Source organism: Alcaligenes sp. CHO6 (assembly GCF_037120595.1).
Classification (GTDB): domain Bacteria; phylum Pseudomonadota; class Gammaproteobacteria; order Burkholderiales; family Burkholderiaceae_B; genus Alcaligenes; species Alcaligenes ammonioxydans.
Map to the genome: position 1 here is coordinate 1 of NZ_JBANCI010000001.1, position 55,205 is coordinate 55,205.

56 protein-coding genes (1 of these 56 running past the window's edge) are annotated in these 55,205 nt (G+C 57.9%); 30 read left to right on the top strand and 26 right to left on the bottom strand.

Going from position 1 to position 55,205, the window contains the following annotated elements; all coding sequences use genetic code 11:
• Positions 1 to 810: 810 nt before the first annotated feature.
• The gene (locus V6936_RS00005) at positions 811 to 1,176 is read left to right on the top strand and encodes a DUF4870 family protein (protein WP_003803067.1); all 366 of its coding nucleotides are present in this window, start codon (positions 811 to 813) and stop codon (positions 1,174 to 1,176) included.
• Positions 1,177 to 1,334: 158 nt separating this feature from the next.
• Here the strand turns inward: V6936_RS00005 and V6936_RS00010 are convergent, their stop codons facing one another.
• The 3 genes from V6936_RS00010 to V6936_RS00020 all read right to left on the bottom strand — a co-directional run bounded on the left by V6936_RS00010 (position 1,335) and on the right by V6936_RS00020 (position 3,762).
• Entirely contained in the window at positions 1,335 to 1,913 is a 579-nt protein-coding gene (locus V6936_RS00010; protein WP_051010451.1) for a hypothetical protein, read from the bottom strand.
• Positions 1,914 to 1,931: 18 nt separating this feature from the next.
• Positions 1,932 to 3,377, bottom strand: a complete 1,446-nt coding sequence (locus V6936_RS00015) for a cryptochrome/photolyase family protein (RefSeq protein WP_051010453.1) — start codon at positions 3,375 to 3,377, stop codon at positions 1,932 to 1,934.
• 106 nt (positions 3,378 to 3,483) lie between these two features.
• Positions 3,484 to 3,762, bottom strand: a complete 279-nt coding sequence (locus V6936_RS00020; RefSeq protein ID WP_003803072.1) for an SWIB/MDM2 domain-containing protein — start codon at positions 3,760 to 3,762, stop codon at positions 3,484 to 3,486.
• A 319-nt stretch (positions 3,763 to 4,081) separates the two neighbouring features.
• Here V6936_RS00020 and pyrC point away from each other — a divergent pair, with 319 nt between their 5' ends.
• Together pyrC and V6936_RS00030 are read left to right on the top strand one after the other, a co-directional pair.
• Positions 4,082 to 5,140 (top strand): dihydroorotase, encoded by a 1,059-nt coding sequence (gene pyrC, locus V6936_RS00025; protein ID WP_003803075.1) that lies wholly within the window; start codon positions 4,082 to 4,084, stop codon positions 5,138 to 5,140.
• Positions 5,141 to 5,275: 135 nt separating this feature from the next.
• Positions 5,276 to 6,028, top strand: coding sequence for a hypothetical protein (locus V6936_RS00030; RefSeq protein WP_131070839.1), 753 nt, complete (start codon positions 5,276 to 5,278; stop codon positions 6,026 to 6,028).
• 4 nt (positions 6,029 to 6,032) lie between these two features.
• On the opposite strand, the gene ruvB is transcribed toward V6936_RS00030, so the two are convergent.
• Positions 6,033 to 7,103: a Holliday junction branch migration DNA helicase RuvB gene (gene ruvB, locus V6936_RS00035; RefSeq protein WP_003803078.1), complete on the bottom strand. Its 1,071-nt coding sequence runs from the start codon at positions 7,101 to 7,103 to the stop codon at positions 6,033 to 6,035.
• Positions 7,104 to 7,304: 201 nt separating this feature from the next.
• Here ruvB and V6936_RS00040 point away from each other — a divergent pair, with 201 nt between their 5' ends.
• On the top strand, positions 7,305 to 8,264 hold the full coding sequence (locus tag V6936_RS00040) for a threo-3-hydroxy-L-aspartate ammonia-lyase (RefSeq protein WP_003803080.1): 960 nt from the start codon (positions 7,305 to 7,307) through the stop codon (positions 8,262 to 8,264).
• A 304-nt stretch (positions 8,265 to 8,568) separates the two neighbouring features.
• On the opposite strand, the gene ruvA is transcribed toward V6936_RS00040, so the two are convergent.
• From ruvA to V6936_RS00070, 6 genes are all read right to left on the bottom strand, one after another.
• Complete coding sequence (gene ruvA / locus V6936_RS00045) at positions 8,569 to 9,150, bottom strand: Holliday junction branch migration protein RuvA (protein WP_336579217.1); 582 nt, start codon at positions 9,148 to 9,150, stop codon at positions 8,569 to 8,571.
• Positions 9,151 to 9,168: 18 nt separating this feature from the next.
• The gene (gene ruvC, locus V6936_RS00050) at positions 9,169 to 9,714 is read right to left on the bottom strand and encodes a crossover junction endodeoxyribonuclease RuvC (RefSeq protein ID WP_336579218.1); all 546 of its coding nucleotides are present in this window, start codon (positions 9,712 to 9,714) and stop codon (positions 9,169 to 9,171) included.
• Between the two features lies 1 nt (position 9,715).
• Positions 9,716 to 11,308, bottom strand: coding sequence for a bifunctional phosphoribosylaminoimidazolecarboxamide formyltransferase/IMP cyclohydrolase (purH, locus tag V6936_RS00055; RefSeq protein WP_003803087.1), 1,593 nt, complete (start codon positions 11,306 to 11,308; stop codon positions 9,716 to 9,718).
• A gap of 26 nt (positions 11,309 to 11,334) precedes the next feature.
• Positions 11,335 to 11,574 carry a helix-turn-helix domain-containing protein gene (locus V6936_RS00060; protein ID WP_003803089.1) on the bottom strand — a complete coding sequence of 80 codons (240 nt, stop codon included), beginning with the start codon at positions 11,572 to 11,574 and terminating at the stop codon, positions 11,335 to 11,337.
• A gap of 55 nt (positions 11,575 to 11,629) precedes the next feature.
• Positions 11,630 to 12,625: a tRNA dihydrouridine synthase DusB gene (gene dusB, locus V6936_RS00065; protein WP_003803091.1), complete on the bottom strand. Its 996-nt coding sequence runs from the start codon at positions 12,623 to 12,625 to the stop codon at positions 11,630 to 11,632.
• A 97-nt stretch (positions 12,626 to 12,722) separates the two neighbouring features.
• Complete coding sequence (locus V6936_RS00070; protein WP_003803094.1) at positions 12,723 to 13,883, bottom strand: FAD-dependent monooxygenase; 1,161 nt, start codon at positions 13,881 to 13,883, stop codon at positions 12,723 to 12,725.
• A gap of 89 nt (positions 13,884 to 13,972) precedes the next feature.
• On the opposite strand from V6936_RS00070, the gene V6936_RS00075 reads away from it, so the two are divergent.
• From V6936_RS00075 to V6936_RS00090, 4 genes are all read left to right on the top strand, one after another.
• Positions 13,973 to 14,458 (top strand): hypothetical protein, encoded by a 486-nt coding sequence (locus V6936_RS00075; RefSeq protein WP_336579220.1) that lies wholly within the window; start codon positions 13,973 to 13,975, stop codon positions 14,456 to 14,458.
• A 341-nt stretch (positions 14,459 to 14,799) separates the two neighbouring features.
• Positions 14,800 to 15,135, top strand: coding sequence for a hypothetical protein (locus V6936_RS00080; RefSeq protein WP_003803097.1), 336 nt, complete (start codon positions 14,800 to 14,802; stop codon positions 15,133 to 15,135).
• Between the two features lie 30 nt (positions 15,136 to 15,165).
• Positions 15,166 to 16,020, top strand: coding sequence for a cytochrome c oxidase assembly protein (locus V6936_RS00085; RefSeq protein WP_131070836.1), 855 nt, complete (start codon positions 15,166 to 15,168; stop codon positions 16,018 to 16,020).
• Positions 16,021 to 16,037: 17 nt separating this feature from the next.
• Entirely contained in the window at positions 16,038 to 17,531 is a 1,494-nt protein-coding gene (locus V6936_RS00090) for a M48 family metalloprotease (RefSeq protein ID WP_301605943.1), read from the top strand.
• A 34-nt stretch (positions 17,532 to 17,565) separates the two neighbouring features.
• Here V6936_RS00090 and V6936_RS00095 read toward each other — a convergent pair whose 3' ends face one another.
• Both V6936_RS00095 and V6936_RS00100 read right to left on the bottom strand, forming a co-directional pair.
• Positions 17,566 to 18,711, bottom strand: coding sequence for a YheT family hydrolase (locus V6936_RS00095; protein WP_131071848.1), 1,146 nt, complete (start codon positions 18,709 to 18,711; stop codon positions 17,566 to 17,568).
• Positions 18,712 to 18,762: 51 nt separating this feature from the next.
• Positions 18,763 to 18,975, bottom strand: coding sequence for a zinc-finger domain-containing protein (locus V6936_RS00100; protein WP_003803104.1), 213 nt, complete (start codon positions 18,973 to 18,975; stop codon positions 18,763 to 18,765).
• Positions 18,976 to 19,261: 286 nt separating this feature from the next.
• On the opposite strand from V6936_RS00100, the gene V6936_RS00105 reads away from it, so the two are divergent.
• The 3 genes from V6936_RS00105 (at position 19,262) to V6936_RS00115 (ending at position 21,774) form a co-directional block, all read left to right on the top strand.
• Entirely contained in the window at positions 19,262 to 19,948 is a 687-nt protein-coding gene (locus V6936_RS00105) for an AzlC family ABC transporter permease (RefSeq protein ID WP_003803107.1), read from the top strand.
• On the top strand, positions 19,948 to 20,283 hold the full coding sequence (locus V6936_RS00110) for an AzlD domain-containing protein (RefSeq protein WP_003803109.1): 336 nt from the start codon (positions 19,948 to 19,950) through the stop codon (positions 20,281 to 20,283). Before V6936_RS00105 ends, V6936_RS00110 begins: the two co-directional genes overlap by 1 nt.
• A 114-nt stretch (positions 20,284 to 20,397) precedes the next feature.
• Positions 20,398 to 21,774 carry a DEAD/DEAH box helicase gene (locus V6936_RS00115; protein ID WP_080584990.1) on the top strand — a complete coding sequence of 459 codons (1,377 nt, stop codon included), beginning with the start codon at positions 20,398 to 20,400 and terminating at the stop codon, positions 21,772 to 21,774.
• On the opposite strand, the gene V6936_RS00120 is transcribed toward V6936_RS00115, so the two are convergent.
• A complete protein-coding gene (locus V6936_RS00120) occupies positions 21,754 to 22,143 on the bottom strand; it encodes a thioredoxin family protein (protein WP_336579221.1) in 390 nt (129 codons plus the stop codon). The two genes, V6936_RS00115 and V6936_RS00120, sit on opposite strands and share 21 nt — an antisense overlap.
• A gap of 73 nt (positions 22,144 to 22,216) precedes the next feature.
• Here V6936_RS00120 and V6936_RS00125 point away from each other — a divergent pair, with 73 nt between their 5' ends.
• The 4 genes from V6936_RS00125 (at position 22,217) to phaP (ending at position 25,548) form a co-directional block, all read left to right on the top strand.
• Positions 22,217 to 23,035 (top strand): EI24 domain-containing protein, encoded by an 819-nt coding sequence (locus tag V6936_RS00125; RefSeq protein WP_003803115.1) that lies wholly within the window; start codon positions 22,217 to 22,219, stop codon positions 23,033 to 23,035.
• Positions 23,025 to 23,834, top strand: a complete 810-nt coding sequence (locus V6936_RS00130) for a competence/damage-inducible protein A (protein ID WP_059318578.1) — start codon at positions 23,025 to 23,027, stop codon at positions 23,832 to 23,834. Before V6936_RS00125 ends, V6936_RS00130 begins: the two co-directional genes overlap by 11 nt.
• A 121-nt stretch (positions 23,835 to 23,955) precedes the next feature.
• Positions 23,956 to 24,705, top strand: coding sequence for an IclR family transcriptional regulator (locus V6936_RS00135; RefSeq protein WP_003803119.1), 750 nt, complete (start codon positions 23,956 to 23,958; stop codon positions 24,703 to 24,705).
• A gap of 243 nt (positions 24,706 to 24,948) precedes the next feature.
• Positions 24,949 to 25,548 carry a TIGR01841 family phasin gene (gene phaP / locus V6936_RS00140; protein ID WP_003803121.1) on the top strand — a complete coding sequence of 200 codons (600 nt, stop codon included), beginning with the start codon at positions 24,949 to 24,951 and terminating at the stop codon, positions 25,546 to 25,548.
• A gap of 139 nt (positions 25,549 to 25,687) precedes the next feature.
• Here the strand turns inward: phaP and V6936_RS00145 are convergent, their stop codons facing one another.
• From V6936_RS00145 to V6936_RS00170, 6 genes are all read right to left on the bottom strand, one after another.
• Positions 25,688 to 26,722: a quinone-dependent dihydroorotate dehydrogenase gene (locus V6936_RS00145; protein ID WP_059318579.1), complete on the bottom strand. Its 1,035-nt coding sequence runs from the start codon at positions 26,720 to 26,722 to the stop codon at positions 25,688 to 25,690.
• A gap of 21 nt (positions 26,723 to 26,743) precedes the next feature.
• Positions 26,744 to 27,466 (bottom strand): arginyltransferase, encoded by a 723-nt coding sequence (locus tag V6936_RS00150; RefSeq protein WP_003803127.1) that lies wholly within the window; start codon positions 27,464 to 27,466, stop codon positions 26,744 to 26,746.
• Positions 27,467 to 27,514: 48 nt separating this feature from the next.
• Positions 27,515 to 28,243 (bottom strand): leucyl/phenylalanyl-tRNA--protein transferase, encoded by a 729-nt coding sequence (gene aat / locus V6936_RS00155; protein WP_131070834.1) that lies wholly within the window; start codon positions 28,241 to 28,243, stop codon positions 27,515 to 27,517.
• A gap of 2 nt (positions 28,244 to 28,245) precedes the next feature.
• Positions 28,246 to 28,836: an NUDIX hydrolase gene (locus tag V6936_RS00160; protein ID WP_003803130.1), complete on the bottom strand. Its 591-nt coding sequence runs from the start codon at positions 28,834 to 28,836 to the stop codon at positions 28,246 to 28,248.
• A gap of 20 nt (positions 28,837 to 28,856) precedes the next feature.
• Entirely contained in the window at positions 28,857 to 29,459 is a 603-nt protein-coding gene (locus V6936_RS00165; RefSeq protein WP_003803132.1) for a DUF2946 family protein, read from the bottom strand.
• 110 nt (positions 29,460 to 29,569) lie between these two features.
• Entirely contained in the window at positions 29,570 to 30,127 is a 558-nt protein-coding gene (locus tag V6936_RS00170; protein ID WP_003803134.1) for a MarR family winged helix-turn-helix transcriptional regulator, read from the bottom strand.
• Positions 30,128 to 30,968: 841 nt separating this feature from the next.
• Here V6936_RS00170 and aspA point away from each other — a divergent pair.
• Both aspA and hppD read left to right on the top strand, forming a co-directional pair.
• The gene (gene aspA, locus V6936_RS00175; RefSeq protein ID WP_003803135.1) at positions 30,969 to 32,387 is read left to right on the top strand and encodes an aspartate ammonia-lyase; all 1,419 of its coding nucleotides are present in this window, start codon (positions 30,969 to 30,971) and stop codon (positions 32,385 to 32,387) included.
• 374 nt (positions 32,388 to 32,761) lie between these two features.
• Complete coding sequence (hppD, locus tag V6936_RS00180) at positions 32,762 to 33,838, top strand: 4-hydroxyphenylpyruvate dioxygenase (protein WP_003803137.1); 1,077 nt, start codon at positions 32,762 to 32,764, stop codon at positions 33,836 to 33,838.
• A gap of 93 nt (positions 33,839 to 33,931) precedes the next feature.
• On the opposite strand, the gene V6936_RS00185 is transcribed toward hppD, so the two are convergent.
• Positions 33,932 to 35,068 carry an HPP family protein gene (locus tag V6936_RS00185; protein ID WP_003803139.1) on the bottom strand — a complete coding sequence of 379 codons (1,137 nt, stop codon included), beginning with the start codon at positions 35,066 to 35,068 and terminating at the stop codon, positions 33,932 to 33,934.
• 56 nt (positions 35,069 to 35,124) lie between these two features.
• Positions 35,125 to 35,565, bottom strand: coding sequence for a hypothetical protein (locus tag V6936_RS00190; protein WP_003803141.1), 441 nt, complete (start codon positions 35,563 to 35,565; stop codon positions 35,125 to 35,127).
• 125 nt (positions 35,566 to 35,690) lie between these two features.
• On the opposite strand from V6936_RS00190, the gene gspG reads away from it, so the two are divergent.
• From gspG to gspF, 11 genes are read left to right on the top strand one after another with little or no spacing between them, the layout of a single operon-like run.
• A complete protein-coding gene (gene gspG / locus V6936_RS00195) occupies positions 35,691 to 36,161 on the top strand; it encodes a type II secretion system major pseudopilin GspG (RefSeq protein ID WP_336579222.1) in 471 nt (156 codons plus the stop codon).
• Between the two features lies 1 nt (position 36,162).
• The gene (locus V6936_RS00200; protein ID WP_131070833.1) at positions 36,163 to 36,633 is read left to right on the top strand and encodes a prepilin-type N-terminal cleavage/methylation domain-containing protein; all 471 of its coding nucleotides are present in this window, start codon (positions 36,163 to 36,165) and stop codon (positions 36,631 to 36,633) included.
• Entirely contained in the window at positions 36,630 to 36,989 is a 360-nt protein-coding gene (gene gspI / locus V6936_RS00205; protein WP_003803147.1) for a type II secretion system minor pseudopilin GspI, read from the top strand. The genes V6936_RS00200 and gspI overlap by 4 nt, the downstream gene beginning before the upstream one ends.
• Positions 36,986 to 37,585, top strand: a complete 600-nt coding sequence (locus tag V6936_RS00210) for a PulJ/GspJ family protein (protein WP_003803149.1) — start codon at positions 36,986 to 36,988, stop codon at positions 37,583 to 37,585. Before gspI ends, V6936_RS00210 begins: the two co-directional genes overlap by 4 nt.
• Positions 37,582 to 38,442, top strand: coding sequence for a type II secretion system minor pseudopilin GspK (gene gspK / locus V6936_RS00215; protein WP_003803151.1), 861 nt, complete (start codon positions 37,582 to 37,584; stop codon positions 38,440 to 38,442). Before V6936_RS00210 ends, gspK begins: the two co-directional genes overlap by 4 nt.
• 4 nt (positions 38,443 to 38,446) lie before the next feature.
• Positions 38,447 to 39,409, top strand: a complete 963-nt coding sequence (locus V6936_RS00220; protein ID WP_336579223.1) for a GspL/Epsl periplasmic domain-containing protein — start codon at positions 38,447 to 38,449, stop codon at positions 39,407 to 39,409.
• Complete coding sequence (gspM, locus tag V6936_RS00225) at positions 39,406 to 39,957, top strand: type II secretion system protein GspM (protein WP_336579225.1); 552 nt, start codon at positions 39,406 to 39,408, stop codon at positions 39,955 to 39,957. The genes V6936_RS00220 and gspM overlap by 4 nt, the downstream gene beginning before the upstream one ends.
• Positions 39,954 to 40,700, top strand: a complete 747-nt coding sequence (gspN, locus tag V6936_RS00230; RefSeq protein WP_059318586.1) for a type II secretion system protein N — start codon at positions 39,954 to 39,956, stop codon at positions 40,698 to 40,700. Before gspM ends, gspN begins: the two co-directional genes overlap by 4 nt.
• A 13-nt stretch (positions 40,701 to 40,713) precedes the next feature.
• A complete protein-coding gene (gspD, locus tag V6936_RS00235; protein WP_336579226.1) occupies positions 40,714 to 43,026 on the top strand; it encodes a type II secretion system secretin GspD in 2,313 nt (770 codons plus the stop codon).
• A complete protein-coding gene (gspE, locus tag V6936_RS00240) occupies positions 43,023 to 44,441 on the top strand; it encodes a type II secretion system ATPase GspE (protein ID WP_059318588.1) in 1,419 nt (472 codons plus the stop codon). The genes gspD and gspE overlap by 4 nt, the downstream gene beginning before the upstream one ends.
• A gap of 14 nt (positions 44,442 to 44,455) precedes the next feature.
• Positions 44,456 to 45,658, top strand: coding sequence for a type II secretion system inner membrane protein GspF (gene gspF, locus V6936_RS00245; protein WP_003803166.1), 1,203 nt, complete (start codon positions 44,456 to 44,458; stop codon positions 45,656 to 45,658).
• Positions 45,659 to 46,038: 380 nt separating this feature from the next.
• On the opposite strand, the gene V6936_RS00250 is transcribed toward gspF, so the two are convergent.
• The 5 genes from V6936_RS00250 to V6936_RS00270 form a co-directional block, all read right to left on the bottom strand.
• Positions 46,039 to 48,216: a phosphocholine-specific phospholipase C gene (locus tag V6936_RS00250; RefSeq protein WP_219235039.1), complete on the bottom strand. Its 2,178-nt coding sequence runs from the start codon at positions 48,214 to 48,216 to the stop codon at positions 46,039 to 46,041.
• Positions 48,217 to 48,237: 21 nt separating this feature from the next.
• Positions 48,238 to 48,435 (bottom strand): hypothetical protein, encoded by a 198-nt coding sequence (locus V6936_RS00255; RefSeq protein ID WP_100214876.1) that lies wholly within the window; start codon positions 48,433 to 48,435, stop codon positions 48,238 to 48,240.
• A 21-nt stretch (positions 48,436 to 48,456) separates the two neighbouring features.
• Positions 48,457 to 50,535: a LamG-like jellyroll fold domain-containing protein gene (locus tag V6936_RS00260; RefSeq protein ID WP_003803169.1), complete on the bottom strand. Its 2,079-nt coding sequence runs from the start codon at positions 50,533 to 50,535 to the stop codon at positions 48,457 to 48,459.
• Between the two features lie 646 nt (positions 50,536 to 51,181).
• A complete protein-coding gene (gene murI / locus V6936_RS00265) occupies positions 51,182 to 52,018 on the bottom strand; it encodes a glutamate racemase (protein WP_003803172.1) in 837 nt (278 codons plus the stop codon).
• A 157-nt stretch (positions 52,019 to 52,175) separates the two neighbouring features.
• Positions 52,176 to 53,522, bottom strand: a complete 1,347-nt coding sequence (locus V6936_RS00270) for an aspartate aminotransferase family protein (protein WP_003803174.1) — start codon at positions 53,520 to 53,522, stop codon at positions 52,176 to 52,178.
• A gap of 118 nt (positions 53,523 to 53,640) precedes the next feature.
• On the opposite strand from V6936_RS00270, the gene V6936_RS00275 reads away from it, so the two are divergent.
• Complete coding sequence (locus tag V6936_RS00275; RefSeq protein WP_235587706.1) at positions 53,641 to 54,546, top strand: LysR family transcriptional regulator; 906 nt, start codon at positions 53,641 to 53,643, stop codon at positions 54,544 to 54,546.
• A gap of 512 nt (positions 54,547 to 55,058) precedes the next feature.
• Positions 55,059 to 55,205: the beginning of an AmiS/UreI family transporter gene (locus V6936_RS00280; protein ID WP_003803176.1), read on the top strand. Its footprint extends 336 nt past the window's final position; only the first 147 of its 483 coding nucleotides appear in the window; it begins with the start codon at positions 55,059 to 55,061; its stop codon lies beyond the right edge, outside the window.

Below are 55,205 nucleotides of genomic sequence, written 5' to 3' on the forward strand. Positions count from 1 at the left end.
AACGCCTTTGCGCCGATGATAGTGGACGGACGTCTGTGAAAGTAGGTCATCGTCAAGCTCTTATTGCTCAAAACCCCCGCAAGCATCCCTTGCGGGGGTTTTGTTTTATGGGTCGCCACCGCATCGGCGACGGACACACCTGAACGATGCTGATCGTCTGGCCCCTGGGTTACGACTTCAGACGTACCCCACCCCTTCCCAAGCCCGTTCTGGGCACCGCTTATCCCTTCTTGTTGCAGACTACGCCTTTTGGCCCAAGCCGATGGGGTCAGTTATTGCGTATGCTTCCTGGGTTTGAGGGTTGATGTTGAGTCCTCTGCGGGTGCTACCTGTACGATGGCAGCCCTACGAGGGGCGGGTTCAGCCTTAGCGGCTTGCTGAACCTCAGCCTCTCGCATCAAGCCGTTGTCTATCTGCCGGGTGATCGCGGCACTCCTCAGAGGCGACGGGTGCCCTTAAGCCTCAAGGGCGAAGGCGTCTCCCCTGGGTCTGCCTCTTGCTCGCGCTGACCGCCCCTAACTAGGCCCACCGCCCTGAGTACGCTCCTCCCTGCGCTCACCCCACCCACATCAACAATCGTACAAGTGACATCCTGATGCAGTTGGAAGTTAGAGCTTGGGGCATCAACAAGCTGATATGCACCGCTTGGGCATGCTGCTTGAGCATATAGGTACGGTCAGGTTTACTGCCGATTGTTTGCTTCTGCAAAGGTCATGGTGGTAGCTCAGCCACTGTCATACGGTTAATCGCCAAAGTATGGGTAAAATAGTTCGGTATAGTTATCGATAATGCTTGTTTCAGGAGAACCGAATGACTCAGCCCATTAGCCCCGAGCTCGAACCAGGCTTGTCGCTGCGCAAGATCACGCACATCTGCTATGGCTTGTTTTCTCTGGCTATGATTAGTGCAGGTATCTTCGGTGCAGCGGCTGTGGCAGCTGTAATTCTGGCCTACGTCAAGCGTGGTGACGCATCGGGCACGATCTATGCCAGTCATCTGGACTGGCTTATCAAGACGTTCTGGTGGGGCCTGTTGTGGATGGTTTTGAGCGCCTTGCTGACATCCATCTTTATCGGTTGGGTTACCGCCTTGGTGGCTCTGGTCTGGATTATTCACCGTCTGATCAAAGGCTGGTTAGCCTTGGCGGGTGGGCAGGCTTTAGGTCACGACTATTAAAGTGACACCACCCTTTCCAAGGATTTGCCCCTGATCGGGTGAAAAGTAAAAAAGGTGCTCTGATGAGCACCTTTTTTTGTACGTGTAGGCGGGTGTTGGTGCGTGCTTGACCCGTGTGGAGAGGCAGGTCCGACAGGCTTTTGTCTGCTGAGCCGGTATCAGGGTGCCAACAGGTGAACCTGCTCGATATGCATATGGTGCATGCACTCGCGCAGTAGCAGAAGATAGATTCCAAGATTCTGATTATTGATCAGCTCATGGATATTTTCCAAGGAGCCTGCATTCACCATCTTCAGGCTGATGGCTCCTTGGCTGGCGGCGGCATACAGCGTGAACAGATCATCAATCATGTCGCGACTCAAGATGTGCTGTTCGCTACCTTGAGCTTCATTAAGCCAGACGCCCAGATCTTCGGCGTACTCTCCCGTCGCAAACACCATGAATTGACGCAGGTCCAGACTGGCTGGCATGATCGCGTCTTCCACAAGCTCAATACCATGTTCCAACTGAGCCTCACGGGAGTGAGAGTTGGTAAAACAGTGGGATAGCAACTGGGTGCCACTCAGTTCTGGAAAATGCTCGGTGTGAACAGGCACGCCTTTATGAGCCAGGCTTATTTCCGCATGGTCGCTTGCGAAATCCAGGACGGCCACTTGGGCCTGAGGGTGGGCGGCTTGCAAATTTTGCAGCACTACAGCGGTGCTGGCTGGCGGTGATGGTCTGGAGCTGTTTGACATACTTATCCTTAAACGTATTTAATCCGCTGCTTCTTGCTCTCCTGCCTGCTTGAATAGCGCCAAAGCAAGATGCCGTTGGGTATCGTGATCCACAATCGGGGCCGGGTAATGTTGGCCCAGGCGAAATGCCAAGGGAAGTTGTTTGGCTTGCCAAGGTGCGTGAATCGCCTGTTTATCCAAGGACGCCAATTCAGGAACATAGCGTCGTATGAACTGTCCCTCTGGGTCAAATTTACGCGATTGGGTGATGGGATTAAAGATGCGGAAGTACGGTTGGGCATCACAGCCGGTAGAAGCGGCCCATTGCCAGCCCCCCACGTTGGAAGCCATATCGTAATCAAGCAGTTTTTGGGCAAAATACTGTTCTCCCCAGCGCCAGTCTATCAACAGGTCTTTCACCAGAAAGGACGCACTGATCATGCGCAGGCGGTTATGCATATAGCCTGACTGATTCAATTGGCGCATGGCGGCATCAACAATCGGGTAGCCGGTTTGTCCGTCCTTCCAAGCCTGGAACCAGTCGTCGCGGTTAGGAAAAGGAAGGTTCTTATAAGCTGGCTTGAAACTTTCTTGTGCGGTTTCGGGGTGATGCCACAGGAATTGTTGGTAGAACTCGCGCCAGATCAACTCGCTCAGCCAGGTAGCTGCGCCTTCGGAGTCGCTGGGCCAAGCCAGTGCTACTGCCTGACGGATGGACAGTGTGCCGAAGCGCAGGTGCGGAGCCAGGTAAGAGACACCCCGTTTGGCTGGGAAGTCTCGGCGTTCGTGATAGGCGTGAATTCTTGGTTCGAACTGCTGCAGCAGGGTCTGTGCGCCTTGCCAGCCCGCAGGGCTGAGTAGTTTGGTGCGAGCTTCCTCGTGAAAACCCAGCTCCTTCAAGCACGGAAGTGCCTGAGCGGGAAGTGGTGCCCATTGCCCCTGTGAGCAGTCATACGCCTGTATATCGCTTGGCTGAATACGCGCCAGCCAGTTGCGCTTGTAGGGAGTGAATACGGTATAAGGCTGCTTTTGCTGTGTCAGAATCTCATCGCGTGCAAAGATTACCTGGTCTTTGAACAGCTTTAGCACTCGGCCTTGAGCGGCAAGGGACTGGCTGACTGCGTGATCCCGTGTCAAGGCGGCCGGCTCGTAGTCCTCATTGGCATAAACAGTCTGTGCATTCAGATGGTTTGCCAGCAAGGGAATTTGCTGTACCGGGTCGCCGTGAACGGTAATCAGCTCGCTGCCATGTTGGCGCAGTTGCTCCTGGAGGGATTGCAGACTGTCGAGAATGAACGCGACGCGCACGTCATCGGCCGGCAAGGAGTCCAGGATGGTGCTGTCAAAGACAAAGACACAGGCAACGGGCAGTCCGCTTTGTAAGGCGTGGTGCAAGGCAGCGTGATCCTGCAGGCGCAAATCACGACGCAGCCAGCACAGTACATGGGGCGTTTGGATGGTTGGGGTAGGCAGTGAAATCGACATGAAGACGGTAAAACAGAAGGCCGGATGCCGCAGGATGAAAAAGGGCCGCGGCTGAAAGCTCAGCGGCGCGGCCCGATAGTGCCAGAGGTGCCTGGGCACCCCTTGCTTATTTCAGGTGAGCGCTAACCAGCTTGGTCAGTTCAAACATGGAGACCTGATCCTTGCCGAACAAGGGACGCAGTTTGGCGTCGGCATTGATGTTGCGACGGTTCTTGGGGTCTTGGAGATCGTGCTTCTTGATGTATTCCCAGATTTTCTTCGTAACTTCAGTACGCGGCAGCGCGTCGGAGCCAATCACCGCAGCCAGTGTTGGGCTAGGAGTGAGTGGTTTCATGAAGGCTGCATTGGGTTTGCGGGTAGCAGGCTTTTTTTCAGTGCTGGCCATGAACGGAACTCCTGAGAAACGAGTTGAAGGGGCGGGTTATGCGCTAGGGCACGACTTGTCTGTCAGCATACCGTGATACTCCCTGTACGTCCAAGCCCTTTGTGAGCCTGCGCTTTGCAGGTCTGTAAGCAGATTTTCCCGTGTTTACGGGCAAGGGCAGGACAGGCTGCGGCCAGGCTCAGGATTGCCGTGTCTGTCATGCGCGGCACGGGTAGCTGTAGCATAATGATGGATTCGGCCTGCTGGAAGGCAATGGTGATGCCCGTCGCTTGCATAACGCGTCAAAGCGCGGGTTCTTTGTTTGAGATTGAGTAAAGATATGAGCCCTACTGTGGATACCCTGGTCATTCGTCGTCCTGATGATTGGCATTTGCACCTGCGTGATGGCGCTGTGCTGGAATCGGTCTTGGGCCATACGGCGGCACAATTTGACCGGGCCATCGTCATGCCCAACCTGACCCCGCCCGTTACAGCCACTGCACAGGCACTGGCCTATCGCGAGCGTATTCTGAGCGCATTGGCCAAAACCGAGTATGTCGGCAAGTTTGAACCTTTGATGACTTTGTACCTGACGGACAATACTCAGCCTGAGGAAATCGTTCGCGCCAAGGAAAGTGGGTTTGTGCATGGCGTGAAGCTGTATCCAGCCGGCGCCACCACAAACTCCGATGCAGGCGTGACAGATTTGCTGAAGAACTGTTCCAAGGTGCTGGCCCAGATGCAGGAATCGGGCATGCCGTTGCTGATGCACGGTGAGGTCACGGACCCCAGCATCGACTTGTTCGACCGCGAGGCCGTGTTCATCGAGCGTGTGATGATTCCCATGCGCAAGGCTTTCCCCGAGCTGAAAGTGGTGTTTGAGCACTTGACCACGGCAGAGGGCGCCGCTTACGTGAGCCAGGCCGAAGGCCCGGTTGCCGCAACCATCACCGCCCACCACTTGCTCTATAACCGTAATGCCCTGTTCCAGGGTGGCCTGCAGCCGCATTGGTATTGTCTGCCCGTCTTGAAGCGCGAGAAGCACCGTCAGGCTTTGGTAGATGCCGCCACCAGCGATAGCAATCGTTTCTTCCTGGGCACAGACAGTGCGCCGCATTCGCGTAGCCGCAAAGAACAAAGCTGTGGCTGTGCGGGCTGTTATACCGCTCTGCACGCTATGGAGCTGTACGCTTCGGCTTTTGATAAGGCCGGTCGTCTGGACCGCCTGGAAGCCTTTGCCAGCTTGAATGGCCCTGCTTTTTACGGTTTGCCGGTCAATGAAGGAACCATGACGTTGCAACGTAGCCAGTTCACCATTCCCGAGTCCGTGGAAATGGCGGGTGAGCCGTTGATTCCTCTGGCTGCCGGCCAGGCTCTGGACTGGAGTGTGGTGAGCTAAGGGTGAAAGAAGCCGTCCGATTTCAGTGTCTTTGATAGCGCTGAGTCGGGCAGCTCCTGATATCTGCTTTCACTGCAAGATAGCTCCGTGGAAACTGCTTTTCTTGATACAGCGTGGTCTGCCTTGGCTGTTCGCATGGCCGCCACTGCTTTGGTTGTTGTTCTGGTTTCGTGGTCAGTCGGGGTATTTGGGCCCTTGATTGGTGGTGCGCTGGCGGGCTTGCCTATGGTATTGGGCCCCGGCTTTTATTTTCTGTCCCAGCAGTTTCCTGCCGATTATGTGCAGCAGGCGGCAACCTATGCCGTGTATTCGCTAAGCGCGACTCAGCTGTTCTTGCTGCTCATCATTCTTTGTGCTCCCACCCTGTCGCCCTGGCGCACCTTATTGTGTGCAGTGGCAGGTTGGGCGGTGGCAGCCTTGCTCCTGTCCTTTATGCCTGTGCAGCCCTTGCTGGGCCTGGCTTTGTTTATTGCTGTGACTGCGTTCAGCTTGCGCGTTTCGCGCCGTCTGGCCGGCATGAAAGGAAGCAGCAAAGCGAAGGCGGGCTGGGGCTTGCTGATATTCAGAGGGGCTTTGGCTGGACTTTTGGTCGCTATCGTGACCACCAGCAGCTCCCTGCTGGGACCGAGCTTGTCAGGGCTGATTATGGCCTTCCCCATTGGCTACACCGTGGTGGCGGTGACCATTCATCAAACCTTGGGTGCGGCAAGCCTGGTAGCGACCTTGCGTTCAGCGTTGTGGGGGACAGGTAGCCTGGCGGGGTTTTGCACCACGCTGGCGCTGACTTTCACGCATCTGCACTGGCTGACAGCCTTGTTGCTGGCTGCCGCCGTGTCGATTGCGATTACCTTGCTATTGGTGTTTCGCCCCTGGGCTCGCCGGGATTAAGTACTTATTCTGCGTCGAACAGATCCTGACCCTGTGTGTTGCGTGGAGGCGTTAGCCCCAAGTGACGCCAGGTGTTCAGGGTAGCAATACGGCCCCTGGGGGTGCGTTGCAAAAAACCGTGCTGGATCAGATACGGTTCGATCACATCTTCGATGGTGTCGCGCTCTTCACCAATGGCAGCGGCCAGACTGTCTACGCCCACTGGGCCACCGTCGAATTTATGCACGATGGCTTCCAGCAGTTTTCTGTCCATCAAATCCAGACCTTGCGGGTCCACTTCCAGCATGGACAGGGCGGCTTGTGCACACTCGGTATGGATGATGCCGCCGGTTTTGACTTCGGCGTAGTCGCGCACCCGGCGCAAGAGCCGGTTGGCGATACGTGGTGTGCCGCGTGAACGGCGGGCAATTTCGTAAGTGCCTTCATCGGTTGTGCTGACATTAAGCAGCCCCGCACTGCGCGCCACGATATGCGTCAGGTCTTTGACGTCATAGAACTCCAGGCGAGACACAATGCCAAAGCGGTCGCGCAAGGGATTGGTCAACATGCCGGCGCGAGTGGTCGCGCCGACCAGGGTAAAGGGCTGCAAATCCAGTTTGACGCTGCGGGCGGCCGGGCCTTCGCCAATCAGGATATCAATTTGAAAGTCTTCCAGCGCTGGATACAGAATTTCCTCCACGACGGGGGACAAGCGATGGATCTCGTCAATAAAGAGAACGTCGTTGGGTTCCAGATTTGTCAGCAAGGCGGCCAGATCACCGGGACGCTCCAGCACGGGACCGGAAGTCTGGCGCAGGTTCACCCCCATTTCATGGGCAATGATGTGAGCCAGGGTGGTTTTACCTAAACCGGGAGGGCCAAACAGCAAGACGTGGTCTAGCGCTTCCTGGCGCTGGCGAGCAGCCGCGATAAAGATTTCCAGCTGTTCGCGGGCCCGGGCTTGCCCGACATAGTCCTCCAGCATCTTGGGTCGCAAGGCGCGTTCGATGGACTCTTCGTTGGGCGACAGGGGCTTGGGCGTGATGATGCGCTGTTCAGAAGGCAGGCTGGAGAGCGAATCGGAATGAATGGCCATGATGACTACGCTGATTGAATATACAGTATGGTACACCAAGCGCAAGCCGCTTGAGTACCGTCACCGGCGTGGGATGAGCGGCCGTAGACCTCTCATGCTTCACACCTTGTGCCGGAACCCGGTTTTAAGCACTCAGGGCTAGGCCACGTTGCGAGGCATCCTCCATAATGTGGACTGGAGTTTTCAAACGAGATTTTAGCCATGTCCCTGGAATTACCTGTTTTTGCTGATGTTGTAGCCGCCGCTGAACGCTTGGCGCCTGTGGCACACCGTACACCAGTCTTGACTTCTGCCACCTTGAACGAGCGCCTGAATGGCGAAGTCTACTTCAAGTGCGAGAACTTTCAGCGTATTGGTGCTTTCAAGTTTCGCGGTGGCTTCAATGCGCTGGCGCAGTTGAACGAGCAGCAGAAAAAAGCAGGTGTCGTGGCTTTTTCCTCTGGCAATCATGCGCAGGCGGTCGCCTTGTCGGCCAAGCTTTTGGGCATACCGGCCACCATCATCATGAATTCGGATGCTCCGGCTGCCAAACTGGCTGCGACGCGCGGCTATGGTGCCAAAGTGATCGAGTATGACCGCCTGACCCAGGATCGTGCCCAGATTGCACAAGAGTTGGTGGATCGTGAGGGGTTGACCCTGATTCCCCCCTTTGCACATCCCGATGTCATCGCGGGGCAGGGTACGGCCGCATTGGAGCTGTTGCAGGACGTGCCGGACTTGCAACAGTTCTACGCGCCCTTAGGAGGCGGCGGCTTGCTGTCGGGCTGCTTGCTGGCGGTCAAGGCCATGGCTCCGGCTTGTGAAGTCTTTGGGGTGGAGCCGCAGGCAGGAGATGATGCCCAGCAGTCCCTGCGCAGTGGGGAGATCGTCAAGATTGCGCCGCCTGCATCGATTGCGGATGGGGCACTGACCCAAGCGTTGGCACCGATGACATTTGAGTTGATTCGCAGCATGGTGACGGATATTTTGACGGTGCCTGATACCGAGCTGGTTCAGGCCATGCGTTTTTTTGCGGAACGCATGAAGATGGTGGTGGAGCCTACAGGCTGTTTGGGGGCCGCGGCGGTAATGCGGCAGGGAGATTTGCAAGGCCGCAAGGTGGGCGTACTGATCAGTGGCGGTAATGTGGATGTGTCCGCCCTGGGGCGTCTGCTTGCTTGATGCGTTAAATGGGTTGCAGACGCAGGCATTGATCTTGCCCATGTTTCAAAAAGCGGGTCAAACTGGAGTTGCAAACGAGCAAACGAGCAAACGAGCAAACGAGCAAACGAGCAAACGAGCAAACGAGCAAACGAGCAAACGAGCAAACGAGCAAACGAGCAGACCACAGTAAGCCAATAGGGCAGTTAGCCCGTACCTCATCTCATCAATAAGCGTCATGATGGATAAGTTGCCCCCTGTATAGACAAAGAAACCGGGCCGTTCCTATGAACAGCCCGGTTTTTTTATACATGGCAGTGTGGTATCAAGCGCGTGACAGCGACTTCAGTGCCTGCTTGATCCCTTCCGACACATCAATATCATCCGGCAAGGCTTTGACAGCAATACTGGCCTCCTTGCTGGAATAACCCAAAGCTTCCAGAGCATGCAATACGTCATCCCGGCTGTTGGGCACCGCGCTGACTGTACCGCTGGAACCCAGGTCCGCACCCAGCTTGCCGCGCAACTCCAGTAACAGACGCTCGGCAGTTTTTTTACCTATACCGGGGATCTTCACCAGACGGGAAGTCTCCTGGCGTGTAATAGCATCGGCCAGCTCTTCAGCACTCATGCCCGAGAGCAAGGACAGGGCCGTGCGGGCACCGATGCCGGTGACTTTGATCAGTGCCTTGAACGTGCTGCGCTCGTTCAGGCTGGAAAAGCCAAACAGCACGTGAGCATCTTCACGAATAGCCAGGTGGGTGTACAGATTGACCTGTGCGCCCAGTTCCGGCATTTGGTAGAGCGTACTCATGGGCACATCGATTTCATAACCAACCCCACCCACATCCACACAGATGGTAGGCGGTTGTTTCTCGATCAAGGTACCCCGGATGCGACCTATCATGACATTCCTTCTGGATAGTTAACCCAAGATCCGGCCAGCGCGAATGCGACGGCGCGGCCCGGTGGTGATGGCTCCGCTTTTTTGCAGGCCGCCCACCACACTGCTGTGATGAGCATGGCTGATGGCGCAGGCCAGGGCATCGGCCGAGTCCGGCGCAGGCAGGCCGTTCAGCTGCAGGAGCCGCTGTACCATCAGCTGGATTTGTTCTTTGGCAGCATGACCGCTGCCGGTGACGGTTTTCTTGATCTGCAAAGCGGTGTACTCATGCACATCCAGTCCACCTACAGCCAGCGCACACAAGGCGGCACCCCGAGCTTGCCCCAGCAAAAGGGTAGAGGCCGGGTTGCTGTTGACAAAGACTTTTTCGATCGCAGAGGTATCGGGCTTGCTGTGCTCAATCACTTCCGTGATGTGAGTCAGAATCAGCTTTAGCCGCTCTGCCAGAGGCAGATCAGGCGGGACCACAATGGTCCCGCTGGCCACATAGCGCAAGCTGGGCCCCTGGGCGTCGATCACTCCGAAACCAGTGCGACGCAAGCCAGGGTCTATGCCCAGGATTCGCATATTAGTGACGGAAGTGGCGTGTGCCGGTCAGGACCATGGCAATACCACGCTCGTTGGCGGCGGCGATGACTTCGTCATCACGCACGCTGCCGCCGGGTTGAATCACGCAGGTGGCGCCCGCTTCGGCAACCACATCCAGACCATCGCGGAAGGGGAAGAAGGCGTCGGATGCGACGGCTGAACCCTGCAGGGTCAAGCCAGCGTTTTCAGCCTTGATGGACGCGATGCGGGCGGAGTCCACACGGCTCATCTGGCCTGCGCCCACGCCCAGCGTCATGCCCTGACCGCAGAACACGATAGCGTTCGATTTCACGTACTTGGCCACGTTCCAGGCAAACAGCATGTCTTGCATTTGCTGAGCCGTAGGTTGAACTTGCGTCACAACCTTGAAGCCTTCGGTGTTGTCGCGGAACGTGTCAGGTGTTTGCACCAACCAGCCGCCGCCGACACGCTTCACGTCAAAGGCGTTGTGCGCCTGACCAGGCTGAATGCTGAGTACGCGTACGTTCTTTTTGGCAGCAAATACGTCCAAGGCGCCTTGTGTGTAGGAAGGTGCCAGCAGCACTTCTACAAACTGGCTGCTGATCGCTTGGGCAGCGGCTTCGTCCACTTCGCGGTTAAAGGCAATAATGCCGCCAAAGGCCGAAGTTGGGTCGGTTTGGAAGGCTTTGCGGTAAGACTCTTGGGCAGTTTCGCCCAGCGCCACGCCGCAAGGGTTGGCGTGCTTGACGATGACGCAAGCGCCGGCATCAAAGCTGCGCACACACTCCCAAGCTGCATCGGCGTCTGCAATATTGTTGTAAGACAGCTCTTTACCCTGCAATTGCTTGTAGCGGCCCAGCAGACCGTCGCCAATGGTGCCGTCTGTGTAAAAGGCAGCGCTTTGGTGCGGGTTTTCGCCGTAACGCAGGGTCTGTTCCTGTTTGAGCTGAATAGTCAGCACATTGGGCCATGTGTTCACTTCGGGGGCGCTGTCCTGGGCGGGCTCGGCTTGAGCCAGGCTGCTCAGGTAAGCGGCAATCGCGCCGTCGTAAGCGGCCGTGTGAGCATACACTTTGGCCGCCAGTTCCAGACGCAGGCCGTAAGAAGGGTGACCGGCAGGGCCGTCCATATCCGCCAGCACGCGTTCGTAATCAACAGGGTCAATCACGACACAGGCGCCGCCTTCGGGGGTGCCGTGATTTTTGGCTGCTGCACGCAGCATGGCAGGGCCGCCAATATCAATGTTTTCCACCGCATCGGCGAAGGTGCAGCCGGGCTTGGCGATGGTTTCACGGAACGGGTAAAGATTGACGACCAGCAGATCGATACGGTCAATGTCGTGTTCTTCCAGCGTCTTCAAGTGTTCGGCGCTGTCGCGACGAGCCAGCAGACCACCGTGAATTTTTGGATGCAGTGTTTTGACACGGCCATCCAGAATTTCTGGCGAACCAGTGTGCTGGGCCACTTCGGTGACGGTCAAGCCAGCCTGGGCCAGCAACTTGGCCGTGCCGCCTGTGGAAAGGAGACGCACGCCACGTTGGGCAAGTGCTTGGGCGAACTCGACAATACCGGTTTTGTCGGAGACAGAAAGAAGAGCTGTCTGGATTTTCATGGAAGGTGAGACGTGAGAGTTAGGAATCAGGGTTGCAGGTTGTGGGCACTGAGCTTCTTGCGCAAGGTACTGCGCGTGATGCCCAGCATTTCCGCGGCCTTGGACTGATTGCCTGCGGATTTTTCCAGGGCAACTTGCAGCACAGGCCGTTCCACGCACGAGATGACCATCGACAACAGATCGCGTGGCTCGGATTCGCCCAGATCGGCGAAATAGCGCTCGAGGCGTTCACGTACGGACTGTTCTAGTGGGTTGGTCGTTGACATTTTTTTCTGAAGGTATACGAAGTACTTAAATACAAAAGAGCCACATGGCTGACTTTTATTGCAGGTAGGGCTGGTCCAGGTCGCATTCTTGAAACCATTGAGTAATGGCTTCTAATTGATCTGCACAGTTTTCGATACGATTAATCTGATCCAGCCAGTGTCGGGCGTCAGGCATGTCCGACAGATACCAGCCTATGTGCTTGCGGGCAGTACGTACTCCAGTGTGCTGCCCGTAGAAAGCGTAATGGTCTTGCAGGTGTTCGATCATGCAATCGCGCAGCTCGCCAAAGGTGGGGGCAGCGCGATGTTCGCCATGCTCGAGATAATGCAGGATTTCCCGGAAAATCCAGGGGCGTCCTTGCGCGGCTCGGCCTATCATGACGGCATCCGCTCCGGTGTACTCTAGTACGAATTTTGCCTTTTCGGGACTATCGATATCCCCATTGGCGATGACCGGAATAGAGAGACTGTTTTTGACTTCGCGTATGGTGTCGTATTCGGCATGGCCCTGGTAGAAGTCGCAGCGGGTGCGGCCATGCAAGGTCAAAGCAGCGATGCCGATATCCTCGGCCAAGCGGGCAATACGAACAGCATTGCGCGATTGCGCATCCCAGCCGGTGCGGGTCTTGAGTGTAACCGGAACCTGGTAGGGAGTACATGCCTTGACAACATGCTCAAGGATCTGGATGATGCGCGGCTCATCGCGCAGCAGGGCGGAACCGGAGGCGACATTGCACACTTTTTTGGCCGGACACCCCATATTGATATCAATGATGCGGGCGCCTTTGCGGATATTGAACACCGCTGCCTCGGCCATCATCTCGGGGTCGGAACCGGCAATCTGTACTGCCACCGGATCGGCCTCGCCCTCGTGATTGAGGCGCCGTGATGTTTTCACGCTGTCCCACAAACGCTTGTTGCTGGCAGCCATTTCCGAGACGGCATAGCCTGCGCCCAAGGTCTTGCACAGACGACGATAAGGTCTATCTGTGACTCCCGCCATGGGTGCAATGAAAATAGGGTTGGGAAGGGTCCAGGGGCCGATACGCATGGGAAAGATTTTAACCCTGCGACACCGGTTCGTGCGCAAGGACTTGCAAGAAGAAAAAAGGGTTAGCCCCGATTCGGGGCCTTGGCAGCCAGTGTGCTTACGCGCGCATCCCTTGCAGAAGTTGCCGGGCAAATGGCTGACGGGCAAAAGGCAGGGTGTCCATGGCCAATAGCCCCAGACCACAGGCATGCTGGATCAATGGGTTTCTGGTCGCAAACAAGCGTGGCAGCGTGTCCGTGATGGCCGCCGTCAGCCAGCGATCAGGGCGACGCAGGCGCGCGTAACGAGCCAGAAATGGGTCTGGGTTTTGCCGACAATCTGCTTGCCAGGCCGCCAGGCACTGTGACAATTGCGCGACATCGCGCAAGCCCAGGTTCAGGCCTTGGCCGGCCACCGGATGAAGGGTCTGGGCCGCATTGCCTACGGCCAGCAGACGTTCGGACAGGCGGCTGGGGCCGGCATGAAAGGCGAGGGGGAAAATGTGGCGTTTCGATACCAGCTCCAGCTGTCCCAAACGCTCGCCAAAGGCGTGCAGCATGGCGGTCTGGAACTGCTCAACAGGTAGTTCGGCCAGGGACTGGCTGCGCTCAGGGCTGTTGCACCAGACGATTGCGTACAGATCCGGCGCATCAGGATGGGGCAGGGCTGCAAAGGGACCATTTTCCGTAAAGCGTTCATAAGCCCAGCCGCTTTGAGGCTGACTGGCGCGCACGGTGGTCAGCAAGGCGTGCTGACCATAGTCGCGGCGCACCCCTTTGGGGCGGACGCCATCGCATTGCACGGCCAGTAAGGCAGTGGCCTGCCCGCTATCGTGATCGACCAAAATCTGTCCGGGGGCGCTGTGGGTCTGCGCCTGCTGCGCGGGCAACAGGGTCACGCCGCTGTCTCGCAGTCGAGCGTGCAAGGCCCAGAGCAAATCGTCGTAATGGACGACGGCGCCCAGATCAGGCACCCCCAGCTCGTCAGCCTGAATCAGGCAGCGGCCCAGTCGTCCTTTCTGGGAAACATGCACGGTGCGCATCAGGGCCGCGCGCTCCGGCCAGGCCTGGAGCTGGTTCACAATCAGGCGGCGGCTGCCGTGATTGAGAGCCAGGGTGCGCGGGTCGCCCTGTGCATGTTCGGTGCTGGCCAGGTCGAAGTTTTTCCCCAGAACGGCGATACGTGACGGATTTGGGTGCTGGGCAGCCAGCATTAGCGCCAAAGCTGCGCCTACGGGACCGGCGCCACAAATGGCGATGTCGTAGTCAGTGGCATTCATGGGAACCTCATGACGGCAAGGAAGTAATTCGGGTATTGTACGGGAAGGTGGCTGTCAATTTGCCGTCAGGCCCGTGACAGCTGTGAGCAATGGCTGACAACACAAGCCCGGACTGGATGCTCCGCATGCCCCACCCGACTTTGTCATTGGAACAGACCAAACCATTTCGTCATCAGCTTACCGCCGCCTGCCTGTCCTTGCTGTTGGGGGCGATCGGCGCGCATGGCTGGTATCTGGGTCGTCGCTACTGGTATATCCCTTTGATGGTGACGGCATTGGCCATAGGGGGCACGGTGGCATGGAAGCAGGGGCTGGACGATGTGTTCCCGAACATGCTGATTTTGCCGGTCAGCGCCGGGATAATCGAAGCGGTGGTCTTGGCCCTGCGCAATCCGAAAAAATTTGATGCTCTCTACAACCCGCAAAGCGAGCGGCATAATCAACATGGCTGGCCTTCTGTCTTGACCGCCGTTATCGCAAGCGTCGCGTTTGTGAACATTAGCCTGTACTGGCTGGTACACATCATCATGGCGGTGTACCGCCACCTGGGCTGGCTGGATCTGTCTGTGTATTAAACACATCAAGTGCCTTGTAAAGTAAAGGTTTTTCACAGGTCTTCCCTTGTGAAGGAAGCAGGGGCACGTTACAATGCAAGTTCTTTCGTTTTATAGGAGCTGTGTGGTGAATCCCGACCCCGGCGACAGTGCTAGTCGATCTATGTTCGACCTAACCATGTCCAGGCGCGTTCAGGCCCGCTGATTCCTTCACAGCTTGCCGCGTCCTGGTAATCTCAGGGCGTGGTATCTCAGGCAGCTGTTCTGCTGCCCTCAATTCCCCGCCATTTCATTCTCTGGAAAGCCCTTGGCTTTTCCGAATCCTGATGTGTTGCAACGTTCATGTGCAATAGGGGGAATGTATGCGTATTTTTGATCTCTTTTTGCGCCGTGCCGGCATCCAGGCTTCTGCCCTGCGTGCCCGTGCTCCTTTGTCCGTCTCTCGCCTGACGGTTGTCTGCCCACGTGGCGATCTGGCTCAGATTCGGCGTCGTATCTATTCAGACCTGAATACGGCGGGTATCCGTGTGGCCAATGTGCAGGTTGACCATTCCGACACGCATGATACGGCCTGCGTGACGTTGACCTGTCCGCCCGAGTTGCGTGCCGAGCTGATGCAGCGCGCACGGCTGATTCGGGATTATCCCGGTGTGTTGAATGTGAAGTGGGCAGGGCGCGAGCGTATTGCTATAAACTAAACCGCAACTGGATTTGCGGATGGCGCTGCTATGTCCTTGCTCGACTGGCTGACACCCTGGGAGTTCTCTCCTGTTCTGCTATTGACCTTTCTGCTGGTCATTATTCTGTACGTCCGGGGGCGGCAAGTGCACCGCCCCAATCTTTTGCGCCAGTCCTTCTTTTGGATTGGCCTGATTCTTCTCTACCTTTCCTTGCACACGCGCCTGGATTATTACGCTGAGCGCATGTTCTTCATCCATCGGGCCCAACATTTGATTCTTCATCATCTGGGTCCCTTGTTCCTGATGGGGGCTTATCCCGGCCAAACCTTGCGTGCCGGTCTGCCCCTGAGCGGGCGTCGAGCCTTGGCGCAATGGCTGCGCCGTCCTGTTGGGCGAGGCGTTCAGGCTATCTTGACCAACCCGATTCTGGTTGCCTTCCTGTTCGTTTTTCTGGTTCTGATCTGGATGCTGCCCACGGTGCAGTTTTACTCCATGTTGGACTGGCGTCTGTACCGTCTGATGAACTGGTCTGTGGTTATCAGCGGGATCCTGTACTGGAACCTCATTCTGGATCGTCGCCCTTCGCCTCCAGCCCGCTTGTCGGTGGGCGGGCGTATACTTTCGCCGGTCATTACGATGGTGCCGCAAATGATCGTGGGCGCCGTCATCACGTTCACCGAATACGACCTTTATCCGATTTTTGATCTCTGTGGTCGTGCCATTCCAGGTATGGACGCCCTGGCGGATCAGGTTATGGGTGGCCTGATTATGTGGGTGCTGGCTGGTTTGGTGGAAGTATTTGGCCTGTTGTATGCCTTAGGCACGTTGATGCGTTTGTCGACGCGTCACCGTTTGCCAGAATCGCGCAAGCCGGGCAGCGCTATGATGGTCAGGGCCAATTGATTTTGTCGGGAGTATCCATGTCGTTTAGACCTGCTCGTTCCACCTTGTCTTTGTGTCTGACCCTGTCGCTGGCTTTCAGTCCGGCGCTGCCGGTACAGGCTCAGCCTGTGGGGATTCCCTCCATGGGAGCGGCTTCGGGGGCCGAGCTGTCGCCGGCTTTGGAGCGTACCTTGGGCAATGCCATCATGGAGCAGGGCAGGCGTTCGCCTGAATACGTGTCGGACCCGGACATCAACCAGTATCTGACTGACATGGGTCGCAAGCTGGCCCAGTATGGCCCCGCCATGGCACAACCCGTCACGGTGTTTGCCCTGCGCGATAGCAGTATTAATGCTTTCGCATTGCCGGGGGGATACATTGGCATTCATAGCGGGTTGTTTACGGCGTCGAAGTCCGAGTCCGAGCTGGCCTCGGTGCTGGCTCACGAAATCGCCCACGTAGCGCAGCGACACGTGGCGCGTGGCATTACGCAAAGCGCACAGAGCAACCATTTGCTGATTGCCGCTCTGGCCGGCGCCTTGCTGGGCGCCTTGGCCGGTAGTGGCGATCTGGCGATGGGGGCAGCCGCGTTTGGTCAGGCGGCGGCGGTGGATCGTCAGCTGGGTTTTTCGCGTCAGGCTGAGCAGGAGGCCGACCGGCTGGGTTTTGAAATGCTGCTCAAGGCCGGCTACGAGCCCCAAGGCATGGTGCAGATGTTTCAGCGCCTGGCTGCCGCCTCGCGCCTGAACGAGCGGGCCACTGCCAATGAATACGCCAGTACGCACCCCATGTCTCAGCAACGCGAGTCGGATATCAGCAACCGCGTGCGGGGCTTGCCGGCCAAACAGTATCAGGACACGCCCTCATTCTGGTATATCCGGGCCAAGCTGATGGTGCTGCAGGCTGGAGGAGGGCAGTCCCTGAGAGCATTGGAGCAGGCGCTGCAAAGTACGAATCAGTCACAAAGCGAGGTGGAGCGTTCGGCAGCCCAGTACGGTCTGGCCTATATTGCGCAAGGACGTCAGGATTATGAGCAGGCGCGTGCGCATTTGGCACAGGCCCGAGCGCAGGGCAAGTATCAGGCTCCCGAGTTGGATACCCTGGATATTCGCATTGCGATTGCCGATCGGGACATACAAGGCGCGCTGAATCTGGCCAAGCAGGCATGGCAGCGTTGGCCCAAGAGCCAAGGAGTGGCGTTGGCCTATGTACAGGTTCTGCAGCAGTTGGGTCAAAATGATCAGGCCCAGGCATTTTTGCTGGAGCGCATCAAGCAATGGCCCGATGAGCCGCAACTGCACCAGTTGCTGGCCCAGACTTACGATCGCCTCGGGGATGGCGTAAAAGCCCGGCGCGCCATGGCTGAGTATTATCAACTGGTCGGGGCCTTGCCTACCGCGGTGGAACAACTGCAGCAGGCGCGTAATTTGACGCAGGATTTTTATCAGCAGTCCGAGCTGGATACCCAGATTCGTCAATTACGCGAACGGGTGGAAAGCGAGCGCGTCTTGCTGGAGCGGTTCCGCTCTTGAGCAATGCGCCGCTTGCCGGTGAGCTCAGTCGGTATCAGCTATTGGTTTCAAAGAAGCGGGCCAGGCGTGCGGGCAACCACCCCATATTGCCGGGAATACTCCCTGTGATGAAACCCACATGCCCGCCTTGTGCGGGCTGGTGCAGCAAGATGGCGTCCGAGCAATCCTGAATGGTGGGCAGGCTGACTTGTGGCACGAATGGGTCGTTCAGGGCATTCAGGACCAGTGTGGGCACTTTGATGTGGCGCAGCAAGGGTTTGCTGGAGGCGCGTGTCCAATAATCCAGGGCGTGGCTGAAACCATGCATCGGCGCCGTATAAATATCGTCAAAGTCCCGCAAGGTACGCGCTTGATTCAGACGTGCGGTATCGACCATGCCGGGGAATCGATGGGCTTTGTCCTGCAGTTTGCTGCGCATGCTTTTGAGGAAATAGGGCGAGTAGAACCAGCGCCCCATGCGGGACTCGGACAGATAGCGACCGCAGGCGACCAGATCCAGCGGAACCGAAATGGACGCACAGGCCTGCAGCCAGGAAACCTCGTCGCCCGCTTCGCCCAGGTATTTGAGCATGGCATTGCCACCCAGTGAGGTGCCGGCCGCATGCCAGCGCACATGGGGTAGATGCGTGCGCACCGTATTCAGAATAAAGCTGACCTCTTCTGAGTCACCCGAATAGTAGGCGCGTGCCATGCGATTGGGAAAGCCGGAGCAACCCCGGAAATGGGCCACCACGACAATCCAGCCGCGAGCGCGGAAATATTGCGCAATCGCCTGAATGTAATGGCTGCGACTGCTGCCTTCCAGTCCGTGAAACAGGACCAGGGCATGCGTGTCGGCCGTCGCCGGCAAGCTGTTCCAGTCCTGGTCTTGCATCCAGCGTCGGGCGGCAGTGCGCGACAAGTGGGCGTCAGGTTGAGCTGTGGCGCCGCTAGCCAATTTGTCGGCAAACAGACCGGGCCCGGTCCAGTCCAGATCCAGGAAGTCACCATCCGGTGTGTCGATTCTTTGACGAACAAAGGCGATGTGGTGATGGCGGGCGAAAAAAGCCCCATGGATGGTTTGCAGGTGTCCGCCAGGCAGCCAGGCCGGCAGGGGACAGGCGCTGGAATCCAGGCGGGCGACCGGATCGGCGTGACGCCAGGGTTGCGCGTCTACTCCGGGCGCCAAGCCCGGTTCCATCGCATTGCCAGAGGGGGAAGCAGTAGGGTCCAACGAAGCCAGTTTCAGAAATTAATGACCGTGAACTTTCTCGCCTTCTTTCAGGCGGTAGCGGGCACCACAGTAAGGGCAGGCGGCCTCACCGGTTTTGCTGATATCGATATACACGCGAGGGTGCATGTTCCACAGTGGGCTGCCAGGACGGGGGCAGTGCACGGGCAGATCGTCGGCTCCGACCATAATCAGTTCGTGATCTGCTTTTTTAGGTTCGATAGCGGCGCTCATAGGGTTCCTGATAAACAATGACAAGGGTAAACATACCGTACACGTAGCGGCGGTGCCGAACATTACGTGCCTAGAGTTGCGATTGTAGCAAGACACGGCCTGTTTTTTCTTGACCTTATCGACTGCGCAAGATGTTCGTGCCCGAGTTTTGCTTCTAGAATAAGGCCAATCATAAGTAAAGCTGTCACCGCTGTTCAGCGCTTGCGGGCAGCACATCTCAGGAGACGGCGTGTCAGCCATCACAAGATTATCGGCCTTGTTGCCCCGTGCACAGGATCGTGTGCATATGCGCGCCGGTTTTATCGACTTTATTCCTGCCCTGATTGCCACGGTGGTGTGGGGGTTTGTAACGGGCGTGGCCATGGTCAAGTCGGGGTTAAGTGGTGTTGAAGCCACCTTGATGACGCTGTTTGTGTATGCCGGCTCGGCCCAGCTCACTGCCTTGCCCCTGATTGAGTCTCACGCGCCCTTGTGGCTGATTTTTACCGCCGGTTTCATCGTCAATATTCGCTTCATTATTTTTGGCGCGGCCCTGCAGCCCTTTTTTCGTCATCTGAGCTGGAAAAAACGCCTGGGCCTGGGCTATATCACCAGCGATATGGTGTTTGTGTTGTTCATGTCCAAGTATGGAGATGCCAAAGAGCGCGGCTCGCGTGAGCATCTCTGGTATTACCTGGGCATTATTTTGCCTGGCTGGCTAAGTTGGCAGATTGCCTCCTTGTCTGGCATTGTGCTCAGTGCCTATGTGCCGCCTTCCTGGTCGCTGGAGTTTGCGGCCATTCTGGCTTTGCTGGCGCTGTTGATTCCGCTGGTCAACAACCGCGCCATGTGGGCCTGTCTGATAACCGCCAGCGTGATTGCGTGGGTCGGACAGGTGCTGCCCTTGCGTTTAGGACTGGTCGCTGCGGTGCTGGGTGGCGTGCTGGCGGGCGTGGCGGCAGAACAACTGCAACGGCATAGGGATGCACGGTGATGAGCGATTGGCAGTATGATTGGTACGTTTTGGGTGCAATCGCCCTGTTGGTGTTGTGCAGCTTGCTCACCCGCTCAGGCTATTTTATGTTTGGTGATCTGCTGCCCCTGACCGAACGTATGCGGCGCGCCTTGCGCTTTGCTCCGGTGGCTGCTCTGGCAGCAATCATCATCCCGGAACTTTTGCCTTGGGCTTACGGCGACACCCCCCGATTGGATATTAAAGCTCTGGCCAGCCTGGTAGCTGTGCTGGTATTTATCCGTACCCGTAACGCTGTTTGGGTAATCGTGGCCGGGATGGTGGCGTTCTGGCTGATACGTGCCTTGATGCCCTAAAATCCTGACGCGAGTACTTACCTGTTCGTCACTGCTGTTGAGGCAGGCGGGCATAAGTTAAAATAGGATTGTTACAAATGCTTGCCACTCGTGGCAAGCCGACTTTTTGCGTACATGACAGATAAAACTCCTTCGACCTCCAATGACCTTACGTTTGCTGATTTCGGTCTGCACCCAGGAATATTAAGCGCCGTTACCGGAGCGGGGTATTCCAAGCCTACGCCTATTCAGGCTGAGGCCATTCCCGTGGTGCTGGCCGGCCGTGATGTCATGGGGGCAGCCCAGACGGGTACAGGTAAGACGGCCGCTTTTTCCTTGCCTATCCTGAATCGTCTGATGGCACATGCCACGACCAGCGCGTCGCCTGCCCGTCACCCGGTGCGGGCCTTGGTATTGACGCCCACTCGCGAGCTGGCCGATCAGGTGGCTGAGAGCATTGCGCTCTACAGCAAGTCGGTTCCGCTGCGCTCGACGGTGGTGTTTGGCGGCGTGGATATCGGACCGCAAAAAGAAGCGCTGCGGCGGGGTGTGGAAATTGTTATTGCCACCCCGGGCCGTTTACTCGATCACATTGATCAGCGCACCATCAATTTAAGCCAGGTCAGCATTCTGGTGCTGGACGAGGCAGACCGCATGCTGGATATGGGCTTTTTGCCTGATCTGGACCGTATTGTTTCCTTGCTGCCCAAAAATCGTCAGGGCCTGCTGTTTTCGGCCACTTTCAGCAAGGAAATCCGCAAGCTGGCACGCACTTTCCTGAACGATCCTGTCGAAATTGAAGTGGCCGCACGCAATGCAACCGCCTCTACGGTCACGCAGGTGGTGTACCCCATGTCGGCTGAGGACAAGCGTCGTGCCGTGGTGCATCTGGTCAAGACCAAGAAGCTGACTCAGACGATTGTTTTCTCCAATACCAAGATTGGCGCTGGGCAATTGGCCCGCTATCTGGAGCGTGAAGGTATCAAGGCCGAGTCCATTCACGGCAACAAGAGTCAGCTGGAACGCATGAAAGTACTCGATGCGTTCAAGAGCGGGACTGTGGACGTGCTGGTAGCCACCGATGTGGCGGCACGAGGTCTGGATGTGGCTGGCATGCCTTGCGTGATCAACGTGGATCTGCCATACAACGCCGAAGATTATGTGCACCGTATTGGCCGTACCGGTCGTGCGGGGGCGTCCGGGGAGGCCATTGCCTTGATGGCGCCGGACGAAGAGCATTTGCTGCAAGAAATTGAAAAACTCATCGGGAACCCGGTTCCCCGCCTGAAGCTGGATTTGCCCTCGGCGCCGTCCTCGTCTCGTTCGGGTTCCAGCCGTCACGAGCGTGGCGAACGTCGTTCGTACCAGTCGAACACGCCACCCATAGACGATTTTTTCCTGAAACCCTACGAGCCTTCCAGCGCGGCGGCCCCCAAGCCTGCGGTGACAACGCCCTCCAACACCACGCGCAAGCGTTCGGTGGGGGTTTTGCTAGGCGGCGGCCGCTACTAAGGCGCGCAAATCTCCAGGCCCGGCATTCAGGACCGGGCTGCGTTCTGAAATGCTTTGCACCAGACGCTCCAGATGCTCAACATGAGGCAACATGGGACCGTAAAAAACGGTCCCATTTTTATTTTGGATCTGTATGGTGGGGAAGTCCTCGATATCTTCATCGCCCAACAGATCGGGTTGCTCTTCGATATCGATCCAGACCAGACAGGCCTGGGGAAACTGCGCAGCCAAGGCTTCAAAGGCGGGCTGATACTGTTGACAGGTCTTACACCATTGGGCACAGAAACAGGCAATCAACAGGGCATCGGGTTGGGCGTGCAGGTGGGCCGCCAGGGCGGGCAGATCATGTTGGGCGTTGAACAAGGCCATAATTTCATACAGACAAAAAGAAGTGACTGTGTCTATGATACTCGGGTAATTGAATTTGCTTAGCAGGAGCCATATGTCCTTTTCATCGTCCGCCCCCTCGCGCTCGGGCCCTGCTGGCGGATGGGCCAGCATTTCCACCGCCTTCAAGCGATCGTTGGTGTCGCAATTTCAGCCACGCATGCTGATGGCCCTGCTTATGCCCTTTCTGATCATGTTCGTGGGGCTGATTTTACTGAGCTGGCTGTTATGGACTCCTATCCAGACCTGGTTGCTGGAGCTGCTCGGCGGCTGGAATGCCTTTGAGTCCGTCGATCAGTGGCTGGTGGGCCTCGGCTTGTTTTCACTGAAAGTGTATCTGGTACCGTTGCTGGCGATTGGGATTTTGCTGCCCCTGGCAGGGGTGCTGGGGCTGGTCCTTGCGGCAGTGCTGGTCATGCCCCTGGTTCTGGGGCATTTGCAGCAGAAAGATTATCCCGATGTCATCAAACAGGGACACAATGCCACGGTCTACAGTGTTTGGAACGCGGTGTGGGTGGGGACCCTGTTTGTAGTGGGGTGGCTCCTGACCTTGCCTTTATGGATTTTTCCTCCTTTTGCGCTGATTTTGCCGGTGTTGTGGTGGGTTTTTGCACTCACACGGATATTGCGGGTGGACGCGCTGGTGGAACATGCCAATGTGCAGGAACGCAAATATCTTTGGTCCCGTCTGAGCAGTCAATATTGGCTGATTGGTCTGATTTTTGCCTTGTTGAACCTGATTCCGCCGGCCTGGCTGGTTTTACCCGTGTTCTCGGCGCTGGTATTTGCGCATTTCTCTTTGGAAAACCTACGTCGCCTGCGTCAGCAAGAAGCAGTTGCGACCACTCATCCACTTATTGACCATGACAACTAACGATCAAGCCATTATTCGTTTGATTATCATCGGTGACGAAATCCTGTCGGGACGTCGCTACGATAAACATTTTTCAAAACTGATTGAACTGCTGGGAGCCAGAGGATTGCAACTGGGGGGCGCACAGATCATTCCCGATGATCTGGACACCATTGCCGCAACCTTGGAACGTAGTTTTGCAACACCGGATATCGTGTTTTGCTGTGGCGGGATTGGTGCCACGCCCGATGACCAGACTCGACAGGCTGCTGCCAAGGCGTTGGGCGTGGAGTTGACGCTGCACCCAGAGGCTGCGGCCCTGATTGCGGAGCGTTGTGCTGAAAATGAACGCAATGGCTTGGGCAGTGCTGATATGTCTTTGCCGGAAAACCAGCAGCGCCTGCAAATGGGGGTGTTTCCTGAAGGTGCTGAAATTGTTCCCAACACCTATAACAAGATCCCTGGATTTTTTATTCGCAATCACACGTTCATGCCCGGCTTTCCCGTGATGGCCTGGCCCATGATGGAGTGGACGCTGGATACCCGGTACCGCGACCTGCATCATCAAGCTCATCGGGTGGAGCATTCCTTCCTGGCATTCAATTTGCCAGAGTCGCGGATTACACCGGCTATGGAACATGTCGAGCTTCATTGGCCAGGAGTCAAAGCCTTCAGCCTGCCCAGTGTGGGGGAGGCAGGCGGACAGCCGCACATTGAGCTGGGCGTCAAGGGGGAGGCGGAACCATCCGCCGAGGCCCTGGCCTACCTGCGGCAACAGGTGCTTGACTTGGGTGGGAGCTTGAGCCCTGCGCTAAAATAGCGCTTGCCAAGCACGCGCGCATTTCATATTATGGAATTTGTTGCGTTGCATCATAATTCTGCCAATAATGACAACAAATTCCTTTACGCCTTCTAGCGCGTCGTCAAGTAACGGGGGTCAGATGTCGATCCAGGTTCTGGAACGCGCCATGATTCTCCTGGACGAACTGGCCAAGCAGTCCGAGCCAGTGGCCTTGAAGAATCTGGCGGCGGCAACTGGCCTGCATACCTCTACGACGCACCGCATTCTCAATGATCTGGTCGTCGGTCGTTATGTCGAGCGCGTGGACAGCGGTTTGTACCGTCTGGGCATGCGTCTGCTGGAATTGGGTTCTCTGGTCAAGGGGCGTCTGAACGTACGCGCCGCCTCTTTGGGACCGATGCGTGAACTGCACAAGTACACTGGGCAAACGGTGAATCTCTCCTTGCAGCAAGGGGATGAAATTGTGTATGTGGAGCGATCCTGGAGCGAGAGTTCGGGCATGCAGGTGGTGCGCGCCATTGGTGGGCACGCGCCTTTGCATTTGACCTCGACTGGCAAGCTCTTTTTGGCCTCCTGGGAGCCCCGACAGGTGCGGGCTTACGTGATGCGCACCGGGCTGGCTGGCGCGACTCGGAACAGCATTACCCAACTTGATCTGTTGGAACGTGAGCTGGCCCAGGTTCGTCGTCTGGGTTATGCCCGTGATAACGAGGAGCTGGAGATGGGTGTGCGCTGCATCGCGGCGGGGGTGTATGACGACACGGGCAAGCTGTTGGCGGGCCTTTCCTTGTCTGCTCCGGCTGAACGTCTGCATGACGACTGGATACCGGTTTTACTCAATACTGCTGCCAAAATCTCTGAAACCCTGGGTTACGACAAACAGCGCTAGACCCTTGTTTTCAGGCGGTTTTGCCTGCGTTGAGTACATAGTCAACGGCATTTGTTGCATTGCAGCAAATCCCGTTGACTTTGTTTTGGATAGCGCTTAAAGTGGAATTGTTGCGGTGCAACATAGAAGGTTTGCCTTGCGTAGTTGCGAGTGGGCCGGGCCTTCTTCAGACCCCTGTCTAGTAACACAGTCACTAATTTCACGCTGGCTTGACCCAGGCCACGTATCTCCAAGGAAAACATCATGAGTGCTATTCCCCAAAATGTACTGCAAGCTCAACAAGCGACGTTGAACAACCTGTTCGCCGCTCAAGGTCAGTTGTTGCAGGGCTTTGAGAAGCTGGTTGGTTTGAACCTGAATCTGCTGCGCAGCTCGCTGGAGCAAGCGGCTGGTCAATCCCAGCAGGCTATCAACGCTAAAGATGTGCAAGACGTGGTGGCTTTGTCGCAGAACGTGGCCAAACCCAGCGCGGCTCAGGCTCTGGAATACGGCAAAAGCGTTTACGACATCTTCTCCGACCTGCAATTGAATCTGTCGCGCATTGCGGAAGCCCAGTTGGCGCAAGGTCAACAGCACGCCGCTGATGCGATCGATCAACTGGCCAAGAATGCTCCTACTGGCACCGAAAGCGCTGTTGCGTTGTTGAAGTCTTCGTTTGCCACAGCGACCAATGCCGCTGAAACCGTGGTGAAAGCGGCCCGCCAGGCGGCTGATGCTGCTGAAAGCAACATTCAGGCAGCGACCAATGCCAGCCTGAAAGCGGCTGCTCAAGTGACGGAAGCTGGCAACAAAACGGTTGAGGCTGCTGCCGCTGCTGCTACCGCTGCTACCAGCAAGAAGTAAATCTTTGCTTGCCTGATTTGATCAGGTGCCAAAGAAAAAGCCAGCTCATTGAGCTGGCTTTTTTATTGCATGCTGGGCAATCTGTGCGCTTGTTGCTAAAGAGGATGCTACTGCCCGCGTCAAGCGGGCAACAGGTGTGTTACAGCGCGCGAATACACTCGGAAATCAGCGCAGGGCCTTTGTAAATCAAGCCGGTATAAAGCTGCACGGCTTGTGCACCCGCCTGAATTTTTTCCTGCGCCTGACGACCAGACTCAATCCCGCCCACACCAATAATCGGGAAGTCGGGGCCTAGCTGTTCGCGCAGACGACGAATGACGTTCAAGGATAATTCATGGACTGGAGGGCCGGACAAGCCACCTTGTTCCTGACTATGCTGCAAGCCTTTAACTGCATCGCGTGACAGGGTGGTATTGGTGGCGATGATGCCGTCCAGGCCTTGCGAAGGAACCGTCTCGGCAATAGCGTCGATTTGCGACTGATCCAGATCAGGAGCGATTTTCACCACAATTGGCACGTAGCGCTGGTACTGTTGGGCCAGTTCACCGCGCAAGGTTTGCAGGGCGCCCAAGAGGCGAGCCAATTCGTCCTGTGCCTGTAGCGCGCGCAGGTTCTGGGTGTTGGGCGAGGAAATATTGACAGTGACATAGTCTGCGTGCGGATAGACCGCGCGCAGGCAGGTCAGATAGTCCTGGTCAGCCTGCTCAATAGGGGTGGTGGCATTCTTGCCAATATTCAGTCCGAGAATGCCTCCTTGGGAGCGAAACTGACTTTTACGCACATTGTCGATAAACGTATCCAGCCCGTGGTTGTTAAAGCCGAACCGGTTGATGAGGCTATGGGCCTCAGGCAAGCGAAAAAGACGGGGTTTGGGATTGCCGGGCTGCGGCTTCGGGGTCACCGTACCCACTTCCACAAAACCGAAACCCAGTGCTCCCAAAGCATCGATATGGGCGCCGTTCTTATCCAGGCCAGCGGCCAGTCCCACGGGATTGCGCAACGTCAAACCCATTAACTCCAGGGGTTTGCTGGGCAGGTCTTTGAGCAAATTTCCCAAAAGCGGGGTTTGGTGGGCGCAATGCAGAGATTTCAGAGTCAGTTCGTGCGCGCGTTCAGCATCCAGACTGAACAGCACCCGACGAGCCAAGGGATAAAGGCTGAATAAGGCAGACATGGGGATCGATAAAAGAGGACATTAAGCCAGCCATTCCCAACGACCTTTCATCAGGAGCTGGTAGGGGCGAAAGCGGGTTTTATAAGCCATTTTACGGCTTTCTTCGATCCAGTAGCCTAAATAGAGCCAGGGCAGCGATTGCTGACGACAATAGTCCAGTTGCCACAGTACGGCATAGGTGCCCAGACTGCCGGTGTCATCGGGATCGAAAAAGGTGTAGACGGCAGATAGTCCGTCTTGCAGCACGTCAATCACTGCCACAATTTTCAAGGTGCCGTCAGGCTCGCGAAACTCCAGCAGGCGCGAAGTGACGTGGCTGGCCAGCAAAAACTGGGCATATTGTGACTGGTCATCGTCATCCATGCCCGCGCCGGGGTGACGACTGGCCTGGTAACGGCGGTACAGCGCGTAGTGTTCTGCGTTCCAATGCAAAGGCAGATCCTGCACGATCAGCGTACTGTGGCGTTTTTTAGCGCGGCGCTGGGTGCGGTCCGGTTTGAAGTTCTGGGTATCGCAGCGCAAGGGCAGACAGGCGCGGCATTGGTCGCAATAAGGACGGTAGGTAAAGGTGCCGCTGCGCCGAAACCCTTGCTGGACCAGCCTGGAGTACACCGCATCGTTGATCAGATGGGCGGGAGCGGCAACCAGAGAGCGTGCCTGTTGTTCAGGTAGGTAGCTGCAACGATAACTGGCCGTGGAATAGAATTGCAGCGTTTGGGGACTGGGTGCTTTGGGATAATTCATGCGACTCTGCCAAGCGTGATAGAGCCATTATGGGATGCTCGCGCCCACCTAGCAAGTTGGGGGCAGGCCTAGTGGCAGGGGCCCGCTTGGCCAGGCGGGGCCGGGTTGGCTTGTGGCCCAAGCCAGCTTTTGCAGGAAGGCCTTGCGGGGAATGGGGGCCGCGCCCAAACTGGCCAGGTGGGAGGTTTCCTGTTGGCAGTCTATGTACGGCACGCCGGCAAACCTCAGAAACTCCACCAGATGAGCCAGGGCGATCTTGCTGGCATCGGTTTGCAAGGCAAACATGGATTCGCCAAAAAAGAAGCGCCCCAGACTGACACCGTACAAACCGCCAGCGAGCTTGCCGTCCACCCAGGTTTCTATGCTGTGTGCATAGCCTTCGTGGTGCAGCTCGGTATAGACCTTTTGAATGTCCGGGCTGATCCAGGTTCCGGTGATGCTGCGCAGGGCTGCACATTGGCCAATTACTTGCTCAAAGGCCAAATCGCAGGTGACGCGGATGCGAGCTTGGGCCAGATCCTGCTGTCGATGAATCTGACGCAATTTCTTGCCCAGGGACCGGGAAACCTTGAACTTGTCGACCTCCAGCACCATGCGCGGGTCCGGAGACCACCACAGTACCGGGTCGCCCGGGCTGTACCAGGGGAACATGCCTTGACCATAGGCCTGCAGCAAACGCGGGACGCTCAAATCCAGGCCCGCAGCCACCAGCCCGTCAGGGCTGGCATGTTCCGGGTTAGGCAGGGCTTGTTCTGCAGTGACCCATGTCAGCGCCATGATTACTCGTGGTCGCGGGGGGCGATATCAAACTCGTGGATTTGGAAGCGGCCGGCTTTGTGGTCCTGAACGTAGCGTTCCAGCGTGGCGCTGACCGTACGGAAAGCCAGCTGGTCCCACGGAATTTCGTCCAGGTGAAAAAAGCGCGCTTCCAGGGATTCCGGGCCGGGGTCCAGCACATCGCTAGTGACTTTGGCCAGATAGTACACATGCACCTGTTCTGCATAGGGCACGCTGATGACGGTAAAAAGCGGGCCGGGTTCGACCTGTGCGCCCGCTTCTTCGCCCATTTCACGCAAGGCGCCCTGCACCAGGGTCTCGCCCAGCTCCATAAAGCCGGCCGGCAGCGTCCAGGTGTTGTAGCGTGGCTCGATGGCTCGACGGCACAGCAAGACCTGATCGTCTTTCCACATAGGAACGATACCGACCACATTGCGAGGGTTCTGATAGTGAACGGCCCCACAGTTTTCGCAGACGTCGCGCATGCGGTTATCGTCTGGCGGCACCATGCGTGTCAGCTTGCTGCCACATTGAGTGCAAAAGTTTTGTGTACGAGGGGCGGGAAAATAAAAAGAGGCGGATGGCTGGGTCATGCAGATTCTGTGAGGGCGGTTCAAGTTGGATCGGGCTCTGGCAAAACAATATACGCCAATTCCCGGGCCGGTGACACGCAGGAAGACCACACCGTCAACGGACAGGCATCGGGATAGGCGGGCAATGTCCAGCCTTCGTAGTGGCAGGGCTGCCCCAGATCCAGGCTGTCCAGTCCCTGATCGGCTGAGCGCAGTTGGTCCAGCAAGGCAGCAATATCACGGCCTGACAGCAAGGCGGGACCGGCAGGCGTGCGCAGATAGAGTGTGCCCTGGGCACTGAGATACCAGGCCTGGATGGTGTCGACTTGTCTGCCCGTATGGTCTTGTAAATGAAGCAGGTCCTGGGCCAGAGACACGATCAGGGGGGCAGCGTCCAGCCGAACGTAGACTCGTTGAGGGCCATTCTGAATAAACCAGCGGCCTTGCTCATCGCTCTGGTAGTTGCGATTGAAAAAAGCCAGCAGCCCTGGATGAGTGATGCGCTCACCGGGCTGCTCGGGATACCGGTTGGCATCACCGGCCCGATGATGACGCCAGTGGCCGGATTGATCCAGGGAAAGATAGCCGCTGACAGCGGGGACATTGGGCCATTTTTTCATGGCTTCAATAACGGCGGTATCCATAGAGTTAGCCTGGCAGGGGGGTAAACAAAGGGTGGCAGCCATACTGGCGCCACCCTTGATGGGAGAGGGGCGACAGCACAGTCGCCCCACGGGCAAGACGGTCTGGTGTCTTAAGCCATATAACTGCGTTGCAGGGTACCGGGCAGGGGGTGCGAGTGAGTCTTTTCAACTTTGACTTCCGGCGTTTCATTGCCTTGCAAGGCTTTGGATAACAAACTGGACAAGCGTTGGCGCATATCCTGTGGCACATGACTGAGGGCATCCGAGAGCCAGTCGATGTAATAGGGCAACAGGTGTTCGCACAATTCGTGTCCGGCTTCGGTGAGTTTAACAGTGAGCACACGGCGGTCTGAGGTATTGTTTTGTCGCACCAGCAACTGCTGCTGTTCCAGTCCGTCAAGCAGCCCGGTAATGGTGGCCCGGGTGACACCGGCCTGCTCTGCCAACAGAGCCGGGCTCAGCCCCGACGGCTGGCGGCTAAGCAAAAACAACAGGACCAGACGTCCTTCGGATAGGCCGAACTCGTTCAAAACAGTGCTGGAGGCGCGATTAATGCTGGAGGCCAGCGACAGAACGCGCAAACACAGTTCGATATCCTCGGTTTTAGGATGAGCCCGGCGCTGTGATTCGCTCAGGATGGTTTGATATTTCAGATCGAGTAATTTCATAGTGCTGTGCCGTTAAGGAGGGCGCGGCAAAGAGCAGTAGTTATTTAGAAAGAATCAACAAAACCCAATAAAAACGGGTTTGCTTTCTTTTATTACTGAGCCGCTGCTTTTAATGTGGAAATTGATCTTATTTTTTAATTCCATTTTGTCTGATTTAAACATCTTTTATTGATCAGGAATTTTCATTTAGTAAAATAAGACCAGTTTTTTTCAGTATAGGCAGCCATACTTTTATGGAATAGCGTTAAAGCCTGGGTATACTCTTTCGCCTTCCTTTTTTTCTCAAACTGCAAGGTGTGTGAACTTCCTATCGGTCTGTCACGACGATCTGATGCCTTCTGTGCCTGGGAGTCTTATGACATTTAGGCCCCAAAATGATGCAAGCGCGCAACGTTCATCACGTCGGAACCCTTAGCAGGTTGCAGGCAGGATGAGCGAGCTATGCCAGACATACACGGCTAAATTAAGCGTGTTTTCAACCGTAGGTTCGTCCGATAAGGCAGCTCAATCCAAGAAAAACCGTAAAACGGCGTACACGCGTGCGCTCGGCGTTTACAATGTTCCCAGCGCTTCCCGAGCTCGACGATGCCTTCAAAAAAGGCGGTTGGATCATTCACCCCGCGTGGCGGATTGCAATAGAGGCCCGTTTTTTACGGGCCTTTGCTTTCCAGATTTGGATGCAAGCATTATCCAAAGCTTATTGGCGGTATTTGCCAGCATGTCCCCGAGCCCCTGCCAAGTTCGCAAGAAATGGCAGGGCTTTGTTCCGTTTGTAGTCCGGGATCGAGTATGAGGCGTGTCAGAAAAGTCTTGCTATCGTTATTAAGGAAACGAAGGAATTATGAGTCAGTTCCGTATCGAACATGATTTGCTGGGAGACCGACAAGTCCCCGATGAAGTCTATTATGGTGTTCATACCTTGCGTGCCAAGGAGAATTTCCACATTACCGGTACGCCTATTTCAACTTACCCGGAACTGATTAATGCTCTGGCGCTGGTCAAGCAGGCCGCTGCGCAGGCCAATTTCAAACTGGGTTTGTTGGAGCAGGACAAGCACGATGCCATCGTGGCGGCATGTCAAGCCGTTCAAACGGGTAAATGTCACGAGCATTTCGTGGTAGATATGATTCAAGGTGGCGCCGGTACCTCGACCAATATGAATGCCAACGAGGTTATTTGTAATCTGGCCTTGGAGCATATGGGTCACAAGCGGGGCGAATACCAGTATCTTCACCCCAATGAAGATGTGAACATGGCCCAAAGCACCAACGACGTTTACCCGACGGCGCTGCATCTGGCGGCCTACCGTTCGCTGGACCCCTTGTTTGCCTCCATGGAGCGTTTGCGTGATGCGTTCCTGAAAAAGTCCGAGGAATTCTCCTCGTACATGAAGATTGGTCGCACCCAGCTGCAAGATGCAGTGCCCATGACCCTGGGTCAGGAGTTCAACGCGTTTGCCACCATGATTAACGAAGACATCGTGCGCCTGAAGGAATCGCGCAAACTGATGTGTGACGTGAATCTGGGCGGTACCGCCATTGGCACGGGCATTACGGCCCACCCTGATTACGCCGAGCTGGCGGTGGCTGCCTTGTCTGAGCTGTCCGGTGTGCCGTTGCGCGTATCGGCGGACCTGATCGAAGCAACGCAGGATTGCGGTGGTTTCCTGCACCTGTCGGGCGTGTTGAAGCGCGCTGCCGTCAAACTGTCCAAGCTGTCCAATGACTTGCGTCTGCTCTCGAGCGGTCCTCGTGCCGGTATGGGTGAAATTTGTCTGCCTGCCGTGCAAGCTGGCTCGTCCATCATGCCTGGCAAGGTCAATCCGGTGATTCCAGAAGTGGTCAACCAGGTTGCCTTTGAAGTGATCGGTGCTGACATGACCGTGACCATGGCCGCCGAAGCAGGTCAACTGCAGTTGAACGCGTTTGAGCCCGTGATTATTCATTCCCTGTTGCGTAGCATGGCTTTGTTGAGCAATGCATGCGACACGTTGACTCAGTTCTGCGTGGTGGGGATCACGGCCAACCGTGAATGCCTGGAGAGCAATATCGAGCGTTCCATTTCGCTGGTGACTGCCTTGAATCCGTTCATCGGTTACAAAGCGGCTACCTCGGTTGCCGCCGAAGCCTTCCAGACCGGTACCAACATTCGTGATGTGGTTCTCAAGCGTGGCCTGATGGACGCTGAAACCCTGAACGAGGTATTGCGTGCCGAATCGCTGATCCAACCCCGTGATCTGCGTGCTGCTGACCCAGCCTGAACCATTCTGAACCAGGCCTGATTTGGCCAGTCTTGGCCGACGCCGGTAACAGTTTGGGAAGCCTCCATTGTGGAGGCTTTTTTCTGCCCGCTTGTTTCGTGTCAGAGGCCGGGTGGTTTAGACCGCTAGGGTAATGCTCTATGGCGGTTGAGCGACGGCCCCCCTCATAATGGGAATCGGCATCGGGAGCGCATTTCGGGTTCCCGCCCACTGGAGCAGAGCCTGTGAGAGTTCTGGGATTTCAATTGTTGTTTGGTGATCACTTGGCACGCAGTGTGCGCGGGGTATCCTGCGCGCCCCCCTGCACGGTCTGAGTCCAAGTTGCAAGGCGTTTCACGCCATCTTTGATTACCTGATTACAACTGGAGTCTGCCATGACTGACTTGTTTGACAATCCTATGGGCCTGATGGGCTTTGAGTTCATCGAATTTGCCTCTCCCCAGCCTGGTCTGATGGAACCCGTCTTTGCGATGATGGGATTTACCAAAGTGGCCGTGCACCGTTCCAAGAAAGTCTCTCTGTATCGCCAGGGGGAAATCAATCTGATCCTGAACGAAGAACCCAAGAGTCAGGCGGCTTATTTTGCAGCCGAGCATGGCCCATCGGCTTGCGGCATGGCGTTTCGGGTGCGCGATGCGCAAAAAGCGTACGAGCGCGCACTGGAACTGGGCGCCCAGCCTGTGGACATTCCGACCGGCCCCATGGAGTTGCGTTTGCCCGCCATCAAGGGCATCGGCGGCGCTCCCCTGTACCTGATCGACCGCTTTGGCGAAGGTAACTCCATTTACGATATCGACTTTGTTTATCTGGAAGGGGTGGACCGTCATCCTGTGGGTGCAGGTCTTAAAGAGATCGATCACCTGACCCATAATGTCTACCGCGGTCGCATGGCCTACTGGGCCCAGTTCTACGAGCATCTGTTCAATTTCCGCGAGATTCGCTACTTCGATATCAAGGGGGAGTACACCGGTCTGACCTCCAAGGCGATGACGGCTCCCGATGGCAAAATTCGTATTCCTTTGAATGAGGAGTCCGCCAAGGGGTCGGGCCAGATCGAAGAGTTCCTGATGCAATTTAACGGGGAAGGGATTCAGCACGTTGCCTTTCTGACAGACGATCTGATTGCCACTTGGGACAAGCTCAAGGCGATGGGCATGCGTTTTATGACTGCGCCACCACAAACCTATTACGAGATGCTGGAGGGCCGCTTGCCCGGACATGGCGAGCCTACTGCCGAGTTGCAACGCCGCGGCATCTTGCTCGATGGCACATCGGAAGGGGGCAACCGCCGTCTCTTGCTGCAGATTTTTTCTGAAACCTTGATGGGCCCGGTGTTTTTCGAGTTCATCCAGCGCAAGGGTGATGACGGCTTTGGTGAAGGCAACTTCAAGGCCTTGTTTGAATCGATTGAGCGCGACCAGCTGCGTCGGGGTGTCTTGCAGGCACAGTAAAGCGGTTCCGTGCCAGTGCTCACACGACTGGCGCTGACCTGTCCCTCCTGTTTGGCGATGGCAAACAGGGGGATTTTTTTTGGGGTGTTCTAGCTATTGGCCCTGGATGTTGCGGGCTGGCTGCAGAATGCGAAAGAGCTCCAGCATCAGATCCGACTGAGTAATCATGCCCACCAGCTCTTGGTGATCGTTGACCACCGGCATGTGGCGATGCCGTCCCTGGCTGAACAGGGGGATCAGTTCGGCCACCGACCAGTTGGCATTGGCAGTGACGGCGGGACTGGTCATGATATCGGCCACGGTAGGTGCCGAACGCTGTCGGGGGCTCAGGAAGCGCCGGAGTCGCTGGCGCAGATTATCGGGCTGATCCAGCCCGGCACGCTGTAAAAAGTCAGACAGGGCCAGAATGCCGATCACCTGCTTGTTCTGGTCCAGCACCGGCAAGGCCTTGATCCTGCGCTCGCGCATCAGGTCCCAGGCCTGTTGCAAGGGCGTGTCGGCCTGGCAGGACAGCGGGGCATCGTTCATCAGGCTCGCGCAGCGACGGGTGCCCAGATTGCGCCGGAATGCCGACTGATGCACATAGCTGACCAGTTTTTCCAGATCATCGTGACTGATATTCAGCGTCTGCTTGTAATGGCTAAGCGCTGCATCATAATCCTGGTCGGTAAAGCGTGATGGTGTCGTGACCGCGCGCGTGGCGGGTTTATGGACTGGCGGGTAAGCCACGCCTGTCAGGCGGTTGTACAGCATGCCAAGCATAATCAGCAGGCTGGAGTCAAACATCACCGGAAACAGCACGAAGTCATAATTCTGAATGCCATTGAGGGCCGGAAAGACGGCCATCGCCAGGCTGGGCGGGTGGACGCAGCGCAAGGCCAGCATGACCGGCATGCTCAGGCACACGGCCATCGTAATAGCAGCAATCGGATGAGGAAGAAAAATCGCGCAGCTAATGCCCGTCAGCGCGCCCACCAGATTGCCCAGCAACACATTCCAGGGCTGAGCCAGGGGGCTGGTCGGAACCAGGAAAATCAGCAAGGCACTGGCTGCCAGAGAGGCCACCAGCCAATGATGTGTATGCGCAAAATCCGACAGGTACAGGCTCAGGGAGGAAACAATCAGCACGCTGAGCGTGGCACCAAAGGTGGCACGCAACATTTCCGGGCGTGCAATGGCCAGGGACTTGGGGCGCAGGCTGTCAAACCAGTGACGAAGTAAAGCGGGCATTAGCCACCAGGGCAAAGAAGGACGACAGCCTCAGATCATACTGCTAACTGTTTATGTCAGGGCTGAGCCCCTTGCCGGATACCGGGAATGGCAACAGGACCTTTGCGCTCGGTGGCGATGTGCTGAGGGACGGAATCGACTGTGATCACGATGTGCTCGCGCTGTATCGAGTCCAGCAACACGCCGGGAGCCAGCTCCTGACCAGGGCGATACGCCCGTACAGACTGCTGATTGATACTGAGCAGGGCGGCGCCGCCCGTGCCGCTCACAATCATGCCGTGCAAGCGCAACTCCGGCAGGGCCGTGCTGCCGCCAAACCATTGCGCGATTTGCCGGGTGCTGATCTGCTCACTGTGGTCTTCGTCCAGCACGGGAGCAATCGTGTCCTGCGAAGGTAGGAACAGGTTGATCAGCAGCGTGATCAAGGCCAGCACAACGCCGGCCTGACACAAACGCAGCCAAAGATGTGACGGAAATATGGCGGAAATAATACCCATTTAGACTGCATCGCATAGTGCTTTGGCAGACGGCCTGTTTGGCTGTCTTAAGAGCTCTTATTGTGCGTGTGCTGCATGAAGCCCGTATGACAGGAGCTTGTCTTTTTGGGTGACTTACTTCTTTCATGTCTCGTCCTATTTTATTTCGTACGCCGGCGCGTACCCTGGCCAGACCGGCCCGCTCGCGCGTTCAACAAGGTTTTTCTCTGATTGAGGTCATGGTGGTCGTGGTCATCATGGGCATTATGGCGGCCTTGGTAGTTCCCAGCCTCATGGATCGCCCCGATCAGGCGCGCGCAGTGGCGGCCCGTCAGGACATTGCCGCCCTGACCCAGGCGCTCAAGCTGTATCGCCTGGATAACGGTCGCTACCCCAGCACGGCCCAAGGTCTGGCTGCCTTGCATCAGCGGCCCTCGCAGCCGCCAGAGCCTCGTAACTGGCGCTCGTATATGGACCGTTTGCCTAATGACCCTTGGGGCAATCCCTATCAGTATCTGCAACCCGGCGTTAATGGCGAGATCGATGTGTTCTCCTTGGGGGCGGACGGGCAGGCCGGCGGGTCCGGCAGTGACGCGGACATAGGCAACTGGGACTGACGTGACACAACGGGGCTTTTCCTTGATCGAGACTTTGGTGGTCTTGCTGATCGTGGGCATCGTCAGCAGCGCCGGCTTGAGTGTGCTGGTACTGGATCGTGATCAGGAAATACAGCGGGAAGCCCGCCAGCTGGCTCTGCGCCTGGCCGATGTACAGCGCTATGTGCGTGAAAGCGGCCGAAGTGTGATCTGGAGTGCCGATCAGCAGGGTTATCGCTTCAGCCTGATTCCGGATGCCACCGATGGTTCCAGCCCAACGCCGGGCTGGTTGCGCGACCAGGCCCGCTTTGCACAATTGTTTCCTGCGCGCTCCTGGTCGCTGGAGGCGCTGCGTGTGCGCCTGGAACCGGCAGGACCGTGGGTTTTCGTCAATGAGTGGTTGTCTGCGCCGCGTCAGCTGGAGCTGGATGATGGTCATGAGGTCCTGCATTTGCGCAGCGATCCCACGGGCCTTTTTGATGTGCAGTCATGACTGAGCGCGGCATGAGTTTGATAGAAGTATTGATTGCGCTGGCCATTGTGTCGGTGGCGCTGACTGCCGGGCTGCGGGCGCTGGGATTGAGTGCCTCGGGCAGCCAGGCCATGCATGAGCGCAGCCTGGCCTTGCTGGCCGCCGACAGCGTGATGGCCGAGATGCGATTGCGTCGTCTGTTTCCCGAGCCCGGTGAAACGGTGGTGTCGTGTCGCCAAGGGGGCTTGGATCTGCAGTGCAGACAGACGGTGCAACCCACGGCCAATCGTTTCTTTCGTCAGGTGACGATTCAGACTTTCTTGCCCAATGGCCCCGTGCTGACTGAACTGCATGCGACCCTGGCGTCCTTGCCATGACAGAGCCGGCTCAGGAGGGATTTACGCTGGTGGAAATGTTGGTGGCCTTGACCATCATGGCCTTGATCAGCCTGATGTCCTGGCGTGGTCTGGACGCAGTCTTGCACGCCGATGAGCAACTCAGTCGTCAGGCGCGTCAGACCCAGGCCCTGTTCAATGTCCTGTCCCAAATGGGGCGCGATCTGGAACTGCATCTACCCCCCGTGCTGTCTGCCCAAGACCCGGGCGCAGCGACGGCGGTCCTGCCGGCCAGTATCCGCTGGCAGGCTCAGGGCGAGGGGCCGGCCATCCTGATGATTGAGCGTCGCGCCGACGCAGGGGCGGGCACCCAGCATATTCAATGGCGTTTGCAGCATGGGGTTTTGCAACGAGCGATGAGTCTGGCCGGAACGGCTTACCCCTTGCCCGAACTGGGACCTTTGCAAGATGTTCTGGAGCAGGTCAGCGCATGGAATTTACGTATCTGGATTCCGGCGCGCGGCTGGCAAAGTTGGCCCTGGCCCGAGCAGGCGGGAGCAGCGGCCACAGGAATCGAGCTGACCGTGCAGCTCGAAGGTCAGGAGCATCCCTATCGCAAGGTGGTGATGCTGCTATGACACGCGCCAGACAACAAGGCATGGCCGTGATCAATGCGTTGGTGCTGGTGATGGCGGTGTCCATTGCCACCATGGGCATTGTGCAGCGTCAAAGCGGGCTGGCAAGCCAGTTGGCCAGTGAGCGTGACTATCTTCAGGCCAACTGGTTGCTTCGTGGTGCGCTGGATTGGGCGGTGCTGGTACTGCGCCTGGATTCGCAGCGCACGGCGGTCACTCACAAGGGTGGTCTGTGGGCCCAGGCCCTCAGTGAGCTCAAGGTAGAGACGCCGGACAAGACCCGGGCTGCCTATTTCTCCGGTTACATCCAGGATGAGCAGGGCAAGTTCAATCTGGCCCTGTTATTGCGGGAGGGGCGTGTACAGGCCATGTATGTGCAGGCGCTGGAGCAGTTGCTGCGCAGTATTCAGCAAACGCCTTCTCTGGCGCTTGAGCTGGCTCAGCGCCTGGAGCGGGCACAGGCGGGGCAGGCACCCTGGCCCACTCATTTGCAGGATTTCTTCCCGGATGCACCCGTACTGGCCAAGCAGTTGGAGCCTTATCTGAGCTATTTGCCGCAGGCCAAGTCTCTGAATGTGAATACGGCCAGCGCTCAGGTGCTCGCCGCCGTGCAGCCCTCGGTCAGTCTGGTGGAGTGGCGAGGACTGCTGGAGCAGCGTGACCGGGGGCAATGGTTCCGGGATCAGGCAGATGTGCAGGCGCGCCTGCAGGCGCAAGAAGGGCTCAAGGGGCAAACACTGACAGTGCGCAGTGAATGGTTTTTATTAAGTGGTGAGTTGCGACTTGACCATAGCCGGGTGGCGACTCAGGCCCTGATCCACAGGGCCGCCGATCGCAGCCGGATTGTCTGGATTCGTTGAAGTGATGAGTAAAGTGCTGCGTATTTATCTGGACGTGCCACCCAGGCTGGGTCAGCCGGTGGACTTTGTGCTGCGGGACAAACGCGCCAAAGTCTTGCGCCGCGGGCGAGGAGAACTTGACGAGCTCAAGACCCAGGCCCGCTCCTTAGAGCTGGTTTTGCCGGCAGGGATGGCAACGGTGACCGAGCTGCGCCTTCCCGCGGTCAGTGCGTCGCGGCGGCAGGCTGTGGCCTGCAGCGCCGTGGAACCCCTGTGTCTGAGTCCGATTGAACAGGTGTGGGTGGCGTGTTCGGCCCCCGATTCTTCCGGGTTGAGTCAGTTGGCCTGGACAGAGCGGCAGCCTTTGCTGGCGTTGGGAGCGCAGGCCCGCCAGACAGGTCTGCCTTTGAGCGCGGTTTATCCCTGGTCCGAGGCTCACGCACAGGATCGACAGGGCAAGGGGCCGAGCGTGACGGTGCCAGCCTGTTCCTTGCTGATGCCCGAGATGGCCGCCAGCGGCACAAGTCGCCTCGTGCGCCACAGCCTTTGGTGGACGCTGGCCGCCGTGCTGAGCTGGACATTGGTTTTGCAGCAGCAGGCACAGGCCTTGCGGTCCCAGACGAAACAGCTGCAGACCCAGATGGAGCAGGCGGTTCGACAAGCCTTGCCGCATTTGCCTGTCATCGTCGCGCCCTTGACGCAGGCCAGCCAGCATCGTGATGCCTTGCTGGCGGAGAAAAGTCCTGCCTCCGCGCCGTTTGATCGCTTGTTGATGAGCAGTGCCATACAGTGGCCAGCCTTGCAGGGGCAGGTGCGCGCACTGCATTTCGACGATCAGCAGTTGCGTCTGACGCTGGCCAGTGACTTGCCGGCACAGCCCTTGCCTGCCGAGTCCGAACTGACCTGGAAGCAGGGGGATTCGGCCCGCCAGTGGGAAATAGGTTTGCGCAAAGAGGGGCAATCCAGCCAGCAGGAGGCACAGCAATGAGCAAATTCACTGCCCTCCAGCCTGTCCTGCTGACCGTGCAAGGCAAGCTCGCCATTGCCAGACAGTATTGGCAGGCCTTGAGCCGCCGGGATCAACTGGCCTTGTCTGTATTGGGCGCTTTGCTGGCCTTGATGTTCTTGTGGCTGCTGCTGGTGCGCCCCGCTGTTCGTGATCTGGCCCTGGCCAAACAGGAATTGCCGCGCCTGCAGTACGAGATGGCGCAGTTGCAAACAGTCTTGGCGCAGATTCATATTCTGGATAAAGCACTGGTGACGTCGGTCGATGCGCAGGGGCAGGACAAGGCCTTGCAGCGCAGTTTGCAAACGTTGGGCGCTCAGTGTCAGACAGAGGAGTCGCCGGTCGGGCAGCGTGTCTTGATCTGTCAGGCCGTAGCGGCTCCGGCCCTGATGGACTGGCTGCTGCAGACTCCCCGTGTTTTGGGTTTTGCTGTCCAGGAGCTCAGTCTCAGTCGCTCGGTGGTGGATAGCCGGGAGCGTGCAGGGCTGCTGGATGGGCGTATTGTGCTGCGCACCGGAGAGCCCTCATGAAAAAACTCACCAAGATTTTCGTGTTGGCCTTGCTGACGATGGGACTGTTGTTGGCCGCGGTGCCTTTTTTGCCAGCCCGTCTGATGCTGATCTGGCAGCCGGAGCGCTTGCCTTTGCGGCTTGAAACCGCGCATGGCAGCCTGGCTTCGGGACAAGGCTTGCTGGTCGTGGGCTCGGGACTGCTGGCCCGTACGGTTCCTGGGCCGGTGAGCTGGCGTTGGCGCTTGACCCCTTGGCCGCAAATGGAATTGAACCATGATTGGCTGGATCAGCCTGTGCGACTGCAAGCCAGCCTGCAGGGCTGGCGAATATCCGGCCAAAGCCTGACGGTGCCCGCAGCACTTTTGGGGCGTCTGCATCCCTTGTTGCAGACCGTGCAACCGCAAGGTCAGTTACAGCTGCGTTGGCCCAGTCAGGCGTTGGCAGCCACGACCGGTCCGCTGCTGGAACTGGACTGGCGCAATGCGCGCTCTGCCTTGGCAGCACAGGCTCAGTTAGGCGATTACCAGTTGCTGGTCAGCCGCAAGAGGCAGGGCGTTCAACTGGGTCTGCGCACACTTCAAGGAGACTTCACTTTGGCCGGGCAAGGTCAGTGGGGGCCGGAGGGCGGCCTGTTTGAAGGGCGCGCTCAACCCAGACAGGCCGACGATCAACGATTTAATGAGTTATTAGAGGCCTTGGGGCCTCAGCGTCAGGGCGTGACCCATTGGCGGATAGCCACAACGACTAGCAAGCAGGATTAACGATATTTTGACTATGAGTACCTTGACTAAACGACTTCCTGGGCTGCGGCCTCGCTTCCTCTTAAGCCTGGGTGCAGCCGTGCTGTTGAGCGCCTGTGCCAGCAATGGTCAGAAACCTGAGCCCGGTCCCGACCCTTCTTCTTTTTTTGCCTCAGTGGGCAAGGCGCCGGTACGCAGCGGGCAGGCTGATCCGCGCTTTGCCAATAGCAATGCGGCCTCTGCGGCCGTCACGCGGCGGGTACCGCAGCGGGTCGGGGGCAGTGCGGCGCCTATCGATTTGCCGGACCCGGCCGAGTTCCCGCAAGGCGACGACATTACGCTCAATTTTGTGGATGCGGAGCTGGATGGCGTGGTGGCGGCTCTGGCCCGTTTCACGGGTCAGAATTTTATTGTGGACCCGCGCGTGAAAGGGCAGTTGACGCTGGTGTCAGAGGTGCCGGTAGACGCCAGAACGGCCTACGAGATGCTGCTGTCGGCGCTGCGGATGCAAGGCTTTGCCGTCCTGCGTAATGGCAAGATCAGTCGGGTGGTCCCTGAAGCCGAAGCGCGCCAGCAGGGCGGTGCGGTGCGGGCGGCTGGTACCGGGGCCAGTGGCAGCGGCGAGCTGGAAACGCGGGTGTTTACCTTGCGTTATGAAAATGCGACCGCCTTGGTTCCGGTGCTGCGGCCGATGATTTCGCCCAATAATCCCATCAATGCCTACCCGTCCAACAATACGCTGGTGGTGACCGATTACGGTGACAATCTGGACCGTATCGCCCAGGTCATTGCGGGGATCGATACCCCCGCGGGCTTGAACACGGACATTATCCCGATTGACTACGGCGTGGCCCTGGATGTGGCAGCCCTGGCCTCGCAAATGCTCGATACGCCCGGCAACGATGTGGCGCAGCGCATTACGGTGGTGGCCGACCCGCGTAGCAACTCGGTCCTGGTGCGGGCAGGCAGTCCGGCCCGGCTGGATCTGGCCCGTGACCTGATCCGGCGTATTGACAGCCCGGAAAGCAATAAAGGCAATTTGCATGTGGTCTATCTGCGCAATGCTCAGGCGGTGCAGCTGGCTGAGGTGCTGCGCGGGGCCCTGACCGGTCAAGCGGCTTCGGGGAACGCGAGCACCGGGAATCAACAGTCAAATAGCAATAGCCTGGCACCCGCCGCCAATGCCGGTATCACCGGCGGTGCCAAGGCCATGGACACGTCGGCCACTGCCAAGCAGCAGCCTCAGGCCGAGATGGGTTTGAGCGCCGCAAACAATGCCAGCGGCACCGTGGCCTTTAGCGCTGGCGGTGCCACTGTGCAGGCTGATCCATCCACGAACACGCTGATCATTTCGGCCCCTGATCCTGTTTACCGCAGCTTGCGTGAAGTGATCGATCAACTGGATCAACGTCGCGCTCAAGTGCTGGTCGAGAGCTTGATTGTGGAGGTGAATGCGGAGAATGCGGCCGAGTTTGGCATCCAGTGGATGACAGGCGGTGGCAATATTGCCGATGGAGGTTCAGGTTTTGTCGGGGGCGCCAATCTGGGCGGCAGCGGGATTAACAAGGCCGGGGTGACCACCCTGGATTCGTTGGCGGCGGGTTTAAGTCTGGGCGTGGTCAAAGGTACGGTGAACGTGCTGGGCCAGCAGATTGTCAATCTGGGCGTCCTGGCCCGGGCGATGGAGCGCCAGGGCGGCATTAATATTCTGTCCACGCCCAACCTGATGACGCTCGATAACGAAGAAGCCAGCATCATGGTGGGCCGTACCGTGCCCTTTGTGACGGGGCAGTACACGACCACGGGTGATGGGGCCAGTAATCCCTTTCAGACCATTCAGCGCGAGGATGTGGGCCTGACCCTGAAAGTGCGTCCGCAGATCTCCGAAGGTGGGACCGTCAAGATGGCTCTGTACCAGGAGGTCAGCAGCCTGGACCCTACGACGTCGGTATCACCCAGCACGCCTGTCACGCGTAAACGTGCGCTTAGTACCAATGTGCTGGTCGATGATGGGCAGATTATTGTGCTGGGCGGCTTATTGGAAGACTCGATTGAGGATGGTCAGCAGTCGGTTCCCTTGCTGGGCGATATTCCGTTGGTGGGCAATCTTTTTAAATACGAGAAGCGCAAGCGCAGCAAGACTAATCTGATGGTGTTTTTGCGCCCCCATATCGTGCGCAATGCCCAGGATAGCCAGAGCTTGTCCCTGGACCGCTACAACTATATGCGTGCGCTGCAGACCACTTTGCCGGACCGCTCCACCTGGTTCCATCCGGATGCGGAGCATATGGTGCTGCCACAAGCTGCCGGCGCGCCAGGCGCCGTCGACTTGCGGGAGACACTATGAGTCGTTTGCCGTATTCCTGGGCACGTCAGCACCGGGCCGTGCTGACGCAGCAGCAAGGCGTGGGAACGCGGGTCATCAGCGAGCGCACGCCAGATTGGGCTTTGGTGGAGTTGCGTCGTCGTTACCCCGAGTTCGAGGAACGGCAAGTGCCCGATGCCCAGCTCGACACCCTGATTGATACCAGTTATGCGCAGGGAGACGATGCCGCCAGCGTGGTGGATGCGGCGGCCAATGAGGTGGACCTGGATCGCTTGATGCAGGAATTGCCCGCCGTGACCGATTTGCTGGAGAACCAGGACGATGCACCGGTTATCCGCATGATTAACGCCTTGTTCACCCAGGCAGTGCGGGACGGAGCGAGTGATATTCACCTGGAGCCCTATGAAACCCATTCGGTGGTGCGTTACCGGGTGGATGGCCGTTTGCGCGATATTGTCAGCCCACGGCGCGCCTTGCACGGTGCCCTGGTGTCGCGTATCAAGATCATGGCCAGCCTGGATATTGCTGAAAAGCGGCTCCCTCAGGATGGCCGCATCGCCCTGAAGGTGGGGGGGCGGGCCCTGGACCTGCGCGTATCGATTCTGCCTACCGGCCATGGCGAGCGTGCCGTCATGCGTTTGCTGGACAAGTCGGCCGGACAACTGGAGCTGGAGCGGCTGGGAATGGCCCCGGACATCCTGGCCCAGCTTGATGAGCTGATTCACCAGCCTCATGGCATTGTGCTGGTCACCGGGCCCACCGGCAGCGGGAAAACCACAACCTTGTATGCAGCCTTGGGTCGCGTCGACACAGCGCGCAGCAATGTGCTCACCGTCGAAGACCCGATTGAGTATGACTTGCCCGGCGTAGGCCAGACGCAGGTCAATCCGCGTATTGAACTGAGCTTTGCACGCGCCTTGCGTGCCATCTTGCGGCAGGACCCGGACATTATCATGATCGGAGAAATCCGCGACCTGGAAACGGCGCAGATTGCGGTGCAGGCATCCCTGACCGGCCATCTGGTCCTGGCCACCTTGCACACCAACGATGCCGTGTCTGCTGCTACCCGTCTGGTGGATATGGGGGTGGAGCCGTTTTTGCTGGCGTCCACGCTGCGCGGTGTGCTGGCCCAGCGGCTGATACGCAAGCTGTGCCTGCATTGTCGTCAGCCCGCGGACCAGGGGCAGTATCGAGCCAGCCCGGAAGGTTGTGAACAGTGCGGCCATACCGGTTACCAGGGGCGCACCGGTATTCACGAGCTGTATCGGATTGATGAGCGGGCCCAGCACCTGTTAAATGCCGCGGGTGCCGAAGCCGCCTTGCGACAGGCAGCCCGTGAATCGGGCATGCGCAGCTTGCGCGAGGATGCCCAGCGCTGGGTGGAGCAGGGCATCAGCACCCAGGAAGAAGTGTTGCGCGTCACGCGCGAGTTATAGGCGGGTCAAACAAGATGGGTACCTATCACTATGAGGCGGTGGATCAGACCGGGCGCAGCGAGCGGGGCGTCGTGGAAGCCGACAGTGAGCGTCTGGCACGCCAGCAGTTGTTGACCCGTGGTCTGTTGACTGTTTCCCTGAAAGCGGGACGAAGTCGTGCCGCCGCTCGCGCCCGTAGTGCAGGCTTGCGCCGTACCGAGCTGGCCTGGTTGACCCGTCAACTGGCCAGTCTGGTGGCGGCTGGGCTGTCTCTGGAAGCCAGTCTGGGCGTGGTGATCGAGCAGTCCACCCGACGTCCGATGGTCCAGCTGCTGGCAGCCCTGCGTGCGGATATCCGTGCCGGTCATAGCCTGAGTGATGCCTTGGCCAGTCACCCGCGCGACTTCCCGGAAATTTATCGGGCACTGGTGCGGGCGGGCGAGCAGTCCGGAGAGCTGGAGCAGGTGCTGGACCGCTTGGCCAGTTTTATCGAAGAGAGCGGTGCCCTGCGAGGCAAGGTCTTGACGGCCTTTATTTATCCCGCCATCGTCAGCCTGATCTCCGTGGCGATGGTGGTGTTCTTGCTCAGCTATGTGGTCCCGCAAGTGGTGGGCGCGTTTACTCAGGCCAAGCAGCAGTTGCCTTTGCTGACCCGTGTAATGATCAGCGCCAGCGATTTGCTGCGTGAATGGGGAGGGGTTCTGTTTCTTGTGTTGTTGCTAGGGGGCGCCCTGGTGGCGTTTCTATTGCGACAACCGGCCTTGAAGCAGGCCTTTCACCGACGCTTGTTAGGGGCGCCGATTCTGGGCAGCTATTTGCTGGGGGTGGACACTGCTCGTTTTGCTGCCACGCTGGCGATTTTGGCTGGCAGTAATGTGGCCTTGCTGACTGCTCTGGAAGCTGCCGGACGCACGGTGTCCAATCTGGCCTTGCGTGACGCCGTCAATCAGGCAGCGGTCCATGTGCGTGAGGGTCTGCCTTTGGCGAGCGCATTGCAACGCAGTGGCCTGTTTCCGCCCTTACTGGTGCAATTGATTGCCAGTGGAGAAAAAACCGGTGAACTGGCTCCCATGCTGGACCGGGCGGCAAGGACTTTGTCGACCGAGCTGGAGCGCAAGGCCCTGACCATGACTGCCTTGCTGGAGCCGTTGATGATCTTGCTGATGGGCGGCCTGGTACTGCTGATCGTGCTGGCCGTCATGTTGCCCATTATTGAGATGAATCAGTTGGTGCAGTAAGCGGGTGTGGCAATACACATGCAAGGCGAAAGGCGCAGAGCGGTTTATCCTGATGCAGCATGCCGTGCTGGGCCTGCCCCATCGCCTGGGGGCAGTCAGTAGGGCGCGGCGTGTTCAGCCCGTAGCCTGTGCTTGGCTTTTGCATTGCCCGCTTGTCTATGCGGGTCAGGTACAGAGACTTCACATTCCTTGAGGCGGTGTGCCCGTTTGCCAGGCATAGCTCACTGATGGCAGCCCCATGCGTGGGTACCTGTCGTTGCTACTACGGATGCGTAAAAAAAGACCCCGATGCCTGTATTTGGCATCGGGGTAAAAAGTGTGCGTGGTGCGCACACACACTTAGTCAGACAATAGAACGATAGATTCAGCGCCTTGAAGTCTTACAGGTAGGCGGGAATCCCCAGGGCTGGATCGCTGACGCCGTGCGCGCCAAACTCCACCCGGCCTGCGAAGCGGCGGTAGTAGCTGGGGTCGCTGTTGCTGCGAACCACGAAGTCGTACCAATGACCACTGGATTTCAAGGCCCAGGATTGTTTGGACTGCTGGCCGGGTTCCACCGTGACTTCCCATGGACCGTCTTCACGATAGGCCATGGACTGGATGGTGAAGGTGCAGGCGGACTGGCCACCGTTCATCATTTCCAGATAGATATCGCCTTTGGTGATTTCGTAGCAGACACGGATCTCGGGGCGGGCGGCCTCGGCCTGGCCCAGCACGCTGACATCACCACGGAAGTGGCGGTGAAAGCCGTTCGGACCCAGTACCCACAGATCGTAGTGTCCCAGGTTGTTTGCCTGCGCGTCCCAGACATCATCGAGCATCTGGCCGGGTTCGACCATGTAGCGGCGTGGGATGCGATCCAGGTTGAGCTTGTCATAAACGTGGAATACAGCGGCCGCTTTGCCGGTGTTGGAAAACAGCAGCTGAACGCCTTTCTCGCTATCGCAGCGGGCACTGACGTGCAGTTCATAAGGCAGGGCGCGGGATGGACGCACACCCGTTTGCTGGACGGGAATACGCTGGTTGTCCACGGGCTGGGGTACCTGAGCCAGACGCTCCTGGGCACTGCGAATGGCATCGGCATCCTGACGGCTGCGTCGGCCATTCAAGGTGGGCAGTGGCTCATCGTTCGGGCTGGCGAAGTTAAAGGCCGAGGTCAGATCGCCACACACCGCGCGGCGGTAGGGGCTGATGTTCGGTTCCATCACGCCAAAGCGCTCTTCCATGAAACGGATGACAGAGGTGTGGTCAAACACCTGCGAGTTCACCCAGCCGCCACGGCTCCAGGGGGAGATGACATACATGGGAACCCGTACACCGGGGCCAAAGACCTTGCCGTCTTGCGGGGGCTGGCCGGCCAGACCCTGAGGGCTGGGGTAGTTGTAGTACTCGAAAGCCAGCTCTTCCTTGCTCAGGGTCGTCTTGCCGGCCGGTTTGCCGGTGACCGGGTCAATCGAAGGGGCCGAGGGCGAGGGGACGTGGTCAAAGAAACCATCGTTTTCGTCGAAGTTGACGAACAGAACGGTCTTGCTCCAGACCTCGGGGTTGGCCGTCAGGGCATCGAGCAGCTCCTGGGTGTACCAGGCACCTTGTACCGGGCTTGATGGGCCGGGGTGCTCAGAGTAGTTGGCTGGGGCCACGACCCAGGAAATCTGCGGCAGCGTGCCAGCTTCGACATCCTTGCGGATTTGCTCCAGAAAGCCTCCGTCGGGCATGGTGTTGGCAATGCCCTTGTACAGCGGGTTGCCAATATCGTCCGAAGGTTCGTAAGGAGTGTTGGTGGGTTTGCCCGATTGCTCGTTGGCAATGCGGTATTGCAAAAAGCCCGCCAGCGAGTTGTCGGTGAAGTTGTCGGGCAGGTTCTGGTAGACCTTCCAACTGATTCCGGCTTCTTCCAGACGCTCAGGGTAGGTTTTCCAGGTGTAGCCGCCAACGCTTGAGGGCCGCAGGCTGTCCCAGGCGTTGTTGACGGTACATTCGCCCGAGCCGGTCGGACCGTTGGTACCCGTCCACAAGAACATGCGGTTGGAGTTCGTGCCGGTGTGCATGGAGCAATGATAGGCGTCACAGATGGTGAAGGCGTTGGCCATTGCGAACTGGAACGGCACCTCGGCTTCGCGGTAATAGCCCATGGAGTGACGGTTCTTGTGCTTGGGCCAGAAATCCATGCGACCGTGGTCCCAGGCGGCCTGACCGTCTGACCAGGAGTGGGGCGTACCGTTCACGCGCTGGGCATTGCCTTTGGTGGCATCCAGGTGATAGGGCAGGACGGTTTCGTTCGAGCTGACGTTTTGCTGCCAGACATTGCGGCCATTGGGCAGGGGAATGGTGAATCGGTCACCAAACCCGCGTACCCCTTTCAGGGTGCCAAAGTAGTGGTCAAAGGAGCGGTTCTCCTGCATCAGAACCACAATGTGTTCCACGTCCTTGATGGTGCCTGTCTTGTTGTTGGCAGGAATGGCCAAGGCCTTGCGAATGCTGGGGGGAAAGGCAGCCAGTGATCCGGCAGCCAGGCCGGCGCCAGTGACGTTACGTAGGAAGGTACGGCGTGAAGTCATTGTTCGTGATCTCGTCAACAATTAAGGGGCGCATTTGAGTTGTGCTGCGGGTTCGGGAGTGGGTTTGCCCGGCTCTGTCGGCTCTTCTGTCGAGCCGGAGCCACCCGAACTGTCCGTGTCGCTGCCGCCACCGCAAGCAGCCAGCAGGCCGCAGAGCATCAGCAGGACGGATGCGCGTTTAAGGCGCTCAACGGTGATGGAAGGGTGTGTTGGGGTCATGAAAAATCCTTGGTTGTGCAATCAGGGTTGGAGGCTGGACAGGGGCTTGCGCGATTCATAAATACTGGTCAGCTCGTCCGTGCTCAAATCGCGGTCCCAGATGGCCAGTTCGCCAAAGTCCATATTGATGTCGCTGCGGCCCCAGCGTTTGTAGTACTGGCCGGTGACGTCTTCGTTCAGCCCCAGCTCGCTGGTGCCGGTTCCGCCCAGCGCGGCGATGGTGCGGGCTTCCAGGGCGACCGATCCAAACTGCGCACCTTTTTTAGTGTCGAAGACATGTCCACGCATGATTCCCTTGGATTTGTCGATCACCACGGCCACATAGGCCCACTGGTCAGGGGTGATGTTGTAGCCCTGACTTTCATTGCGACCACCGCCATAACCGGTGTTAAAGCGGATGTCGCAACCGTTGGCGTTAAACAGGCCGAGCGCAAAGCCGGGGTTGTTGCCCGAGTCGTAGTTTTTGTTGGCCATGATGGAGGCGCCATAGCCGTGACAGTTGTCCGGGGTGCGGAACCAGAAGCCGATCGTCAGTTTTTGTGCACCACCGGTTCCCAACAGTTCGCGGCTCAAGGCCAGGCGATAGCCCCGGTTGCCATTGGCATCGGCCTTGCTGCCGAGCAGACGCAAGCCACCTTGGGGCTGGGTAGGGTCCAGGAAGTCGGCTGCCAGCAGTTCGCCGGCTGGAACGCCCGGGCTGGCTGGTTGCAGGCTGCTGCCGCCCTTGCTGTCGGTAAAAGGCTGAGCACTGAAGGTGTAATAGCTGCGCAGGCCGTCTCTCAGGGTATCGGCCAGTTTTGGAGGAGGCTGATAGCCTGCTTCAGCTTGCAAGGTGGAGGCAGCCTGACCCGTTTTGACCGAGTAGCTCAGCGAGTAGACTTGGGCGTTCTCCGAGACAGGTAGCGGGTCGGAGTACTGGGTCGAGCCTGCGGGCAGGGTGGCAATCAGTTTGCCATCACGCATGATCTGGATTTCCTGCGAGGCATCGCCGTCCAGAACCCAGTTGAGGTCCACCATGTTTTTATCGGCTGGCTTGTTGAAGCTCAGGTTGCGGATACGGGTCTGGGCTTGCAAAGGCGAACCGCGAAAGGCGTATTGCTCACCCTGTACGCCCAGATGGGACAGAACAGTGGGAGCGATATCGATCACGGCGGCCAGCGTGTTCATGTCGGTGCTGCTGGTGACCTGGCCATCGATGGCAGGCAAGGACGCCAGGGTCTTGTTGGTGGCGATAAAGCTGGTTTTGTTGCGGTTGAACTGCGAGCCGGTGGCGCTGCCGAACTCGTCCATGCCGTAGCTGCTCGTCAGGATCAGCAACCAGTCTTCGGACGCATCAGCCTGCTTGCGCTTCTCAATCAGGGCCAGCAGCTTGTCCAGGGAAGCCAGCGACTCTTGAACCGCTTCCTGATATTGGGGGCTGCCCAATCCGGTTTGTGAGGCCGCACGAGCCGGCGCCTGGATCTGGGCCAGAATCAGGGATTTGCCCTCTTGCAGGTATTTCTGGGTCTGCTCACTGACGCAACTGTCCGAGTCGGTACAGTTGGCGGCTTCAATAATCCGGCCTTCTTGCAGGTCCGGCCCCCACAGCGTGCGGTAGTCTGCTGTGCTTACGGCCAGGGCGGCCGGTGTTGGCTCGGAGGCCAGCGCAACCAGAGTGGGGCTCTTGAGTTGTACCGGTTCCTGGCCGACGCCACGCAGGCCGTGTTGATCGGCCCAGACGCCCGTGATCAGGGAGGCCCAGCCCGGCAGGGGCAGGGTACGTTGTTCGCTGGGGGTGCCGGTATAGCCGCCGGTTTGCGCCGGGGCAATAGTCAGGTTTTTCAGCGCAGGATGCTGACCCGCTTGGCGTGCTTGCTGCAGTGCGTCGTAGCTCAGACCGTCGATAGTGACAATCAGGGCTTTTTTACCACCCAATGCCTGGGGTTTATCGCCCGGCTCTACAGTGGGGGGCTCGGGATTGACATCGGGGTTTGCTGCACCATCATTGGTGCCGGAGCCGCTACCGCAAGCCGTCAGGAGCAGTGCCAGTGACAGGGAGAGCCCCGCCTGTTGCAGGCGTTGCACGGTAGGAGATTTTTGGGGACGTGAGGTGAAGGTCATACAGCCACTCAAGAAGAGGAGGTAAAAAGAGAGGCCGGACTGTGCGTGGGGGTGGGCTGCCCAGTCGGCATCGGATCAGGACTGCGGGCAGTGTAGGAAGGGCGTATGACTGCGCTGTGAACGGATCAGCAAATCCGCCGATGATTGGATTGTGTTTTATGCGGTGGGCTTGTTCAGGGCAGATAGGAAGGGCGGGGAGTGGTGACGGGCCGCGGCTCGGCGGGGATGTGGCGGTTTGATGGATGGTTTGTTACAGGGGAAGAAGGCGCGTGAGTTTTGAGCGAGTTTTTGTGCTTTAGGCTCAACGTTGTTGTTGGATGGCCGGATGGGGCGCAGCGGTCCCCTTGCCGACGCCGCGCGTCGGCACCCTTGGCAAAGTGACAATCGGGGCGCAGCCCGAACGTGCCTGTGCCTCCTGTGCATGCACCTGGAACAGTGCTCAAGGGCCTAAGGAATAATGTCTGGAATCTTTGCTTGGGCCGATGGCTGGTTTAAAGGCACGGCGGCGGTGTGGACGCGGAGTGGGGCGTAGACGATGAATGAGTGAAGCTGTAGTTGGGCGGCAGAAGGTGGTGCTCACTCGGGTCGAGCAGCCAATTCAGGCTGCTCTTGATTGGATGCATCGGGAGATGGAGTGCAGCCGGTTTTACAGCGCGTGTAGCGGTTGCGTCGGGAACGCCAGCATGGTGGGTTCGGCCAGCCCTGTCAGTGCTTGGATGACTTTTTGGGCTTGGTCCATGGGGGCGCTGCTGATGAAAGCGCTGGTGCCCGCCAGTGTTTGAGGGTTCAGGCAGTTGGCTTGTTGCAGGCGCCGATGGACTTGAGCGGCAACGGCGAAGGAAGGTTCCAGGATATGGAAGCGCGAACCACTGATGGCGTCGATAGTGGGGCGCAGGAAGGGGTAGTGGGTGCAACCCAGCACGAGTGTATCGGCCCGGCTTTGCAGGGCGGGGGCCAGGCGCTCGCGTAGTTCCGCCTCGATTTGCGGGCCGCTCAGTTGCAGGGCTTCAACGCGGTCAGCCAGTCCGGGGCAGGGAATGCGGATAATTTCAATGTCGCTGGCGTAGCGGTCGATCAGGCTTTGCAGGCCTTTGCTGTCCAGGGTGCGACTGGTAGCCATCAGGGCAACGCTACGGCTGCGGCTCAGTGCGGCAGCGGGTTTGATGGCCGGTTCGATGGCGATGATGGGAAGGTTCAGCGTGGCGCGCAGGGTCGGGGCGGCGACCAGGGTAGCCGTGTTGCAGGCGATGACCAGTGCTTTGCAGCCGTGGTCAACCAGCAGTTGTGCCATGCGCTGGGTGCGCTCAATGATCCATGCCGGGGAGCGGTCACCGTAAGGGGCGCATTGTGAGTCGGCCAGATACAGCAGATTTTCCTGGGGCAAGGATTGACGCAGGGCCCGCCAGATGGACAGGCCGCCCACGCCCGAGTCAAACAGGCCGATCGGGGCCTGAGCCAAGGGGGGCGGGATGGGTGAACTCATGGCACTGAACGTTTCTTGTGGAGCAAAGCTCGTATTATGGCGCGTTTGTGGGGTTTGGAGCAGGCTGTGGGGGCTGCTTGGGAAGAAAGTTAAGGTTTCCAGTTGCTACGACTGGGCGTGGTTTGGGGCGGCCCAGGGCAGGCCGCCCTTTTTGTGCTTAGGCCAGTTGCTTCAAGACGCCACCGACGGCATCAAAGAGTGAATCAAGCTGAGCAGGTGTACTGGTGAAGGTGGGACCAAACTGCAGTGTGTCGCCACCAAAGCGTACGTAAAAGCCCTGTTTCCACAGTTGCAGGCCCGCTTCAAAGGGGCGGATGGCTGGGTCGCCGTTACGGGGGGCCAGCTGGATGGCGCCTGCCAGGCCGCAGTTGCGAATGTCGATCACATTCGGGCTATCGCGCAGTTGATGCAGTGCCTGCTCAAAATGCGGTGCCAGTTCGGCGGAGCGTTGCAGCAGATTGTCTTGTTCCAGCAACTGCAGGGCAGCCAGTCCGGCGGCGCAGGCGACGGGGTGGGCAGAATAGGTGTGACCGTGGCTGAATTCCACGGCGTGCAGGGGCAAGTCCTGGCCCATGAAGGTTTGGTAGATTTCTTGGCTGGCAACGACTGCGCCCATGGGGATGGCGCCGTTGGTCAACTGCTTGGCCATGGTCATGATGTCGGGGGTGACACCAAAGTATTCGGCCCCGGTGTAGGTGCCCAGGCGGCCCAGGCCGGTGATGACTTCATCAAAGACGAGCAGGATGTTGTGTTGATCGCAAATCTGGCGCAGGCGCTGCAGGTAGCCGGCAGGTGGCACCAGCACGCCTGCCGAGCCCGAAACGGGTTCGACAAACACGGCAGCGATGGTGCTGGCGTCGTGCAGTTCGATCAGTTTCAACAGTTCGTCGGCCAGGGCAGGGCCCCCTGTTTCGGGCTGGCCGCGCGTGAAGGCGCAGTCTGCCTGCAGTACGTGGGGCAGGTGGTCGGCATCCATCAACTGGCCGAACATTTTGCGGTTACCGCCTATGCCGCCCAGGCTGGTGCCGGCCACGTTCACGCCGTGGTAGCCACGAGCACGGCCAATCAGACGGGTTTTGCTGGCCTGGCCTTTGATACGCCAGTAGGCCCGCACCATCTTGACGACGGTATCGGTACATTCCGAACCGGAGTTCGTGAAGAAAACATGATCCAGACCGTCGGGGGTGTGCTGGGTCAGCTTGTCGGCCAGTTGAAATGCGGCGGGGTGTCCAAACTGAAAGGCGGGAGAGTAGTCCAGTTGCCCGAGTTGACGATGTACGGCTGCCTGGATTTCATGGCGAGCGTGTCCGGCACCACAAGTCCAAAGCCCGGACAGACTGTCAAAAATCTGGCGGCCTTCCTGATCGTAGAGCCAGTTTCCTTCCGCCTTGACGACCAGGCGCGGGTCTTGCTGGAAGTGCCGGTTCGCCGTAAAGGGCATCCAGTGGGACTGGAGATTGAGTTCACTGGCAATCTGCTGTGGCGCAAAGTAGGGTGAGTTCATAGCGGTCTCCTCAAGGCGGTGAATACCCCCAGTGTAGGTGGCTAAGTTGTTGAGTAAAATACGTTTTTATTTAACTTCACTTATTGTTTTACTCACTTATATGCAACTGAAAGGACTCTTGCAGGTTTCCGATTTTGATTTGCGCCTGTTGCGTGTGTTCAGAACGGTGGCGCAGGTGGGCAGCTTTTCGGCGGCGGAGGGCGTGTTGGGGATTACACGCTCGGCCATCAGCTTGCATATGAGTGATCTGGAAAAACGTCTGGGTGGCATGCGGCTGTGCCAGCGTGGCAGGGCAGGTTTTGCCTTGACCGAAGAGGGACGACAGGTGTTGCAGGCCAGTGAAACGCTGATGGCGGCAGTAGAAAATTTCCGTAGCGAGGTCAATCAGCTGCATTCCAGCTTGCGGGGGGATTTGAACATAGGCTTGATGAACAGTCTGATTTCCCAGCCACATATGCACATCACTTCGGCCTTGCGCACCTTGCGTCAGAACAGTGAGGCGGTACGTGTACACATCAGCATGAGTACGCCGGGAGAGATCGAGCGCGGTTTGCTGGAAGGCCGTTTGCACATGGGGGTCCTGCCCGAAACCAATGCGCTCAGTGGGTTGGAATACCGCAGGCTTTATGATGAGCCCTATTTTCTGTACTGTTCCTGGGAGCACCCGCTGTTTGAGCAAGCACAACAGGGGGAGGTCTCTGCACAGTCCCTGTGTCGGGCGGCAGCGATTGCGCCTGCCTACCGGATGAGCCCGGAGGCGATTGGACAGCACCAGGATTTGAACTGTGTCGCCACGGCCAGTGATCGGGAAGGAATTGCTTTTTTGATTCTGACGGGGCAATACATTGGTTTCTTGCCTGAGCACGTCGCCGCGCGCTGGGTGGAAAAAGAGCAGATGATTGCCGTGGACCCGCAGCAACGCCGATTTACGATTCCCTTATCGCTAGCCATGCGCAAGGACAGGCGGGCCCATGCGATTGTGGATTATTTCCTTCGTGTGCTCGAGAGCGAGTCAAGGCTCTGAAACCTGCCCCATCGGCTGACAGTCCGTCATTTCTGAAATAGCCAGGGGCGGCATAAATCGCCCGGAATCGTCGGCACAGGGTCACGGTGTTCTGCTCAGGGATGAGCGCAAACAAATCGTTAAAAGGATTAAGCGCACTGACACAGCGTAGTGTTAGGCCACACATAATCAGCCGCTAGGGTAATCGCTAGTACAGACGATGGTGCAGGCTATGTAAGAATTGCTTCGATCGCGATTTCAGATCGCTGCTATATGTTCGAATAGAGACGACATCCGCTGCCAATGATGCCAGCGTGGGTGTTGGGCAAAAAGGCCCAGACTGGTTCAATGCTTGAATCCGTCTGGGCCTTTTCGTTTGCCTCAAATAGATCCGACTTTGTAGTTAGGTCGCAAACTAATTGAGGCCCTGCTTCGCGGCAGTATGTCATCGCGAGACACAGAGCTCACGCAGCGTCAGCACGGTCTGACGCCAGCCAGGCCGGAATCGTCACCTTGTTTTGGAGGCTTATGCCATGTTGGGTGTTGCGCTTTTCTTTATTGGGGCCGTGCTGATGGTGAATGGCGTGGGGTTGACCGGGCGTATTGAAAGTCGGGACCTGGCCCCCTTCAATTTGCTGGTGGGCTTGCTGGCGCTGTTCATCAATTTGCTGGGATTGCAG

Bases quoted from the DNA above. Each gene is read 5' to 3' on its own strand.
- V6936_RS00020 (WP_003803072.1), bottom strand. From the start codon at position 3,762: ATGGCCAGCACTGAAAAAAAGCCTGCTACCCGCAAACCCAATGCAGCC.
- purH (WP_003803087.1), bottom strand. From the start codon at position 11,308: ATGAAAATCCAGACAGCTCTTCTTTCTGTCTCCGACAAAACCGGTATT.
- V6936_RS00015 (WP_051010453.1), bottom strand. From the start codon at position 3,377: ATGTCGATTTCACTGCCTACCCCAACCATCCAAACGCCCCATGTACTG.
- gspG (WP_336579222.1), top strand. From the start codon at position 35,691: ATGTCTCGTCCTATTTTATTTCGTACGCCGGCGCGTACCCTGGCCAGA.
- V6936_RS00040 (WP_003803080.1), top strand. From the start codon at position 7,305: ATGTCCCTGGAATTACCTGTTTTTGCTGATGTTGTAGCCGCCGCTGAA.
- V6936_RS00010 (WP_051010451.1), bottom strand. From the start codon at position 1,913: ATGTCAAACAGCTCCAGACCATCACCGCCAGCCAGCACCGCTGTAGTG.
- gspF (WP_003803166.1), top strand. From the start codon at position 44,456: ATGGGTACCTATCACTATGAGGCGGTGGATCAGACCGGGCGCAGCGAG.
- phaP (WP_003803121.1), top strand. From the start codon at position 24,949: ATGAGTGCTATTCCCCAAAATGTACTGCAAGCTCAACAAGCGACGTTG.
- gspM (WP_336579225.1), top strand. From the start codon at position 39,406: ATGAGCAAATTCACTGCCCTCCAGCCTGTCCTGCTGACCGTGCAAGGC.
- gspD (WP_336579226.1), top strand. From the start codon at position 40,714: ATGAGTACCTTGACTAAACGACTTCCTGGGCTGCGGCCTCGCTTCCTC.
- gspN (WP_059318586.1), top strand. From the start codon at position 39,954: ATGAAAAAACTCACCAAGATTTTCGTGTTGGCCTTGCTGACGATGGGA.
- V6936_RS00115 (WP_080584990.1), top strand. From the start codon at position 20,398: ATGACAGATAAAACTCCTTCGACCTCCAATGACCTTACGTTTGCTGAT.
- V6936_RS00210 (WP_003803149.1), top strand. From the start codon at position 36,986: ATGACAGAGCCGGCTCAGGAGGGATTTACGCTGGTGGAAATGTTGGTG.
- V6936_RS00135 (WP_003803119.1), top strand. From the start codon at position 23,956: ATGTCGATCCAGGTTCTGGAACGCGCCATGATTCTCCTGGACGAACTG.
- V6936_RS00105 (WP_003803107.1), top strand. From the start codon at position 19,262: ATGCGCGCCGGTTTTATCGACTTTATTCCTGCCCTGATTGCCACGGTG.
- V6936_RS00255 (WP_100214876.1), bottom strand. From the start codon at position 48,435: ATGACCCCAACACACCCTTCCATCACCGTTGAGCGCCTTAAACGCGCA.
- V6936_RS00070 (WP_003803094.1), bottom strand. From the start codon at position 13,883: ATGAATGCCACTGACTACGACATCGCCATTTGTGGCGCCGGTCCCGTA.
- ruvB (WP_003803078.1), bottom strand. From the start codon at position 7,103: ATGGCCATTCATTCCGATTCGCTCTCCAGCCTGCCTTCTGAACAGCGC.
- V6936_RS00125 (WP_003803115.1), top strand. From the start codon at position 22,217: ATGTCCTTTTCATCGTCCGCCCCCTCGCGCTCGGGCCCTGCTGGCGGA.
- V6936_RS00150 (WP_003803127.1), bottom strand. From the start codon at position 27,466: ATGAATTATCCCAAAGCACCCAGTCCCCAAACGCTGCAATTCTATTCC.
- aat (WP_131070834.1), bottom strand. From the start codon at position 28,243: ATGGCGCTGACATGGGTCACTGCAGAACAAGCCCTGCCTAACCCGGAA.
- V6936_RS00270 (WP_003803174.1), bottom strand. From the start codon at position 53,522: ATGAACTCACCCTACTTTGCGCCACAGCAGATTGCCAGTGAACTCAAT.
- V6936_RS00185 (WP_003803139.1), bottom strand. From the start codon at position 35,068: ATGCCCGCTTTACTTCGTCACTGGTTTGACAGCCTGCGCCCCAAGTCC.
- V6936_RS00220 (WP_336579223.1), top strand. From the start codon at position 38,447: ATGAGTAAAGTGCTGCGTATTTATCTGGACGTGCCACCCAGGCTGGGT.
- V6936_RS00165 (WP_003803132.1), bottom strand. From the start codon at position 29,459: ATGGATACCGCCGTTATTGAAGCCATGAAAAAATGGCCCAATGTCCCC.
- V6936_RS00260 (WP_003803169.1), bottom strand. From the start codon at position 50,535: ATGACCTTCACCTCACGTCCCCAAAAATCTCCTACCGTGCAACGCCTG.
- V6936_RS00095 (WP_131071848.1), bottom strand. From the start codon at position 18,711: ATGGAACCGGGCTTGGCGCCCGGAGTAGACGCGCAACCCTGGCGTCAC.
- ruvC (WP_336579218.1), bottom strand. From the start codon at position 9,714: ATGCGAATCCTGGGCATAGACCCTGGCTTGCGTCGCACTGGTTTCGGA.
- V6936_RS00145 (WP_059318579.1), bottom strand. From the start codon at position 26,722: ATGTCTGCCTTATTCAGCCTTTATCCCTTGGCTCGTCGGGTGCTGTTC.
- V6936_RS00160 (WP_003803130.1), bottom strand. From the start codon at position 28,836: ATGACCCAGCCATCCGCCTCTTTTTATTTTCCCGCCCCTCGTACACAA.
- V6936_RS00130 (WP_059318578.1), top strand. From the start codon at position 23,025: ATGACAACTAACGATCAAGCCATTATTCGTTTGATTATCATCGGTGAC.
- aspA (WP_003803135.1), top strand. From the start codon at position 30,969: ATGAGTCAGTTCCGTATCGAACATGATTTGCTGGGAGACCGACAAGTC.
- V6936_RS00120 (WP_336579221.1), bottom strand. From the start codon at position 22,143: ATGGCCTTGTTCAACGCCCAACATGATCTGCCCGCCCTGGCGGCCCAC.
- V6936_RS00030 (WP_131070839.1), top strand. From the start codon at position 5,276: ATGGCCGCCACTGCTTTGGTTGTTGTTCTGGTTTCGTGGTCAGTCGGG.
- V6936_RS00090 (WP_301605943.1), top strand. From the start codon at position 16,038: ATGTCGTTTAGACCTGCTCGTTCCACCTTGTCTTTGTGTCTGACCCTG.
- murI (WP_003803172.1), bottom strand. From the start codon at position 52,018: ATGAGTTCACCCATCCCGCCCCCCTTGGCTCAGGCCCCGATCGGCCTG.
- V6936_RS00080 (WP_003803097.1), top strand. From the start codon at position 14,800: ATGCGTATTTTTGATCTCTTTTTGCGCCGTGCCGGCATCCAGGCTTCT.
- dusB (WP_003803091.1), bottom strand. From the start codon at position 12,625: ATGCGTATCGGCCCCTGGACCCTTCCCAACCCTATTTTCATTGCACCC.
- V6936_RS00005 (WP_003803067.1), top strand. From the start codon at position 811: ATGACTCAGCCCATTAGCCCCGAGCTCGAACCAGGCTTGTCGCTGCGC.
- V6936_RS00250 (WP_219235039.1), bottom strand. From the start codon at position 48,216: ATGACTTCACGCCGTACCTTCCTACGTAACGTCACTGGCGCCGGCCTG.
- ruvA (WP_336579217.1), bottom strand. From the start codon at position 9,150: ATGATAGGTCGCATCCGGGGTACCTTGATCGAGAAACAACCGCCTACC.
- hppD (WP_003803137.1), top strand. From the start codon at position 32,762: ATGACTGACTTGTTTGACAATCCTATGGGCCTGATGGGCTTTGAGTTC.
- V6936_RS00100 (WP_003803104.1), bottom strand. From the start codon at position 18,975: ATGAGCGCCGCTATCGAACCTAAAAAAGCAGATCACGAACTGATTATG.
- V6936_RS00190 (WP_003803141.1), bottom strand. From the start codon at position 35,565: ATGGGTATTATTTCCGCCATATTTCCGTCACATCTTTGGCTGCGTTTG.
- V6936_RS00085 (WP_131070836.1), top strand. From the start codon at position 15,166: ATGTCCTTGCTCGACTGGCTGACACCCTGGGAGTTCTCTCCTGTTCTG.
- gspI (WP_003803147.1), top strand. From the start codon at position 36,630: ATGACTGAGCGCGGCATGAGTTTGATAGAAGTATTGATTGCGCTGGCC.
- V6936_RS00110 (WP_003803109.1), top strand. From the start codon at position 19,948: ATGAGCGATTGGCAGTATGATTGGTACGTTTTGGGTGCAATCGCCCTG.
- V6936_RS00060 (WP_003803089.1), bottom strand. From the start codon at position 11,574: ATGTCAACGACCAACCCACTAGAACAGTCCGTACGTGAACGCCTCGAG.
- gspK (WP_003803151.1), top strand. From the start codon at position 37,582: ATGACACGCGCCAGACAACAAGGCATGGCCGTGATCAATGCGTTGGTG.
- pyrC (WP_003803075.1), top strand. From the start codon at position 4,082: ATGAGCCCTACTGTGGATACCCTGGTCATTCGTCGTCCTGATGATTGG.
- V6936_RS00170 (WP_003803134.1), bottom strand. From the start codon at position 30,127: ATGAAATTACTCGATCTGAAATATCAAACCATCCTGAGCGAATCACAG.
- V6936_RS00075 (WP_336579220.1), top strand. From the start codon at position 13,973: ATGGCTGACAACACAAGCCCGGACTGGATGCTCCGCATGCCCCACCCG.
- gspE (WP_059318588.1), top strand. From the start codon at position 43,023: ATGAGTCGTTTGCCGTATTCCTGGGCACGTCAGCACCGGGCCGTGCTG.